The following is a 46,323-nucleotide window of genomic DNA, read 5'->3' as shown; positions in this document are numbered from 1 at the left end:
CAATGGCCAAGCCGGGAATTGGGCTTCCCGTGCAATTTACCGCGCTAGGATGGCACGCAACGTCAGATGCGCACAAGCCGAATGCTGGTCATCGGCCCTGCCCTGCTGCGAAGGGATGGAGCAAAGCCATCACATCTGCGGGAGACGATGCGGCGTTGCGGCGATGCTGAAAATACCCGCGCGACAAGTGGATGTTTCGCCTCCTCCCCGCTGCAGCCATCGAATGATTGCGAACCAAGAGACGGCACGGCACAAAAAGAATGATACTCAGGGAAAAATGGCGAAGCGATCATGCGTCCGAATTGCCTAGTGCGGCGCATGTTGACTTTCCTCCACGCCCTCCAAATACTCGCCGAAAAACATAAAGCCAGTCGCATACGATTGACCGGAGGGAGGATAGGATGCCGACTTCACGCAGGCAGCTGCTGAAGGGTACGGCGGCTGCCGCCGCCACACTCAGCCTCGATTGGACCCGGGCCCAGGCGCAAGCCGAGAATTTGCGCATCGGCCTCATTTACGATCTCACCGGACCATTCGCCGCGGGCGGCTCGGTCGCCTCCTCGGTCGGCGCGCAGATCGCCATCGATCTCGTCAACGAGAAGGGCGGCATTGGCGGCAAGACCAAGATCGTCCCCGTGCCCGCCGACTCCCAGAGCAAGGCCGACGTTGCCATCAACGAGGCCGAGCGCCTGATCAGCCAGGAGAAGATCGACATCATCAACGGCGTCTATTCCAGCGCGCATGCCGTGCCGATGGCGGCGAAGGTTGAGCAGCAGAAGAAGATTCTCTGGATCACGACCGCGGTGTCGACTGCGGTGTTCAAGGACAAGAACCTGCAATACGTGTTTCGCGCGCAGATCCACTCCGACCAATACGGCCAGGCGTTTGCCGGTTTCATGAGCGAGCACGCCAAGGGCAAGCTCGGCATGGAGCCGAAGGACGTCAAGGTCGCGCTGATCCACGAGGACGGTCCCTATGGCGTCGGCGTCGCCGCCGCCGACGAGGCCTATGCGAAAGAGGCCGGCATCCAGGTGGTGCTGCGCGAGGGCTACTCGGCCTCGGCGCCCGATCTCTCGGTGCTGGTGACAAAACTCAAACGGGCCAAGGTCGATGTGATCTCACATGCCGGCTACAACCCCGACATCACCCTGTTCCTGCGCCAGGCGCGTGAGAGCGGATTGCGGTTCAAGATGCTGTTCGGCGCCGGCGCCGGCTACAGCCAGCTCGACAAGCTGCGCGCGACCTTCGGCGCCGACATCGACAATTTCTGCAACATCGATCCGGTGCCGGCGCAATTGCTCGACCCGTCGAAGCTCGCGCCCGGCATGGGCGAGCTGATCAAGACCATGGTCACGCGCTACCAGGCCAAGACCGGAGCCACCGACGTGCCGCCGCATTGCTCGATGGGCTTTAATCAGACCTGGGTTCTGCTCAACAACGTGTTGCCGGTCGCCAAGGAGAAGTACGGCAGCTTCGAGCCGGAAGCCATTCGCAAAGCCGCCCTCGACGTCGACATCCCGCCCGGCGGCACCATCCAGGGCTATGGCGTCAAGTTCTTCCCGCCGGGCACGCCGCTGTCCGGCCAGAACGAACGCTCGACGCCGGTGGTGATGCAGAACGCGGGCGAGCACATTTCCGTGGTGTGGCCGACCAACATCAGGACACAAGACCCCGTGTTTCCGCTACCGAAAGGTTCGACCTACGGCGCGTAAGTCGTTTGCCTCTCCTCGCTTGCGGGGCGACGCAAACTCAACTCCAACACCGCCCGATCCCGCCGTCGTTGCAGACATGAGCGTCCGCATCCAGAGATCATCGTTTTCGCGCTGCGGTTGGATTTTTGCCCCTTTGGCAACTCGCACTGGTTGTGAGACGAAGTCCTATTGAAACAAAAGCCTTCTAAAGTGTGATCTGGATTATTAGCGGCGCTCGAATTTCATACGTACAAACCGGTCAGCCAGCGGCATTTCAGCCTGGGTTGGCATCTCAGGCAAACCGGCTCGCATTTTCGAAGCCGTGCAGTGGGATCATATATTTCAGAGCTTGAATTTCAGCGATGGGGGTGACAGTGCCCACCATATTCGAATTGCTCTACAGGGAATTTTGCCGTGCCCGCCTTGCCGAGATGCGCAAGCAGCTTCTGCTCGTCGGCAAACATCCAAAGCAGTTTCTTTCGGACGATACTCCCTCCGATCCGGATGGGATGAATCCGCAACACGAATCCGAATTGAAGCGCCCGAGGGAATAATCACGCCGCGACATGAGTCTTTCGAAGAAGGCGGTCGATCTTCAGGAGGCAACATTGAACACCCCCGGATTCTATGCTGCGTCGATCGCCTGCCTCTCGTGCCTGACCATTGTCGTAATGATGGCCGCCGGAGCCTGGTAGGCGACCCACACGATTGCCGCGCTACAGCACCACCCGCCGCCCCTCCTCCGCCGCCCAATAGCCGGCGTAGTTCACCTTGATCGTCTCGTAGGCCAGCGCGAGGTCGGACAAAGGCTGCCGTCCCGTGGCGGCGCATTCCATGAAATCCTGGATCTCCTGCAGATAGCCGCGCGTCCATTCCTCCTCGAGGCAGACATATTGCCAGCCGGTTTTGCGATCGACCTTCTCGGTGATGTAGAGGATTGGCCTTGATGTAGCTGCGCTCCTCCGGCTTGAGGATTGCAGTGACGTTGCCGACATCGCCGGTGACGCTGGCGACATGGATTTTCTCCTCTCTCGCGCGCGCTTCGACATGCTTGAGATAGAGCACCGCCGAGAGCGGATGGCAGCCCATCCGGATCAGCGAGCCGCCGCCGGTCATCGCCCATTGCGCCGCGTGCGCTGCGTGCGAGCCGGAATGGCTCTCCTCGCCCTTCATGAACAGGATCTTGTCTTTGGTCGCCTTGAGGATCTCGGCGGTCTTGGTCACCGCCGGCGCGTAGATCCAGTCCTCGGCATACATGAAAAGTTTGCCGGTATTCTCGATCGCGGCCCGGGTGGCGTCCATCTCCTCGAGGACGCGCTCATACATCAGCGCCTTCGGCACATGCTTGCCGATCGGCTGCTTGTCACCGTCACGGCCGAAATAGCCGGCAAAGGGCTTTTCGCAGATGACGTGCTTTCCGGCCTGCATGCTCGCGACGATCATCTCGGCATGGAGATTGGGCGGCGTGCAGATGTCGATCACGTCAAGGTCGCGATCCCCGATCATCTCCGCAAAGCTGCGATAGACACGCGGGATGTTGTGGCGGGCGGCAAAGGCGACGACATGGTGGCCGCGCGCGGCGACCGCCATCACCTCGACATCGACGCCATAGACGCGCCGAAACGCATACATATGCAGCTCCGACTCGAAGCCGCAGCCGACGAGTCCGACCCTGATCCTGGCCATGGCGCCCCCTTGATTTGGAGCGCACTATAGCGCGAAGACAGCGCTATTCCACCGAGACGCGCACCACGCCTGCGCTCATCATGCCGAGCGCACGCGCGGCGGGCACCGAGAGATCGACGATGCGGCCGCGAATGAAGGGGCCGCGATCATTGACGCGGCATTGAATAGTGCGCCCGCTGTAGGACACCTTGAGCACGCTGCCGAACGGACGCGTCCGGTGCGCGCAGGTCAGCTCGCCGCTCTTGGCGGCTTTTCCATATCCATAATATGAGGCAAGTCCGCTTTCAGCGTGGGCGACGGAAAATGCAGAAAGCGAGAAGATCGTCAGACAATACAATAGCGTCGGCTGCGCTCGCACGGCACCGCTCCCGGTTGGCCCTGCCCCGCGCTGCAACGTCGCTTGGTTCCGGATAGTTCCAGGAACTCCGCCGGGCCACGCCCGGCGGATCCATCACACATTGTTACTGTTTATGAAAAACCAGCGTGCGCACCTCGATGCTCTCGCGCGGAGCCGCATCGGCAGGCGTGGTCGGATCGACGAAGGCGGTGTGAGGCGCGAAACGCGTGCGGCCATCGGTTGCGGAATCATAGCACTTCAGCAGCAGCGCCTCGTCGCTCGTCATGTCCGGGAAATAGAACCAGCGGTGATCGGGATTGTATTTCACCGAATAGATCTCGCCGCGTCGATTGGGATAGATCAAGTCCGACGCGACGAGATCGTCGGGCGCCACGGTTGTCCCATCGACCATCGCCAGCGGTGAATCGCGCAAGGGGCCGCGGATCGGCCGCCACAGATTGATCACCTGCACGCGCCCCTTGAGCAGCTCCTCGGCCTCGTCAGGCAGATGCTCGCGGACGCGGTTGGCGCCGGAGGCGATGGTCTGGTCGACATGCACGCGCGCTGCCGGCTGCCGCGGTCCACCGTCGCGACTATCAGGCGCACCTTCGACGCGCTTGCGCACGGTGTGGTCGAAAATGACGACGCGGTCGGCCTTCAGCGTGGCGCGCAGGAACGCTTCGACGGCGGGATAGTAGAGCTTGCGGATTTCAGAATCGCTGTAGAAGTCCCGCACCTGGTGCGGATGGCGCACCAGCGCAAACCCCTCGCGATCGAGCGAGACATTCTGCGCGATCAGCCGCGCGTCGAAAATCGGGACCCGATGCGGCTCCGGCAGTGACGTGCTCTTCGGCTCGCCCGGCGGTGGATCGAAAGCATAGGTGCGCGGCTTGCCCGAGACAGGCGCGAGGTAATTGAGTTCAGCAGTGACGAAGGGAAGCGATTCGATTTTTGTTTCTTGCAGGCCCATGGCCGGTCTCCCGATGTGGTCGTCTGAATCATCTTTGACGACGCGGCACGCGGGACAAGGGAGACAGCGCAAATAGCAATATGGGTGTCGTGGTCAGTGTAAAATGCAGAAGGAAAGTTTCGAGGAAGCCGATCGAAATGGAATAGGCTCCGTGTACTTCACGGATGCTTGAGGCCGCGGAAGCCGCGCATCGCCATCAGCGCGCCGAATCCCGTCTTCGGCGCGCCATGGCGCTGCGCTTCCGAGCCTGCGCGGTCACCAATAGCGGCGGTAGTAGTGGCGGTAGTACGGCCGGTAGTAGCCGTAGCGATAGCCGTAATAGGGACGGTAGGGCCGGTAATAGCGAGGATAGGCCGGCCCATAGCCGTAGCCGTAATAGGCCGGCGCATAGCCATATCCGTAGCCCGGATAGCCATAATAGGGGCCGCCGCCGTAATAGCCGTAAGGCGCGCCGGCGATGGCGCTGCCGATGATGGCACCGGCCGCAAAGCCGCCGAGCCCCCAACCCCATCCGCCGCCACGCCAATGCACCTGCGTGACGTCTTCGCCGGCCGCGGTCTTCATGGCTGTGACGTTGGTCGGCAGCGGCGCCGCTGATGCCTGCCCGATTTGGCCGGCCATGACCCCGACCGTCAGCGAGCAGGCAATTGCCGTTCTCCAGATATTCATCGTCATACTCCCTGTCTGACGTTTCGCTGGAAAGAGCATCGCAGCCGCATGATCGGGCATCCTTGCGCCAGGTCAAAAAATCGAACTCGCGTGCAGCGCACAAGACGCTCCGCATGCCTCAATTGTGACCACTGGACGACGCCCCGCCCCAGCCACTGCGGAGCTTCGCGGCAACGGCGCCGCCTGCCCGCCGCGGCCAAAGCGTTAAGCTTCCCGCGCGTTCGCAACCAACAAGCATCTTCCCGATTTACTACTGGTACCGTTACTATTGGTTTCAATGGTGCGCGGCCGGAAGGCAGTTCGCGAAGCCCCGAGCTTGCGCCAGTCGAGTGGGAGGATGACATGAGTGCTGCCGGAAATGAGCCGCTTGCCCGCCAGGCTTTGGCGTTTGTCCTGGCCGGCGGCCGCGGCAGCCGTCTGCTGGAATTAACCGACCGGCGCGCCAAGCCCGCCGTCTATTTCGGCGGCAAATCCCGCATCATCGATTTCGCGCTGTCGAACGCGGTGAACTCCGGCATCCGCCGCATCGCAGTCGCCACCCAGTACAAGGCGCATAGCCTGATCCGGCATCTGCAGATGGGCTGGAACTTCTTCCGCCCCGAACGTAACGAGAGCTTCGACATCCTGCCTGCGAGCCAGCGCGTCTCGGAGAGCATGTGGTATGTCGGCACGGCGGATGCGATCTACCAGAACATCGACATCATCGAGTCGCACAACGCCCGCTTCATCGTGGTTCTTGCGGGCGACCACATCTACAAGATGGACTACGAGGTGATGCTGCGCCAGCACGTCGACAGCGGCGCCGACGTCACCGTCGGCTGCCTCGAAATGCCGCGCGCGGAATCCTCCGGCTTCGGCATCATGCATGTCGACGAGAACGGCTGGATCCAGCAGTTCCTGGAGAAGCCCAAGGATCCGCCGCCGATGCCGGGCAAGCCCGACGTCTCGCTCGCCAGCATGGGCATCTACGTGTTCGATGCGAAATTCCTGTTCGACCAGCTCAAGCGCGACGCCGAGGACACGAACTCCAGTCACGATTTCGGCAAGGACATCATCCCCTACATCGTCAAGAACGGCCGCGCCATCGCGCACCATTTCTCGACCTCCTGCGTTCGCTCGGGCAACGACCCCCGCGCCTATTGGCGCGATGCCGGCACGGTGGATGCCTATTGGGCCGCCAATATCGACCTGACCGACGTGGTGCCGGAGCTCGATCTGTTCGACCGGGCCTGGCCGATCTGGTCCTATGCGGAGATCACGCCGCCGGCCAAATTCGTCCATGACGAGGAGAGCCGGCGCGGCCAGGCGGTAAGCTCACTGGTCTCGGGCGGCTGCATCATCTCCGGCGCGTCGCTACGCCGCTCGCTGCTGTTCACCGGCGTGCGCATCAATTCCTATGCCAATGTCGAGAACGCCGTGATCATGCCTTACGTCAATGTCGGGCGCGGCGCGCGGCTCAAGAACGTCGTGATCGACCGCGGCGTGGAGATTCCCGAGGGCCTCGTCATCGGCGAGGATCCGGAACTCGACGCCAAACGCTTCCGCACCACCGAACAGGGCATCTCGCTCGTCACCCAGCCGATGCTCGACAGGCTTAATACATGACGCCTGTTCGCGTCCTCGCGGTCGCTTCTGAAGTCTATCCCATCGTCAAGACCGGCGGCCTCGCTGACGTCGCCGGCGCGTTGCCAATTGCGCTGAAGGCGCATGGCGTCGAGATGCGCACCGTGATGCCGGGCTATCCCGAGGTGATGCGGCTGCTCGCGGGCGCGGATGAGATCCGGCGCTGGCCGGATTATTTCGGTGGGCCGGGACGCCTGCTCGGCGGTTCACATGAGGGGCTCGACCTGTTCGTGCTCGACGTGCCGCATCTCTATGCGCGGCCAGGCAATCCCTACGTCACCGTCGAAGGTGTCGACTGGCCTGACAACGGTATGCGCTTCGCAGCGCTGGCGCGCGTCGCGGCCGATATCGGCCGCGGTCTCGTACCAAGCTTCGTGCCTGATGTCGTGCATGCCCATGACTGGCAGGCCGGGCTCGCGCCGGCCTATCTGCACTACGACGGCGGGGCGCGGCCCGGCACCGTGATGACGATCCACAACATGGCCTATCAGGGCAAGTTCGACCACGCGCTGGCCGGGGCGATCGGCCTCCCCCACGACGCATCGTTCGACGTCCATGGCCTCGAATATTTCGGCGGCATCAGCTTCCTGAAAGCCGGGCTGCAACTCGCCGATCGCATCACCACGGTGTCGCCCACCTACGCTCACGAGATCCAGAGCGACGAAGGCGGCATGGGCCTCGGTGGCCTCTTGCGCGAGCGCGCCGGCGTGCTCAGCGGCATCCTCAACGGCATCGACATCGCCGTATGGAATCCGCAAACCGATACGCATATCGCCTATCGCTTCGGTGCGCAGGACCTCACGTTCCGGGCCGCGAACAAGGCGGTGCTTCAGCAGCAGTTCAATCTCGATTCCTCCGACGAGGCGCCGCTGCTCGGTGTCATCAGCCGGCTGTCCTGGCAGAAGGGGCTCGATCTCCTGCTCGAGGCTATCCCGACGATCCTGGAGCAGGGCATGCAGCTTGCGCTGCTCGGCAGCGGTGACCGCGATCTGCAGGAGCGCTATCAGGCTGCCGCGCGCGCCAATCCCGGCCGGATCGGCGTGATGATCGGCTATGACGAGATTCTCGCCCATCTGATCCAGGCCGGCTCCGACGCGCTGCTCGTGCCCTCGCGGTTCGAGCCATGCGGCCTGACCCAGCTCTGCGCGCTGCGCTATGGCGCCGTCCCCATCGTCTCTCGTGTCGGCGGCCTCGAGGATACGATCATCGACATCGACGTGTCAGGACGTGACGCCACCGGCTTCAAGTTTGGTCCTGTCACGGCCGACGCCCTCACCGGCAGCTTGCGGAAAGCCAATGCCGCCTTCCGCAACAAGGCAACCTGGCGACGCCTGCAATTGAACGGCCTTGCCACCGACGTCTCCTGGCGCCACCGGGCCGGCGAATATGCAGCGCTCTATCGCGGACTGATGGCGTCCCGCCGCGCGTAGATTGTAGAAATGGGCGGAGCCAGCGACGACGAATTTAAGTCCATCGCAAAGCGGGAATTTGGACCCGACGTCAATCTCTGAGCTGGCAACGGTTGGCGAAACGACCGCCCGATCGTGCACGGAGTCCGCCCCGGGCCACAACGACCCAAGAACGGACATCGTCGGCGCCGGCGGCGGGCGCTCCACGTTCGAGCAAACGACAAGGTGTAATTATGGTAATCTGCGCGTATAATAGCCGTTAGCAAATGCCGGGACGCCCGGTGGAGTGGTATTGCTCCGACGCGTGATTATTGGGAAGAGTCTCCTCGCCAGGGAAGGGCCAACCACATGATCAAGATAGCAAATTTGGCTCTGCTCCCATCGATGCTGTTGTTGGCATTGAGCGCGAGCGGATCGGCGGAAGCCCAGCAAAGAAGCATGAGTTTCTTCATAACCAGCGTCGGGCTCGGAAAGGGTGGCGACCTCGGTGGGCTCGATGGTGCGGATCGCCACTGCCAGGGCCTCGCCCAGGCAGTAGGTGCGGGCGTCAAAACATGGCGCGCCTATCTTTCGACGCAGGGGCCAGGCGCGATCAATGCCAAGGACCGGATCGGCAAGGGTCCCTGGTTCAATGCCAAGGGTATCCAGATCGCGGCAAACGTGGCCGACCTGCACAGCGACAACAACAAGATCAACAAGGAGACGGGGCTCGACGAGAAGGGCATGACGGTCAAGGGCCGTGTGGACACCCCCAATCAACACGACATGCTCACCGGCACGCAGCACGATGGCACGGCTATTCCGGACGGTGACGCAACTTGCAGCAACTGGTCCAGCAGCACTGACGGCCAAGGCAGCGCGATCGTCGGACACCATGACCTGATCGGCAACACTCAGGGTCCCAATTTCTGGAATTATTCGCACAGGACGCCAGGGTGCTCGCCCGCGAATCTGCAGCGAGTCGGCGGTGCAGGATTGTTTTACTGCTTCGCCACCAACTGAGCTGCGAGTTCGGACCCAGTCATTTCAGTAGCAGGTGGATCGAACTCAGACATCTAGTACTCGCCTTCGTTGATCCGTTCGGACTTGGTTTGCACAATCGTAGGTTTGCGGTCGCCGCGGAGATTACGATGTCGACTGACGAAGCTGAAGATCGCCCAGGCGCACGGTCTGGACGGGTACTTGATTTCCAATCTCGCCGGATTGATGCCATGACACGGACCGAAGCAGCGCTGTCCGGGATTCCTTCGGGCCTCTATATCAGGCTCATCCAGTTGGCTCAGCGGGCCGAAAAGATTTGGTGCGACGAGACAGCGGCCGTCCGGCGAGAGGAGCTTGGGCTGCTCGACATCCGTGATCGAAGCGGCGTTCAGGTCCCTTCAAGCTCAGAAAGCATATCTCTGCTCGACTTGGATCGCGACTTTATTGCCTCCCGCTTGGCCAGCTTGGCCGCAAAAGAGAACTTGCAAGGCCGCGGAGCGACAGAGCTGGATGCTGAGGCAACCCATACCTGGGATGACATCGAAGCAACAATTTCTTGCGTGAAGGATTGGGCTGCTTTTGTCGAGACCGTGCGTGCTTATGAGCGTTCGGTCGCGACTGAGATATAGCTGACGTCAGACGCCGCGAAATGGCGCCGTCTTACCTACGGCTGTAGTGTTCTGGCAACGCGGACACTCATGTAGTTCATCCGATTTGACGAGCCGAACCAAATTCGCGCTGCGGCTCTGCGGGTTTGCGGCGCCCGACTGAGCGAGCCACCGCGCAGGACGTGTCGGCTGCAATCACCTTCTATCCATGCCGAGCCGTCAGCCGGGGCGCCTTCGTAAGTGTCATGCCAGCAATCCTCTACCCAATCGTAGACTCCGCCGTGCACCTCGTAGATTCCCCACGGATTCGGAAGTGATAGTCCGAAAGTGGAGATCGTTGGCGGCGAAATCGTCCCGACGAGTTGGCGTTCTTCGACCCGATCAATGGGGAGGGAATCGCCCCACCAGAAGGCGGTCGTCTCGCCGGCGCGCGCGACATACTCTCGCTCCGATTCACTCAACATCCGATACGGCCGTCCAGTCGCGCGCGATAGCCATTCGACGTACTCTTTGGCTTCGGACCATTGAATATTGGTGACCGGCTCCGATCTGCGGTTGCTGGTCGTGTCAAAAGGCCGAAAGCTGCAGCCCTTTCTAATAACGCAGGCGCTCCACTCGTCGCGAGACACCGGAAAAAGTCCGACCGCAAAACTCCGAAACGTCACTTTGTGTTGCGGCCGTTCATCCGCCGTGCTGCCCGCTTCATCCGTGCTGGCGCCCATGGTAAAGCTGCCGCCTGGTACAACAATCATCGCCGGGCAGCGCTCACACTCTTTGAAGCGATCCGACGGGACCAGTGCGAGTTCTTCGGGCCGCGACAGCGGCCGGGCAAGCCGCAAATCGAGAGGCGCGGAATCTTCTTTGGTCGGCATCGAGAGCGCTGGCACGGGAGCATCCGACGCTTGCACAGCGACCCTCGTTACAGGGACTTGAATCATCAGCGGCGCAAGCAAGAGAGGCAGCCAGTAACCAAACCCGTTCATGCAAAGCTCCGGGCTAACTAACAGCGTGAGGAAAAACCACGAGACGTCTTGTGGTGGCACGTAAGCCTGCTTCCGATCGCGAGCCCTTTTCCAGCCTCTCTATCGAACGGCCCTTGCGCTCCTAGGCCTGATAACCCTCTTCTGTTTCAGGCGGGCTGCGCCGGCTAAAAATGCGGCTTCGTGGTCAATCTAAATTGCTTCGTGACATGAACCAATGAGACGGCGGTCTTGACTCGCAATCCGCCGAGAGCGTCCAAAACAATACCTGTTCAATGCGTTATCAGATCCGGCGCGTCCAAAGACCCGCGCTTTCTTTTGGTTTCGTTGGCTCAATCGTTTCGTTAAATCCAGCGTATCCCCATACCGTTGGATTTCGCTTCATTATATCGACGCTGATCTGCCGCACCTCACCCGAACACGTACGACGCCATCGCAACGTTTGCGACCTCGTCGACGAAGACGCGCTTGCCGACGTCGCTGCCGGCAGCACCTGCCGCGACCATCAGCGGCAACAGATGATCCTCGCGCGGATGGGCAAGACGCGCGCTCGGCGCGTTCTCCCAATCGACCAGCATCGCGTTGCGGCGCGCCGGAACCGGGTTGCCGATCGCCTCGTTCAGATAGGCCTCGAAATCATACGAGACGGGTTTGGACTCCGCACGGCCGAAGCCGCGCATGTTGTGATAGGTGAGCCCGCTGCCGACGATCAGAATTCCCTCGTCGCGCAGCGAGGCGATCGCCTGCCCGACCTTGATGTGCTCAGCCGCGTCGTAATTCGACTTCAGCGACAGCAGCACGATCGGCATGTCCGCATTTGGATACATCAGGCCGAGCGGCACGAAGGTGCCGTGATCAAAGCCCTGATTGGGATCTTCCCGGCAATCGAGACCGGCGCGCGCAAGCAGCGCCTTCACGTCAGCGGCGAGCCTGGGCTGGCCCGGCGCCGGATAGGTGATGTGATAGGTATGCTCGGGGAAACCGTAATAGTCGTACACCATCGGCGGATGTGCCGAGGTCGACACGGTGAAAGCATCGGCCTCCCAATGGCCTGATATGACCAGCGCCGCCTTCGGCCTTTCAGGAAGAAGCTGCGGCAGCCGGCCGAACTCCGCGGCGGTCTTGGCATATTGCACCCGCCGGTCCTCCATGAACGGCCAAGGGCCGCCGCCATGGGAGAGAAAAAGCGTCGGAAGTCGCGTCATGTGTGCGGGCTCATCTCAAGGACATCTTGCGCTGGCTTAAACGCCTGCGCGTTCCGCCGCGAGCATAGGCAAACCGGCATGGTTAGCAAGTCGTTAACGATTTGCCGCTCACAATCCTGATGTGACCGAAGCAATCGGTCAGAGGTATGCGGGACGTAAGATGAAGAAGTTTGCGCTGGGGGACGTCGTCAACAGTGACAAGGGCCGTCGCGGCGTGGTCCGCGCCGCCTACCTGTCCAAGGAAGGCCAGCAATTCTATGCCGTCGAGAAGGATGGCACGATGGACTATCTGGAAGAAGACCGCCTGAGCCCGGCGCCGCGCGTCGAGCTCGCGGCGTAATCCAACTCACTTCTTGCTCTCGGGTGCGAGCCCGTCCAAACGCGCCGACAAGGGATCGTCGCCGCTCGCAATGCGATCGTTTGCGACCAGCAGCAGATGATCGTGGTCGGCGGCTGCATCCCAATGCACTAGCTCCGCGCCGTTGGGATCGCCAGTCTTGGCGAAGTTGATCCAGTAAGCGCGCATCCGGTTTGCGACCTCGCGATCCCGTCGCGAGAAGATGCCTGCACCCGGCACGCCCTCGACGCCGAAGATGAACTGCAACTCGCGCTCGTGGCCTTCGTCGGGATTGCCGCGCCGGGCTTCCGGCACGTAAGCGAAGCGATAGCGGAAGGTGGGCGCGCCGGTTGCGGCATGAAGCCGGGCGAGCATCCGCACCGGCTCGGTGAAGACCTTGTCGGTGTAAAAGCTGTCCGCGACGTCAGAGGGCTTTTTGGCATCAGGATAGAGTTTGCGCAATTCGTCGATGCTTTCGCCCGCGGATGAGAGCGCGTCCTTGACTTCCCTGTCGCTGTCAAAACGGGTCTCGTCGTCGTTCGAACCGATGATCAAGGGAATGCGGCTCTCATGTCCTGCCGCAAATCCGGCGGCTATGTCTTCCGTCACAAGACGTCCATCCACCGCAGGCGCAAAGCTGCGCGACGATTTGTCCAACAGACGCTTTTCAGCCGCAAGCAAGCGCGCCGGTTGGACGGCACGCGGATCCGCTTTTTGCCCGAGCGCTGGGACAAATTGCTTGCCTGCGTCCTCCGCCTCCTGCAGCGACGGCAGGCGGGCACGGCCTGGCACCGATTGCAGAATAGCCTTTTGAAACAGATCGCGCGATTGGGCGCACAGCATCAGCAGCGCGATCGATGTCGCGCCGGCGCCGTTGCCGAACAGCGTGACGTTGCTCGCATCGCCGCCGAAGGCCGCGATATTGTCGTGCACCCAGTGCAGCGCCATGATCTGATCCATCAAGCCGAAATTGCCAGAGCCATTCTCCGACAACGCGGGATGCATGAGCCAGCCGAGGGCGCCGAGCCGATAATTCACGGTGACGACGATGAGGCCGGCCTGCGCAAATCTTGAACCGTCGAACAGCGGATCATTGGCGGTGCCGGTGACAAAACCGCCGCCATGAAAGAACACCATCACCGGCAGCGGCCCATCGACCCCGAAGGGGCGAAACACGTTGAGCGTGAGGCAATCCTCACGCGCGGCCGGCAGCGACGGCTGCAGGCACGGCGCGCCGTAGTCGTAGGCCGTGCTCATCTCGGAGCTCTCGGGCAAGTCCTGCGGCGGACGCCAGCGCAGGCTGCCGACCGGCGGCGCCGCATAGGCCAGCCCCTTGAAGGAGGCCACCTCGCCTTCGACCGCACCGAGCATCTGACCTGCGTGCGTCAGCGCAAATGGATACTGGCCGACCGACTGGGCGACGGCGGGGCCGGCGCAGAGCAATCCAAGGGCTGCAATGAGCGCAAGCAGGGATCGCATCTTCAGGGGATCTCGATGCGCGGAAATGTTCTCCGGCAGGTTACGTCCGCAACGCGCGAAGAGGCAAGCGCTGTGGCGTCAGTCAGCCGCCCTTGGCGATGATCTCCGCCAGGGCGCGTCGCGCGATGATGCCGAGCTCGCCGAGCGTGGAGTGGCCGGACTTCGCCGCCTCGATCAGGCGCTCGGCGATGAACCGGCGACTGTCGTGATCGCCGCCATGGGGCAGCTGCCGGCACGTCTCCTCCAGGACGACGTCCATATTGGCTTTGGTCCGCTCGCTCAGCTCTGTCATGACGCCCTGGGTACGCGTGGCTAGTAGCCGCAAGCATACACAGGCGGATCATCCATGATTAGCCCGGGCAATCACGGCCATTGTGCATCGCGATGCGTGCATCGAAGCAACGTTCGCGCTGCCACGATGATGCCGCAAACGGAACTACCGAAGATTGCACTTGCTCTGATGACAAGCCGAGCCTGCGGGACTAGCCTGCCGGCAAAACAAGACACGGGAGGAATAACCATGCCGGAAGCAATGGTCGCCGCACGTGAGTCCCAGGCGGCGAGCGGAACCGTCCAACATGTCGATGTTGCCGTGGTCGGCGCCGGATTTGCCGGCCTCTATCTGCTCCATCGCCTGCGCAAGGCCGGCCTCTCGGCCATCGGTCTCGAGGAAGCCGGCGATGTCGGCGGCACCTGGTACTGGAACCGCTATCCCGGCGCGCGCTGCGATATCCAGACGATCGACTACAGCTACACCTTCGATCCGGAACTCGACAAGGCGTGGACCTGGTCGGAGAAATACGCGACCCAGCCCGAGATCCTGCGCTATCTCGGCTTCGTCGCCGATCGCTACGATCTGCGCCGCGACATCCGCTTCAAGACCAAGGTCACCGAAGCCAAATGGGACGAGAAGGCCGAGCGCTGGCAACTGACCACGGACAATGGCGCGGCCGTATCCTGCCGCTTCTACATTATGGCGACAGGCTGTCTCTCCGCACCCAAGCCGCCGGAGATCGACGGCGTCAAGGATTTCAAGGGCGAGGTCTATTTCACCGGACGCTGGCCGCATGATGGCGTCAATCTCGCGGGTAAGCGCGTCGCCGTGATCGGCACCGGTTCGTCCGGCATTCAATCGATCCCGCTGATCGCCGAACAGGCCGCACATTTGACCGTGTTCCAGCGCACGCCGAATTTCGCGTTGCCTGCGCATAACGGCCCCCCGCCGTCCGATCGCAGGGACTACTTCCAGAGCGACCGCGCGGCCTATCGCGAGCAGGCGCGCCAGTCGATGGCGGGCGTGCCCTATCCGCAGCAGACCGTCGTGAGCTGGCAGCTCAGCGATGCCGAGCGTCGTGAGCGGTTCGAGCGCGCCTGGGCGGCCGGCGACCTCGTCCACATCCTGTCGCAGCTCTGGGCCGACCAGGCGGTCGATGCCGACGGCAACAAGCTCGTCCAGGACCTGATCCGCGAAAAGATCCGCGCCGCAGTCAGGGATCCCGAGACGGCGGCGGCCTTGATGCCGGACGATCATCCGTTTGGCGCCAAACGCCCCTGCCTCGAAACCAACTATTACGCGACCTACAACCGGCCGAACGTCACCCTGGTCAATCTGCGCCAGGAGCCGATCAAGGCGATCACCGCAAGCGGTGTCACCACCTCCAAGCGCAATGTCGATGTCGACGTGATCGTGTTCGCCACCGGCTTCGACGCCATGACCGGCGCGATCCGCGCCGTGCATCCGATCACCGGACGCGGCGGCAAGTCCCTGACCGACGTCTGGGCGCAGGGGCCGCAGAGCTATCTGGGGCTCACGGTCGAAGGCTTCCCGAACTTCTTCATGATTACGGGACCCGGCAGCCCGTCGGTGCTGTCGAACATGGCGGTCTCGATCGAGCAGCATGTCGATTGGGTCGTCGGCCGCCTCGCCGCGTTGCGCGAGGCCGGCTTCACCACGATCGAGCCGACCGAGACGGCGCAGGACGGCTGGAACAGGCACATGGCCGACTGCTCGATGCTGACGCTGCACCGGCTCGCCAACACCTGGTACACCGGCGCCAACGTGCCCGGCAAGGTGCAGGGCCTGATGCCCTATACCGGCGGCGTCGGCCCCTATCGCAGCATCTGCGACGAGGTCGTCAGCCGCGGCATGCTCGGCTTCAAGCTCGCCGGACCCAACGGCGCCGCGCAATGCAACGACGGCGAGGTGGTGCGGCTGCAGCCGGACGTCCGGCTGGTGCTGAACCTGCTGGCCTCGCTCAACCTGCCGCCGATCGAGTCGATGGGAGCGGCAGGCGCGCGCGCCTTCGTGAACGAATTCAACAAGGGCCGGCCTGCGGGACGCCTGATCGGCGAAATCGTCGACGGCACGCTTCCCGGCGCCGACGGCCCGCTGCCCTACCGGGTCTACAAGCCGGCAACATCAGGGCCGCACCAGGTCGTGGTCTACTTCCACGGCGGCGGCTGGGTGCTCGGCGACGAGCAGTCGGACGAGCCGTTCTGCCGCGACATGGTCCGGCGGACCGGCATGATGTTCGTCAGCGTCGGCTATCGCCACGCGCCGGAGCATCGCTTCCCGGCGGCGGTCGAGGACGGCTATGCGGCGACCCGCTGGATCTCGGAGCATCTGGCCGAGCTCGGCGGCATCGAGAAGCCGGTGCTGGTCGCGGGCTGGAGCGCCGGCGGCAACATCGCCGCTGTCACCTGCCAGCTCGCACGCGACCGCGGCGGGCCTGAGATATCAGGCCAGCTGCTGATATGTCCGGTGACGGACAGCAGCTTCGAGCGGCCCTCCTACAACGACAATGCGATCGGCTACTTCCTGACGCGCTCGCTGATGTACTGGTTCTGGGACCTGTACTGCTCACCGGCCGACCGCACCGATCCGCGGGTCTCGCCGCTGCGCGGCAAGGTCGCCGGCCTGCCGCCGGCCTATATCGTCACCTGCGAGTTCGATCCGCTGCGCGACGAGGGCATCGCCTATGCCGAGGCGATGGCGGCCGCCGGCGTACCGGTCGAGCAGCTCAAGGCGCACGGCCATTTCCACTCGTCCTTCGTGATGGTGGACGTGGTGATCACGGGCGTGCAGGGCCGGGTGCAAATGGCGCAAGCCCTGCGGCGCTTCGCCGGGCTGCCGCCGGAGGTCAGCCGCACCGAGACCAGCCATGCGAACCCAGGGGACAAGATCGCAGCCGCCGCGAGCTAACCCGCGATCGGCCGGGAACCTGTTCCCGGCCGCCGCGTTGTCGCGGCGTGGCATTGAGATGCAGCGATGGGTCATGGGCCCTGGCACGCAAGGCTGGCGTGTCAGGGTTCTTTTTGCGTGAGGCGGGGACAATGGGGGACGCATCCTCTTCGGTGACAAAGGTCGATTTCAGCGCGCTCGCCGTGCTGCAGAAATGGCCGTCACTGGGAAATCAGCGCCGGCTGGACCGCGAGCCGTACCAAGTGAGCGAGGGCACGCTCGATGCCTGCATCTCGGCCTTCATGGAAAAGCCTGCGCCTTCAAGGCATCTCTATGAGATCCGCACGGCGGCACAGCCGCCGCTGGTCACGGATATCCTCTCGCCCGAGCATGTCCTCGAGCTGTCGCGGTTGAGAGAATATCTCTGAACTGTAGGCTGGCACCGCTACCCGCCTGCGACATCAGTCTTATCCGCATCGTGCGATCCGGCAGGAACCTTCTTCCTGATTTTCCCGTTAACGGGGATCGGACAGGCCAAGACGTGAGTGTCTCAGATGCTTGAAGCTGGCGTATCATCCCCCGTCGTGCCCTATGGCGCCGACCAAACACTGTTCGTGGTGATCGATCGCCTCGACGAGGCGACCGAAATTCGTATCGAGCGAACTGATCTCGATGCAGCGATCCGCGAGCTCTTCGCCGGCTGCTTCAACGATCCGATCAAGGTGATCTCGTTCAACACGCTCGAGCACTGGATGAAGGACATCTCGACCGATGTTGCCGATGAAATCCAGGCACGCTGCGATATCGACGGCGTGACGCTGCCGGACTATCTCAGTGATTTCGTCGAGAGCCATAGCTGAGCGCGCGATAGGCTTCAAATCGCAGGCAACAAAAAGCGCCGCTTCCGCGGCGCTTTTCGTGTCGGCATCACGATCTCAGTGGTGCCAGAAGATCGCCAGCAGCAGGATGACCGGCAGCGGCACACCAAGCAACCAAAGCAAAGCACCTCGTCCAAAGCCCATGATTTCCTCCTCCATGGTCACGACTGACATGACGCCGGAGGCGAGAAGAAGTTCCGCGCCTTTCGGCGAGGACGAATGCGCTCACTGCATGGTTTACGGGAGTTATGCGCGCCGTCTGGCGGCGATGACCTCGATCTCGCGGCGGCGGTCGCCGGCGAAGGTCAGGAGCTTTTCGATCGTCAGCGTATCCGTGATCCGTTTGGCAAGTCGCTCGGCGCGCGCCGCCTGATCTTCGAGATACTGGATCGTGTTCAAGCCCCGTCTCCCCCAAAGCCCCGAATTGCCGGACGCCCATGGTGCGGGAGAGCCGCTAATACCAGGTTAAGCGCATGACCGACCAACCGCGCCTCATTGCACGACGTCGAGCCTGACATTGGCGAGGCCCTTGTCGACCATGCCGAGCGCCTCGGCCGCGGACGGCGAGATGTCGACGACGCGACCGCGGACGAACGGCCCGCGATCGTTGACCCTGACGGTGACGAAGCGGCCGGAGGAGACATCGGTGACGCGCAGCCTGGTGCCGAACGGCAGTGTGGGATGGGCCGCAGTCAGCTCGTTCTTGTCGAACCGCTCGCCACTCGCAGTCTCCGTGTCCGAGTAGAAGCTCGCCACGCCCTGCGATCGCGTCGGATTGGCGCTCGTTGTGTCCAGAGACGGATGCGGCCTGTGGATCGGACGCGGATGCAGCGCCGCCACGCGGTGCGGGCGCTCGATGGCAGCCTGCCTGCTGGTCGGGGCAAGGTCCGCTTTCTGGCGGCCGACCGGTGATTGCGCGCAGGCGGCGAGCGATGCGGCCCCCATGACCGCAAGCAGCAAGCGGGACATGGTTGCCGGCGAAGTCGGGGTCGTTTCGGCACGTGCAATGCGAGACATGATGCGCCCTCCGAACACGCCCAAATTTCGGTGGGCAATGAGGGCAGAACCTTGTCTGAACAAAAGCGGCCTTGCGGCCATCATCGTTTCGCGCCGGCTGTGATGAATCCACCACAGTCATCTGTCCTGAATCGACACAGACCCGCGAAAAATCAGCCCGATATAACGCGCCAGATCACCGGGTGCGTCTCGGTGCGCACCTCGCCGGTTTCGACGTCTCCCTTGATCAGCCGCGCGAGTTCGCGTCGATAAAGCAGCCGCCAGCCGGTCTTCAGACTGACCAGAAGGTCGAGCTCCCGTTGCGTCAGCATGCACATCATGAACCGGTCAGCTTGCGAAGGCAGCCCCGAATTCCCGGGCCAACGGCCGGCTACCTCCCGTAGTGTTACGTAGCGTAACGCTTGCGTCCGACCTGCGCAAGCCGGGATTGATGCGGCCTGCGCATCAGCAACATTCAGACACACGCCGCGCCTTTAGAAATTCGGCCCAAGCGCGATCTTGGTGATCGTCCCCTTCCTGACGCCGATGCGCCATTCCGCCGAGCCGTTGGCGAACTGGGCGACGTAGATGTCGCTGTCGAGCGCGGTCACGCCGCGGAACGAAACCGCGCGCAGCGCACCGAGCCGCGTCAGGATCGCCTGGTCGAACGGAAGCTGCGTACGTGTCACGTTGGCGACCTCGGTCGTCATATGCTCGTAGTCGGGCTGCCCCTTGCCGACGCCCTCGATATATTGCCGCAGCATCGCCTCGCCATTGGCGATCGGAACGGCACGACGCGCGGCACGCCCTAGCCGGGCCCCGACATCAGCGGCCTCGACATTGTGGAAGCGCGTCTGCCGCCCGGGCAGCACGATCTCCACGCATTTCCCTGATTTGTCGGCAACGACCCACGGATTGTTCACGGTCGTCAGCGCCACCCAGGTCATGTCGGACCTGACGACGCTCTGCGCCTTGCGCTCGCCGTTCGCATCGAGATTGAAGACCTGGATGTCGTCCGCGGTCTCGTTGTAGAGCATGATCCTGATCGGCGACGTGCCGGCACGGCCGCGCACGTTCGCCTCTTCCGAACAGGAGACGATGCCGCCGAGTTCGTCATTGCCGTCGGGCCGGAAGATCACGTCGCCGGCCTTGCCGTCGGGCTCGAGCAGCAGGCGGAACTCCGCGGTGCCATTCTCGAACTTGGCGCCGTAGATGTCGTAGCCGCCGGGCCCGACGCCGCGGAAGAAGATCGACTCGACCGCGCCGAGCGCTGCGAAGGTGGCACGCAATTCGTCGATCCGGCGGTGGATGTTGGCAGCGAGCGGCGCGCTCATCCGGTCATAGTTCGGCGTGCCGCGGCGCAGATCCTCGATCCCTTTCAGGATCATCTCCTTGCTGCCTGCTGCCGGGACCTGCTCCCTGAACCTGTCAGGCACCTCCGCCAGGCGGCGGGCGAAGTCGGCCTCGATCGCCTGAGCCTGTGCCGCATCGATCCGCTGCGCCAGGCGTGCGCCGGAGGCCGCGTTCTGGACCAGCACGCGCGCGACGTTCGCCTGCTCATCGCGCAGGAAGACCAGGAGATGATCGCCATGGACGGAGAAGGCATCGTTGCCCTCAGTGAGCACCGGCGAGCGGCCCTGCCCGGTCTCCTGCAGCTGCAGACGATCGCCGTCGCGCCTGATGGTGAGCACGCGGTTCGGCGCAACCTTGTACCAGCCGACATATTGATCGAGCGAGACCGGCTCCGTGGCCGGCGCCGGCATCTCGGCGACTCGAACGGCGCGGACGTCGCGGCCGTTCATGTGCAGCATCAGCTCGGACGAGCGCCGCTCCGCATCGACAGGGAACGTGATCTCGCCGAACGATGCCGCATAGGACGCCGTGCCGTCGCTCGCAACGGTCAAGCGCAGCCTGCGCTGGCCAGTGAGCTGCCCATAGAGCGCATCGCCCTCGCGGAAGATCGCGAACACCGAGGCCGGGCCCATGGCGTAGAAATTGACGAACGGATGGTAGTGCTCGGCGGGCACCTGGCCGAGCTCGGCACCTGCGGGCACCGGATCAGGCGTGCGGTACGCAATCATACCTGTCGACACGATCACGACGGGCACGATCGCGGCCACGATCCACAGCCGCTTGCGCCAGCCGACGGCCACGGGCATGGCAGCGGCGGCGATGATGCGCTCGACGCGCGCGCGCACGGTCGAGGCCTGCGCCATCGCGAGCTCCATCGGGCGCGGCTTCACGGACGCCGCGACGTCGAGCAGGATTTCCGCATAGGACAGCCGGTCGTCGATCATCTCGATGGCGCGGGCATCGCTGATGATCTCCGCAAGCTCGGCCAGACGCGCAAACTGCCACCAGGAGAACGGGCTGAACCAGAACACCACGCGATTGAGCGAGGCCAGCAACAGGACATAGAAATCCCTGTTGGCGACATGCGCTCCCTCATGCGCGAGCACCGCGAGGCGCTTCTTCGCGTCCCAGCCGAAAAACTGCGGCGGCACCAGAATGGTCGAGCCGAAGGTCCCGGGGCCGCCGACATCGCGGCTGACGCGAACGTCCGCGCCGATCATGCTCTTCACCGGCTTTGCGGCGCGCACCAGACGCCAGGTCAGGCAAAGGCCGATGGCGAGCCGCAGCAGCAACAGGCTGGCGATGCAGGCATAGGCGGTGGTGGCAACCATCCACCAGTCGATCGAGATGCCGTGCCTTGCCATCGGCGCGATCGCCGCGCCTGATGCGATCGGCAGCGACGGCTGCGCCCGGTCCAGCATGGCGATGTCGGCCGGCCAGGTTTCATCCGGCACCGGCACAGACAATGGCAGCCGGTCGATGGTGAGCGTCGGCCAGCGCATCACGAACGGCATCGCCAGCGATGCCAGCAGCACGACCACCCACGCCGTCATGTGGACATGCGGGTTGCGGACGCGAAAGAGATTGAGACCGATCCAGACGACGCCTCCCAGCGCAAAGGAGCGTAACGCCGCCTCAGCCAGAGCTGCGATCATTTTTTTTTACTCCCCTCGCCTTCTTCGCCTTGGCCACCTGGTCCGCCAGCGCGCGCAATTGCTGCTGATCGAGCATCGCATTGTCCACCATGCCAACGAGGACTTCCTCCATCGAGCCATTGCAGAACCAGTCGACGATGCGCTGCACCGCCTTGGCCGCGACCCGCGCGCGCGCCTCGGTGGCGTGGTAGACGTAGGTGCGTCCGTCAACCGTGTGGCGAGCATAGCCTTTTTCTTCGAGGCGACGCAGCACCGTTCGCACCGTCGATTCCTTCAAACGCCGCGACAGACGCTCGCGCACGATTTCGGCCGTGACCGGCCCATGGGCCCATACAATCTGCATGACCTCGTGCTCGAGGTCGCCCAGGTCGGGCAAACGATCGTCCATGGTGGCTTACCTAACAGCTTGAGATTCTTGTAATGCTACGGAGCGTCGCACATCGGGCGACCGCAAACAACGGCGATTCCGGCGGACTGGGATAGCCGGGCTGACCTGACGGCGGGGAACGGCGCTTGCAAGTCGGATAGGCTCTTGATCTGGCAGGCAGCGTGCCTCGCCCCTCACCCGGATCTCTTCGCGATCCGACCTCTCCCCGCAAAGAGCGGGGAGAGGTTAAGCACATCAATTCGGCTCTTCCAGTAAGGCGCGCACCGCTCTCTCACTCCCTCGCCCCGTTCTTACGGGGAGAGGGTGGGGTGAGGGGCCGCTTCCGCGAGTTCGGTTCGAATTGTGACAGTCAGTACTTCGGCTCGTACATCTGCGACTGGACCAGCGCCTTGACGTCGTTGGGCGCCGGTCCGTCGGCGAGCCCGCGCTGGTAGACGACATCGGCGACGGCGGCCGCAATGCGGGCCGAGACCTCGCGGATGCGCGGCAATGCCGGATACAGGCTGCCCTGCTCGAGATCCTCCTTGCCGACGCAATTGGCGAGCGTGTGCGCCGCTGCCATGAACATCTCGTCGGTCACGAGCCGCGAGCGGCTGGCGATGACGCCGAGGCCGACGCCGGGGAAGATGTAGGAGTTGTTGCCCTGGCGCGGCACGAAGGTGCGGCCATTGAGCTTCACCGGATCATACGGACTGCCGCAGGCAAACAGCGCACGGCCCTCGGTGTAGCGATAGGCATCTTCCGCCGAACATTCGGCCTTCGAGGTCGGGTTGGAGAGCGCAAACACGATCGGCTGTTCGTTGAGCTCGGCCATCGCCTTGAGCACCTGGGGCGTGAAGGCGCCGCCGACCGCGGCAACGCCGATGATCGCCGTCGGCTTCAGCGTCTTGATCGCGGTGAGGAAGTCGGCGATCGGCGCCTGGTCGGTGTGGGCATAGCGGAGCTTGTGGCCATGCAGCCCTTCGCGGCTGCTGACGACCAGGCCGCGGGAATCCACCAGCCAGTTGCGCCGGAGCGCCTCTGCTTCCGTTGCACCCTCCGCCATCATGGCGGAGACGACCAGATCGGCGATGCCGGTTGCCGCCTCGCCTGCGCCGAGGAAGAGGATGCGCTGATCCGTCAGCTTGCCACCGCTCAGCTTCAGCGCCGAGAACAGGCCGGCGAGCGCGACGGCCGCGGTGCCCTGGATGTCGTCGTTGAAGACGCAGGCTTCGTCCCGGTATTTGTGCAGCAGCTTGAACGCGGAATGGTTGGCGAAATCCTCGAACTGGATCAGCACGCCCGGAAAGGTCTTTCGGGCCGCCGTCATGAACTCGTCTACAAAACTGTCATAGGCCTCGCCGGTGAGGCGCCGCTCGCGCAGGCCGAGATAATAGGGATCGCTCAGCAGCTCTTCGTTGTTGGTGCCGACGTCGAGCACGATAGGCAGGCATGCTTCCGGATGCACGCCGGCGCAGGCCGAATAGAGCGAGAGCTTTCCGACCGGAATGCCCATGCCATTGGCACCGAGGTCGCCGAGTCCCAAAATGCGCTCGCCGTCGGTGACGACGATGAGCTTGGCCGCATAAGGCCAGTTCTGCAGGATTTCGGCGATCTGGCCACGATCGTGCGAGGAGATGAACATGCCGCGCGGCCGCTGGAAGATCAGGCCGTATTTCTGGCAGGCGAGCCCGACCGTCGGCGTGTAGATGATCGGCTGGATCTCGTCGATGTTATCGACGACCACGCGGAAGAACAGCGCCTCGTTGCGATCATGCAGCGCATTCAGCGCGACGTATTTCTCGAGATCCGTCGGCAACGAACGGAGATTGATCAGCACCCGCTCGACCTGCGCCTCGATCGTCAGCACGCAGGGCGGCAGCAGACCGCGCAGGCCGAACGCGGCGCGCTCGGCTTCCGTGAAGGCGGTGCCCTTGTTGAGCAGGGGGTCGCGCAGCAGCGTCATGCCTTGCGCGGAATCGGATGATGTCGAATGGGCGCTGACCCGAGCAGGTCTATTCACGAATTCCCCCAGGGAGTTTCTTATTGAAGGGCTGGCATTGTCGGCCAGCGTTCAGGCGAGATCAAGGACCGAGCGCCACGTGGGGTGATTGTGATCTCGCACCGCAGCGAGGTTTTTGCGAACTGCGCGCAGTTGCGCGCGGTGCGAAGGTATTGCGGCCATCTCCGCTCGTCATTCCGGGGCGCGACGAAGTCGCGAGCCCGGAATCCATCGGACCGCAGAGACGGCCGCGCGATGGATTCCGGGCTCGCGCTGACGCGCGCTCCGGAATGACGAGAAAACCTCAGAACCAGGGCATGTTGCGCAGCGACAGCCCTACTCCGCCTTGATATCCGCCGCCTTCACCACCGGCCACCATTTCTCGATCTCGGCTTTCTGGAAGGCGCCGAGGGCCGCGGGTGCTTGCTGGTCCACCGGCGGAATCTCCTGGCCCAGTTCGGCAAAGCGCTGCTTGACTCCGGGAGCGGCAAGAGCCGCGACGATGGCCGCGTTGAGCATTGTGACAATCTCCTTCGGCGTATTCTTCGGTGCCCAGATGCCGTGCCAATAGGAGATGTAGAGACCGGGCAGCCCCGCCTCGTCGACGGTCGGAATATCAGGTGCGGAGGCGAGCCGTGTCGGCGAGGTCACCGCGAACGCCTTGATCGCACCATTCCTGTATTGCGGCAGCGAGTTCGAGGCCTGATCGAACATGATGTCGATCTGGCCGGCGACAAGATCGATCATGGCAGGCCCCGCGCCGCGATAGGGTACGAACTGGAAGTCGGTGCCGGTCTTGTCCTTGAAGAAGACGCCAGCGACATGTGCGCCGGTGCCGGCGCCGGCTGTGCCCGCGGTGGCCTTGCCGGGATTGGCTTTCAGCCAAGCAATCATCTCTGTCAGATTATTAGCCTCGAGCGATTTCCGACCGACGATCAGCTGCGTCCCCATCGCGACCAGCGCGACGGGCTCGAAATCGGCGAGCAGATCATAGGGCAGCTTGAGAATCGCACCGTTGAGCACATGCGTGCCCCAATGGCCGATGGTGATAGTGGTGCCGTCGGGCGCCGCGCGCGCCACGCGGGCGCCGGCGATGCTGCCGGACGCGCCGGCGACGTTCTCGACCACGATGGTCGCATGCAGCTCGGCCGCGATCCGCTCCGAAAGGATCCGCGCCAGCGTATCGGTTGGCCCGCCGGCCGCGAACGGGACCACCAGCGTGACGGGGCGCGAGGGAAACGACTGGGCGTGGCCGGGCCCGGTCCACGCCGCGCCTCCGATCAACGCGAAAATGACGATCACATGACCGCGCAATCCGGCCCACAGCCCCCGCATCACCCTCTCCCACTCTTCTTGTCGTCCGCATGTCATCAGCGGACTGGAGGGCGAGTGAACGCTGGCCGATGCGTGGACGCAAGCCGGAAAATCGTGGTGCGACTATCCGGCCGCCCGCCGTGGCGTCAGATTGGCAGCGACGTCGGCGGGCGGCGCGACATGCATCAAAATAGTCTGGGTCGCGGATGCGACCTCGATGTCGTTTTGCTGGAAGCGCTGTTTCATGCGACGGTTGAACTCGCGCTGGACCGGCCAGCGGCCGGCCTCGGTGCAGCGGATCTGGCCCACGATCGACACCATGGCGCCATCGACCTTGTCGATGCCCCAGAGCTCGAGGTCGCCGCGGATCAAGGGACGGAATTCGCTCTCGCGGCGCATCTCCTCGACGATGTCCTTGAGGATCTGGCCGGCGCGGTCGGTATCTTCCTTGTAGGCGACGTTGACGCTGACGGAGGCATTGCCGGCGCCGCGGCTGGCATTGGTGATGGTGGTCACCGCGCTGAACGGCACGATGTGCACGGCGCCGTCGCCGGCGCGCAGGCGGATGGTGCGGATCGAGACATTCTCGACCACGCCTGACAATCCGGACACGCTGACGGTGTCCCCGACCTGCACCGTGTTCTCCAGCAGCAGGAACAGGCCGGTGATGAGATCCTGCACCAGCTTCTGCGAGCCGAAGCCGATGGCGATGCCGACAATGCCGGCGCCGGCGAGCAGCGGCGCGACATTGACGCCGATTTCGCTCAGCGCCGTGAGGCCGACCACGGTGGCGATCAGGCACAGCAGCGCCGTCCGTAGCATCGGCTGGAACGTGCGCAGGCGCGCGGCGCGGGCATAATGTCCGTCACGCGACAGCGAATTGATCTGCCGGTCCAGTAGCGCGTTGCTGGCCTCCCAGATCGCCGCCGCGATGAAGACGGCGACACCGATCGTCGCCAGGGCAGAAACCAACTGGCTGCCGATCTGGCCGCCATAGAACCAGACGATGGCGTCGACACCCCAGACCTCGAGCACGGCGACGAAGCCGACGAAGCCAATCACGCCGGAGACGATCTTGCGCAACAGCGGCAGGTAGCGATTGGCGCGAATTTCCAGCCCCGGAAAGCGCTGCAGGATGTCCGGCCGGATGCGGAAGCCGCGATCGATCAGGCTCAGCGTCACCATGATGGCGACCCGCGTGATCAGCACGACTGCGATGGTGCCGACGAAATATTGCAGCAGCAGCGAATAGCCATTGCGGATGTTGAGCGCCCAGACCGCCCACAGCGCCAGATCGAGCGCGATGGCCAGATAGTGCCAGCCGCCGGCAATGCGGTTGCGCAGGCGTGCCGCAATGCCCTGCCGTTCGGCGGGCGCACGAATGGCGTCCGCCACCTGGCGGCGGCATTGCAGGATGATGACGACGACGAAGAGGTGCACGACCAGCATCACCATGCGAATGAGCGCGGCGTAACCGGCGCGGTGCAGGCCGAGCAGCAGCGCCACGTTGGCAAAGGCAATGCCTGTCACGGCGACGCCGACGATGCGGCGCGCCCAGATCTCGATATAGGCCGCGGTCTCGGCGCGCACCGGAAACAGGCCGAACGGCCCGGCCAGAGCGCGGACGACGCAAATCAGCCCGCGCGAGAACGCGTAGGCATTGACGACTGCGAGGATCACGAGACGAGCAGTGGCGGGCTCGCCAATCTCCGTTCCGAGCAGTGCGGTCGAAAGACCGACGAAAGCGACCACCGGAAGCAGTTCGAGCACCAGCCGTCCCAGCACGAAGGGCAGCCGCAGCAGCGCCTGCCAGACGCGCGCAAGGCTGTGTCGGCGCTTGTGCAGTTCGGGTGCGGGCGTGACATCAGCGACCGATGACGGCGGATCGGCAATGGGCAGCGCCTGCACCGGCAGCCGCGCGGTCTGCGGCACGCGCGCTTCGAGGAACCCAACCGGGCGCCGGATCAGGCGAACGATGACCCATTCGGCCGCAAGCGCGCAAGCAAACACCAGCGCGAGCTTCCAGGCGATTTCGATCAGGAGATTGTAGGCATCAGGGTCGTTCGCGGTCCGCACGATCCAGTAATAGAACGCTGGAAAATGCGTCAGCGTTCGCGCCATGTCGGCAACATCGCGCGAGATCTCGCCGATCTCCTCGGACACCGAGAGCAGAAGCTGTGCGCCGAGTCCATCCGCCGAGAGCGGGATCGGCAGCTTCTGCTCGGGCGCCGGCGGGGCGGCTTGCTGCGGGCCGGATACATTCGCGATCGCGCGCAGCGTATCGATCATTTGCGCACGCTTCTTGTCGTCCTGGAGCGTGTCCAGCGCCCGCCGGGCCTCGTCAGGCGACAGGGCTACCGCACTTCTGGCGGCGGGCGCAGATTGCTCTGCGCGAGCCGGAGAGAGCGACGGGAGCACGAGAAAGAAAGCAGCGACAAGCGCGGAGACAAGCTTATGCGACACGCGGATTCCCCAAGATAAATGAAACGCGCCGGCGGAATCGAGTCCGCGCGAAGCACTGCGTCATGTCGGATCGTGGCTATTCGACCCGGTCTTGTGTCGGAAGTTGGCCGACCAGACGACATTCTCTTGGCATTTACCGCAGCGCAAACATGATCGACCGCGCCATAAACGATTCATGAGAGCGCAGGAAATTGCGGCGATGCCTCACGCTGCACGACAAGCAGCTTTGATGGCCTCGGGCTCTTCTGGAAAGGGAGCAATTGACGCGCGACGGGCGCAAAACGCACAGCGCCGGGCAGGTAGGGGCTATGCCTTGCTGATGCAGCCCACTAAACCTTGACCCGGCGTGCCGTTCGCGGTTTCTGCCGCTATGCGATAGTCCGAACGAGCTCCATCGCACTTAACGCGGCTGGATTTGCGGAGGTGGAGTCATAGACCTCCCCTTGCTCATGAGGTGGACGTTACGCGTCGCTTGATCGCGACCACCGGCATGCTCCTCCCGTGACATAAAACTGTCAAGCGGGATCGATGGCCGGAAGGATCACATTTGCACACCTGTTCCGCGACACACTGACCGCCTGGAAGCGCGGAATAAATCCCTCTTCGTAGCGTTTGTGTGAGAGATCAACTCCATCACTTCGCCCCATCCCTTTTCAGAAAGCCAGAGATGAAAGCATTATCTTGCATCGCCGTTCTTGCGGCCCTCGTCACCGGCTCGGCTTTTGCGCAGACGCCGCCACAGACCTCGACAAGGAAGGTCGACGGCACCGACAACATCTACATTTTCCGCTATGGCGGCCATCAGTCGATGTTCGTGGTGACGCCGAAGGGCGTGATCGCGACCGATCCGATCTCCTATTTGCGTCCGGCAAAACCCTATATCGACGCGATCAAGGCCGTCACCGACAAGCCGATCAAATACGTCATCTACAGCCACCACCATTACGATCACATCGCCGGCGGCCAGCCGTTCAAGGATCTCGGCGCCACCTTCATCGCGCATCGCCGCACCAAAGAGCGGCTGCTCGACTTGAAGAAGCAGAATGCGCTGCTGGCCGATATCGTGATGCCCGACCAGGTGGTCGACGACAAGAAGACCATCACGCTCGGCGGCACCACGCTGGAGCTCGACTATGTCGGCCGCAACCATTCCGACAATTCGCTGGTGATGCGGTTGCCGAAGGAGAAGCTCGTCTTCGTCGTCGACTTCGCGCCGATCGAGTCAGTCCAGTTCCGCAACATCCCCGACAATGCCTCGCCGCTGGAATATATCGCTTCGCTGAAGAAGCTGGCTTCGCTGGACTGGGATCGCATGATCCCCGGCCATCCCTATGCCGGCGGCCGGCTGGGCACCAAGAAGGATGTCGCGGACGACATTGCCTACATGGAGGATCTCTCGACCGAGGTGAAGAAGGCGGCCGATGCCGGCAAATGCTTCGACACCGCGATGAAGGAAGTGAAGCTGCCGAAATACGAGAAATGGGCGAACTACGAAGCGGGCCTGCCGGCCAATGTCGAGCGCTTCTGCTACTGGTGGGGCCGGGGGTACTGACGGCAGGCGCAGATCCCGTAGGGTGGGCAAAGGCGCATTTGCGCCGTGCCCACGATCTTTTCCCGCGGAGACGATTGGTGGGCACGCTTCGCTTTGCCCACCCTACGAGTCCTGTCGCGATGGTGACATTATGCCGGTGTTTTGCCCGACGGGTCAATTCGTTTTCTTAAAAACCGAATGATGCATCAAGCCGTCGGTTCCAGCGTGTCGGCTACTGTGCATGGGGTTGTTTTCGCCTTTTTGGTTTCGCCCGCTTCTTGCTGCCCTTGGCTTCCTGCTCCAGCGCCTCGCGCACGTTCTTGAACTCGGCCAGCGAAGCCTTGTCGGCGCGGGGAAAGCGCAGGTCCAGCTTTTCCAGTTCCGCGACGATGACGGAGCCGATCACCACGCGCGCAAACCATTTGTGGTCGGCGGGCACGACATACCAGGGCGCATGCGGCGTCGCGGTGTGGCGCACGATGTCCTGATAGACCGCCTGGTAGCGTGGCCAAAGCGCGCGCTCCTTGATGTCGTCCATCGAGAACTTCCACTGCTTGGCCGGCTCCTCCAGCCGGTCGAGAAAGCGCTTGCGCTGCTCCTCCTTGGAAAGGTTGAGGAAGAATTTCAGGACCACGGTGCCGTTGCGGCAGAGATAGCGCTCCCAGGCAGCAATGTCCTCGAACCGGTCCCTCCAGATGTTCTTGGTGACGAGCCGCGGCGGCAGCTTTTCCTTGGCGAGGATCTCCGGGTGCACGCGCGTCACCAGGCATTCCTCGTAATGGGAGCGGTTGAAGATGCCGATATGGCCGCGTTCCGGCAACGCGACCGCGTGACGCCAGAGGAAGTCGTGATCGAGTTCCTTGCTGCTCGGCGCCTTGAAGGCGGAGACCTCGCAGCCCTGCGGATTGATGCCCTCGAAGATCGCCTTGATCGCGCTGTCCTTGCCGCCGGCGTCCATGGCCTGGAACACGATCAGGACCGACCAGCGATCCTGGGCGTAGAGCTTTTCCTGGAACTCGACGAGACGCTTCTTGTTGGCGTCGAGAAGCTCCTGCGCGTCGTCCTTGTCTAGATCGCCTTTCGCGTTGGTCTTGTAGTCTTTCAGATGAAACTTGCCGGACCCGTCATGGCGGAACGGCGTGATGTAGCGGTCAAGTTCCTGGGCGAGCGATTTGGACGGCTTTTTGCTCATGAGCGCGGGGCACCTTGCGTTGCGGCTTCAATCGGTCGAGCACGCTACCAAGGATGCCCTTGGGAAGGAATATGATGAAAAGCACCAGCAGGACGCCGTAGACCAGATTGTCCCAGCCGACCGCCTTGGTGCCGAAGCCGATGCGCAAGGTTTCCGCGAGCAGGATGGTGATGACGGCACCGACGGTCGGACCCAGCGAGACGAACAGACCGCCGACGATGGCCGCGAACACCATCTGCAGCGACACCGCGATGCCGCTCACCGTGTCGGGCGTGATGAACATCTGGTACTGGCAATAGATTGCGCCGGCCAGCGCCGTCATCACGGCGCTGATCAGCGTGATCTTCAGTTTCTCCGCGGTGACATTGACGCCGGCGGCGGCCGCGGCGTCCTCGTCCTCCGAGATCGCCTCGAGGGCGTAGCGGCTCATGCTGCGATCGACCAGATGCCAGACGACGATGCCGCCCAGCCAGACCGCAAGCGCGATCAGATACCAGGTGGTCTTGTCGTCGAACTGCAGCGCCAGCAGCTTGTTGCCCGGTGCGCGGTTCGGCGTATAGCCGAGCGAGCCGCCGGTATAGTCGCGCGTCGCCGTGATAACCTGCAGCACGATGCCCGACAGTGCCAGCGTCACCAGCACGAAATAGTGTCCGGTGATGCGGAAGCGGAAACACGGATAGCCGACGATCAGCGCCAGCATACCTGCTGCGACCATGCTGACGGGAATGCCGATCCATGGCGACACGCCGAGATGGTTCCAGAGCAGCGCGGTGACATAGGCGCCGATGCCCATGAAACCGCCGTGCCCGAGCGAGACCAGGCCGAACCGCCCCATCATCGACCACGACGTATAGGCGAACGACCAGATCAGGATCAGCACCAGAATGTGCAGATGATAGGGATCGCGATAGACGAAGGGCAGCGTGATCAGCGCCGCCAGTCCGATCCCCCAAGCCACAAGCCGGCCCTGCCCCGTCATCGGCGCCTCGCGAGCAGGCCCGCGGGCCGGATGAACATCATGACGATGAAGAAGGCGAAGGCGAGCACGTAGCCCCATTCCAGATCCGAGAACAGGCCGCCGAGCGATATGATCTCGGCGAACACGAAGGCCGCGATGAAGCCGCCGATGAAATTGCCAAGGCCCCCGAGCACGCAGATCAGGAAGGTGATTGGCCCGAAGGAAAGGCCGACGAAGGGATGCACATCGTATTGCAGCACCAGCAGGCAGGCGGCGAGACCGGCCAGCCCGCCGCCGATGGCCGAGGTGATGAGATAGATGCGTTTGGTGTCGACGCCCATCAGCGCCATGATCTGCCGGTCCTGCGAGATGGCGCGGATGGCCGTGCCCGTGAAGGTGCGCGTCATGAACAGATAGACCGCGACCATGCCAACCAGCGCCGCGAGGAACGACAGCAGTCGTGCGTAACTGAAATTCATGTCGCCGAAGGCGAGCACCGGCAGGCGGATGCCGAGGTTGCGGAAGTCGATGCCGAAGGCGACCGTGGCAAAGCTTTGCAGCACGAACAACACGCCGCCGGTCGCGAGCAGCTGGTTGATCGGCGGCGCCGTGAGCAGCGGCGCGATCACGAGATAATGCAACAGCGCACCGAGCATCGCGACGAGCAGAATGGTGAGCGGTGCCGCGATGAAATAGCTGATGCCGTAATACTGGACCATGAAATACATGGCGTACATGCCGATCATGACCAGCTCCGCGTAGCAGATCCAGGTGACGTCGATGACGCCGAAAATCAGGTTCAGCCCGAGCGCGAGCAGCGCCAGAACGCCGCCGAGCAGGATGCCGTTGATCACGGCTTCCAACAGGTAAATATCGAAAATATCCAGGAACGCCTGCATATGCCCCTCACACCCCGAGATATGCTTCCTTGACCGTGTCGCTCGCCAGCATTTCGGCCGATGTGCCCGAGGCGCGGATGGTGCCGGCCTCGATCAGATAGGCCCTGTCGACCACGCGCAGCACCTGCTGCACGTTCTGCTCGACGATCAGCACTGTCAGCCCACTGGCGCGGATCCGCTTGACGAGCTCGAACACCTGCTGCACCACGACCGGCGCCAGCCCCGCCGATGGCTCATCGAGCAGCAGAAGCTTCGGGTTCGACATCAGCGCGCGGCCGATCGCGCACATCTGCTGCTCGCCGCCGGACATGGTGCCCGCCAGCTGGTGGCGGCGCTCCTTCAGTCGCGGAAACAGGTCGAACACAACCTCCAGCCGCTCGGCATAGCGACCGCGCGCCTCCTTCATGAAGGCCCCCATCTTGAGATTGTCGTCGACCGAGAGCTGCGGAAACAGCCGTCGGTTCTCCGGCACATGCGCGACCCCGAGGCTGACGATCTTGTGCGGCGGTGTCGCCAGAACGTCGGCGCCTTCCATGGAGATCGAACCGCGCGAGGGACGGATCAGACCGGAGACGACGCGCATCAGCGTGGTCTTGCCGGCACCGTTCGGGCCGATGACGCCCACGGCCTCGCCGGCCTTGACGTCGAGATGGACGTCGAACAGCGCCTGGAACGTCCCGTAGCCGGCGTTGACGCCGCGAAGCTCCAGCATCACTGGCCTCCCGCGCGCCGGCGCGCTTCGGCGGCAGCGGCTTGCGTGGTCTCGGCATCGGTGCCGAGATAGACCTCGATGACGCGCGGATCGCCGGCGACCGCGCTCGGCAACCCTTCCGAGATCTTCTCGCCGTGATCGAGCACCATGACGCGGTCGACGACGCGCATGAGCACGCCCATGATGTGCTCGACCCAGATGATGGTGATGCCGAGTTCATCGCGGATGTTGCGCAGCATGTCGGCGGCCTGGTTCATCTCGGCCTCGTCGAGGCCGCCGAGGCTCTCATCGGCCAGCAGAAGCTTCGGCGCGGTCGCGAGCGCTTTTGCAAGTTCCAGCTTCTTCAAACCTGCCGCGCCGAGCCCGTCGACGCCGGTATGGCGATCGGTCGGCAAGCCCACCATTGCGAGCGAGCGCGCTGCCGCTTCCTCGGCCTTGAGGCGGTTATGGCGACCCTGGCCATAGAAGCCGGCGAGCGCGACGTTCTCGAAAATCGTGAGCCGGCGGAACGGCCGCGGAATCTGGAAGGTACGGCCGATGCCGCTATTGATGATCCGGTGCGGCGCGAGGCCTGCGATCTCCGAGCCATCGAACAGGATTGATCCGGCGCTCGGCACCAGCGTGCCCGACAGCAAGTTGAAGATCGTGCTCTTGCCCGAGCCGTTAGGGCCGATCAGGCCGAGGATCTCGCCCTGATCGACTTTGAACGACACGTTGTTGACGGCGGTGAAGCCGCCAAACCGCTTCATGAGCCCGCTGACCTCCAGCACCGTCCCGCTCTCCTCGTTCCAGATCCTGCACTACTGGTTGCTGTAGGTGGTGCCCTTCGGCAGCGGCAGCACGGCTTCGCGCTGCGCCTGGCTCTTGGGCCACACCACCGAGGATTTGTCGTCGATGTACTGGATCACGACAGGGAACGAGCGTTCGTTCTGACCGGCCATCGGCGTGCCCTCCCCGAAGAACTTGACGCCGAAGCCAAGCATGGTGCCACCCTCGGGAATGTCGGTGTCGAGCGCAGCCTTGCGTAGCGCCTCGGGATCAACCCCGCCATACTTCTTGATGGCGCGCGGCAGCACGTCGTCCATGAAGACGTAGGTGTTGGATGCACCGATGCCGACATGAGCGGAGCGAATGGCGACGCCGGGCCTGATCTTGTCGAACTCTTCGCCGATCATCTTGATGACGGGCGCAAGCTTCGGATCCATGGTCTTCTGGTTGGCGAGCCAGATCGAGATCGGATCGGTGTCGAAGAGGTAGTTGGCGTCGGCGCCGAGGCCTTCTTTCAGCTTCTCATAGACACCGTAGCCGGCGCCATGGCCGACGAGAGCCGCGAATTTCAAGCCCTGTTCGCGCGCCTGCCGCAGCAGCAGGGTGATGTCGGGGTTATAGCCGGTGTGGAAGACGACATCGGGCTTGGCGCGCTTCAATTTGGTCACCAGCGCCGACAGATCGGGCGCGGTGGCGGAATAGCCTTCCTTCAGTACGACGTTGAAGCCCGCCTTCTTCGCGCCGGCCTCGTTGCCCTTGGAGACGTCGACACCATAGGCGCCGTCCTCGTGGATGATGGCGACACGCAGGTCGCTCGGCTCCTTGCCGAACTTCGACTTGGCATTCTGCGCGATGAAATCCATCGTCATCGTGCCGAACTGATCGCCGCTCGCTTGCGGGCGGAAGACGTATTTGTAGTTCTTGTCGGCAACCACGGCGGACGAGATGCAGGTCGTCATCCACATGAACTTCTTGAGCTGCTCGACGCGGGCGGCAACCGGCACGCATTGCGCCGACGAGAAGAAGCCGAGCACCAGATCGACCTTCTCCTGCTCCAGCAGGCGGATGGATTCGTTGATGGCGACATCAGGCTTGCTCTGCGCGTCGGCGTAGACCGCCTCGACCTTGTAGCCCTCGACGCCGGTCTTGGTGTAATGGTCGAGGATGATCTTGGTGCCGAGATATTCGAGCTCGGAGCCGCCGCCCGCAAGCGGGCCGGTCAGGTCGAAAATCACGCCGATCTTGATTTTCTTGTCCTGAGCCTCGGCCGAAGCCGCCAGGCCCACCGCTGCAATCGCGATCAACAGCCCACGTACCAAGCGGGCAGCCATGCGCAGGCGCATCTAAACCTCCCTGGACGATTGTGCATTGCATTTTTTTGTTTTGCTTTTCGCCCATCACATGGGCTCGACCGCACGATGTCAAGCCTCGCGCGTCAGCGCGGGGCGAACTGCTGCGCAATAAAGGCAGTGACAAATCGCGGCATGGCCGGCTTGAGATCGTCCATCCCGCGCACGAGATGGATGGCCGAAAGCTCCGCCTCGTCCTGGCGCGCCAGATTGGCTTCGATCCGCGCGCGAGCCGCCTCGCCCGGCATATCCAGGTTGAGAATCTGGATCATTGCAAGCGCGCGACCGGTGACAACGCAGTGCCAGTCCGCCTCCGCCGAATAATCCGCCGGACCGAGGCCGGTCTCCTCCTCGAGCTCGCGGATGACACTGCCGGGAATGTCGAGCGCGCCGTCCTTGACGTCGTCAAGATCGGGCGTGCCCGACGCGAAATAGATCCGCCCTGAATTGGCCGTGTGAGGCGCCATCTCACCCATTACGAAGGCGCCGTCGGAGGCGCGCAACGCCCCCATGCCGAAACCGTTGAAGACATCAGGATCGGGAAATCCCCAGTCACGCCACGCCAGAAAGCTCGCGAAGTCCGTCTCGAAATAGGTCGCCGCGAGACGGCCATCGGTGAAGACGGGATCGCGCCCGAGCAGGACGCGGCCATTCCAGAGGCTCGGCCGCTCGCGCTGCTTCTCGGCGAAATGCGCCGCGATCTCACCGCGCCGCTCCTCGGCGAACGGCCAGGCGGTCGGCTGCACGGCCAAGTCCAGCGTCGTGACACGATGAATGATCGATTCTGTCATGACGCCTGATTAGCGCGCGTTCGCGTCAGTTATTTGGCGTTCCCCGTGGTCTTCTTCGCCTGGTCGACGAACTTGTTCGTAAATGTCTTGCTGACGTCGATCTTGGCATTCGCCACCTCCGGCGAGCCGATGCTGAAGACCGCGAGCACGGCGTCCGCGCCCTTCGGGTCCATCTTGCCGGTCTCGGAGAACATCGGGATCGTGTTCTTCAGGGCCGCGAGGTAGAGGTCCTTGTTCTTGCCGACCATCTCCTCCGGCATCTTCGCCATGATCTCCTCGGGCGAGTGCGAATGGATCCAGGCGAGCGTCGCCAGCATCGCGTTGGTGAGCCCCTGCACCTCCTTCTCGTGGCCAGCGACCCACGCCGCCGTCGAGTACAGTGCGCCGCCCGGATACTCGCCGCCGAAGGTCGCGAGCGTGTCCTTTTGCGTCCGGGTGTCGCTGAGGATGCGCAGGTCCGGATGGCTGCCCTGGAGCACGGTGACGGAGGGATCGAGCATGACCGCAGCGTCGATCTGTCCCTGCTCCATCGCAGCCACCGCGGTCGCACCGAGGCCGACGCCAATCACGGCGGTGCCGGCGGGATCGAGCCCGTTCTTCTTCAGGAGATATTTCAGGAAGAAATCGGTGGAGGAACCGGGCGCGCTGACCCCGACCTTCTTGCCGGCAAGATCCTTGATCGACTTGATGTCCGCGGTGTGCGAGGGCGCGACCACCAGCACGAGGCCGGGATAGCGGTCATAGACCACGAACGCCTGCAGCTCCTGCTTCTTGGCGGCCAGGTTGACGCAATGGTCGAAATAGCCGGAAACGACGTCGGCGCTGCCGCCGAGCACGGCCTTGAGCGCGTCCGAGCCGCCCTTGAGGTCGACCAGATCGACATTGAGGCCGGCCTTCTCGTACTCGCCAAGCTGCTTGGCCAGCACCGTCGGCAGATAGCACAGGCAGGCGCCGCCGCCGACCGCAACGGTGATCTTGCTTTGCGCTGCGGCAAACGAGGTGCTGAGCGTCAGCGCAAGCAGGGCGCCGGCTAGCCTGGCAATCGTGTTCTTCATTGGTTTCCTCCATTCGGCTGGCGGCACCATAGAGCAGCAGGGCTGGCTTGAGAAGGACGCCCAAGTGCACTGGCCATCAGCCTTTTGGCGAAATGGCATGCGCCCACAACAACATTTCTGATGGGGACGATCATCCATGAATCGCCTTGTTACCGGGCTGTCGATCGCCGCCGCCTTCGTCGCCGGATGCGGCGCGACCTATTTACTCGGGCCGGCGCTCGCCGCCGAAAACATCACCGCGCAGATCATCCATACCGGCGAGATGGAAGGAGATGCACTGGGCCCCGCCAACCAGATTGGATACCGCTCGAAGACGTTCATGACCGCGGATGGCTCGACTGTGTCGATCCAGGTCGGCAACGTGCCAAAGCATCTGCATCCCAACACCAACGAGATCCAGTACATTCTCGATGGCACAGGGACGATCTGGCTCGGCGACAAGGAGGTGACGGTGAAGCCGGGCGACCTCGTCATCATCCCCAAGGGCACGCCGCATGGTGGCACCAAGCCGATCAGCGGCCAGGTCAAGGCGATCGCGATCAAGACGTCGCCGCAGGCGCCCGACGACGTCAGATTGCTGGATTGAGGCCGAAAGCTGAGCGAGGTTGAGCGTCCGGCTCGCACGGTCGTAAGGACCCGTCGATTCCGGTACTAGATAGGGCGCGCCTGCTTACGGATCTCGTTTGCGATCGGCTTGAGGACGTCGCCCGGAAGCTGGCCGACGAGCGTGTAACCCATGCCGCCCTCCGCCCACACCAAACCCGCGACATCGCCGGTCGATTGCGGCATCATCGGCGTCGCCAGATTGGGGTTGCTCATAGGACGCGTCAGCACCACGAGACGGTCGCCGCGATCGTCATCGTACATGAACATCGCCGCCGGGCCACGCGACGTCGGAACCAGCCGACCGCCCATCAGCCGATAACCCGACGCCGAGAGATCTGGCACCTTGATAGGCTGCTTCAGCCGGTTGGAGACCCATTGCGTGAGCTCTGCGCTATTAGATGCTTTGATCTCGACCGGCCGCACGCGATCGGGTGCAAAGACGCTATAGGAGTAGGCGGCCTCCTGGGCCAACGAGGACAGTCCGTTCGAACCATCCTGCAGCAGGCTGCGCGTGGTCCAGCCGCCGAGACCGCCGAGGCCGAGGAGCAGCATGGCTGCGATCATGCCCCACGCCCATCGCGGACGCCGTTTCCGGCCCTCGATGATATGCAACAGGTTCAGCTCCGCCGGCAATGGCTCGTCGGCGATTGACGCCAACGCGCCCCGCAACTGCTCGCGCTGGGTGGCGAAAGCCGCGACGCGCCCGGCGACGTCGGGGTGATGGTCCAGATAGGATGCGACCTCCGCGCGGCGCTCGGGCTCGAGCACCTGGTCCACATAGGCGTGCAGATCGTCTTCTGTGATCGGCCGCTGGTTCATTTCAAGCTCCGCAATGCCACGACATTTCCCGGTGCAACGCTGTCCATCTCCTGCTGCAGCCTCTCCCGCGCGCGCGACAGTCGTGACATTACCGTACCGATCGGGACGTTGAGAACTGCCGCAGCGTCCGCGTAGGAAAGATCTTCGACAGCCACGAGCAACAGCACGGCCCGCTGCTCTTCGGGGAGTTTGGCAAGTTTGCTCAGGACATCCTGATAGATCAGCCTCTGCTCCTGCGCTGCCGCGCTGACAAGCTCCTGCTCGCCGGCATCGTCGATCGGCATATGCCTGCCTCGCGCTATTGTCTGGCGAAATTGGGAGACCGCCAGATTGTGGAGGATGGTGAACAGCCAGGCGCGCACGCTGCCGTCGCGCCGCTGATGCCAGCGGCTGACGGCGCGTTCCAGACAGTCCTGGACCAAATCGTCAGCCGCCGAGCGGTCGCGCACGAGGGCGCGCGCATAGCGACGGAGCGCGGGGATCAGTGGTTCGACCTGAACCAGCATGTCCTTCATGAGGCGCTCCGCCAGCTTTCTGATGCTGTCCTGGCCGAAGTCATTGCGCCTCGATCTGGACCGCCTCGCCGGGCATCGCAGCGTCGCCGGCGGCAATCACCAAATAACGCTTGGCTGCAGTAGACGGCTGGTCGACGATCTGCCGGATCGGGCCAGCGGCGTTGACGATAGCCGATCCGGCCGGATTGGTCATGAACGCCGCCAGCGGCTGCAGGTGGCCACTCCCGTCACCCCGCTCCGCCAGCGCAAGCACATATTTCTGCTTGGGCTCAAGTCCCGTGACCGAAGCCTGCAGGATCTGGATCAGCCCCTGATCGAACAGCGACACGCTGGTGGGCGCCTTGCCGTCCTTTGCACCGTCCTTCGACGTGAGCGAGAGATGAGCGACCTGGCCGGCAACGCCGAGTGGCTGCAGGTTCTGACGGTCGTCCGGATTTGGCGCCGCGTTTGGAACATAGGCGATCGCCTGCGGTGCCTGGCCAACCGGGACATTCGTGACGAGGCTGTTGGTCGCGGTGTCGATCGCCGCGAGAGCGTCGGCGTTCTCAAGCCCGACGTAAATCCGCGTACCGTCGCCGGATGGCCAGACGCCATGCGGTAGATTGCCGACCGGGATCGCCGCAACCTGCGAGAAATCGTCGGTGCGGAATACCTTTACGAGGTTCAAGCCACCGACCGTCACGTAAGCGAACGTCCCCCTGGGCGTATGCGCGAAGTTGACGTGGTTGGTGATCGGGCCGGTGTCGATCGTCGTGATGAGATTGAACGGCGGCTTCGCGTTGAACACCTGGGTGCGGCCGACGTCTTTCAGGGTGAACCACACCTGATTTCCATCCGGCGTCGCCGCAATGTTCGGACAAAACGGGCTCTCCTGCTTCACCTTGGCGACGATCCTGTGGTCGGCGACTGAGACGACGTCGGTCTCAGGATTGAACGATGAGCAGATGTAGCCGTACTTGCCGTCGGCCGAAAAAATCTGCATGCCCGGCCCGTTCGGGGTGGTGATACGGCTCTTCTCCGCGAAGCTCTTTGCATCGATGACGGAGATGTAGTTCTCACCGCGGACGGTAACCCAGACCTCCTTGCCGTCGGGGGTGTAGAATGCCTCGTGCGGAGAGCGACCGACATAGGTCGTGTGCTTGACCGCGTTGGTCGCGGTATCGATGAACGTCACCGAATTCGAACCGATTGACACCACGGCAAGCGTCCTGTGGTCGGGCGCGAAGCCCATGCCATGCACAAGCACCTGCCCCTTGTACAGCGGGCTGAAATTACCGGGCTGCGGGTCGCCCAGCCGGATCAGGCCAAGCAGCTTGTTGTCAACGGGGTCCGTGACCGAGACCGTATTCGAGAACTGTTCCGCAGCGTAAACGCGATCGTGGTGGCTAACCGGAATATCGGGAGCGGACAGCGCGCCTGGTGCCTGTCCGGCCCATGAAGCAGAGCCGGTAGCGAGCATGGTCGCCATCAGGAAAATGCTCTTGATCATGTTGCTTCGTGACGTGATCATCTGCGGCTCCTACTTCTTCATTTCGCTGGACATGTCCGTCTGCAGGCCCGGATGATGATGAGCGGCTGCGACGGGAGTGGGTGGCGACTGGGTCGGAGCAGGCGTGGTGTCCGTGGCCGGCTCGCCGATGGCGAGCTTCATGGCCGCGATCTCCTGCATCTGGTCGACGATGATTTCCTGGGCGATGCGCTTCAGCTGCTCGTTCTTGCCATAGCGAAGTTCGATCACCGCCATGTCGATCGCGCCCTGATGATGCGGGTTCATCATTGCGACGAAGTCACGATCGCTATCGCCGGTGGGCTTGAGCGTCATGTCGTTCATCATCTTCGTCATGGCGCCTTCGTTTTCTTCCAGGAACGCCCGTTCTTCGGCACTCGACGCAGCCGGCGGATGGGCTTCATGCGCGAACACGAGCGGAGGCAACGCAAACGCGACCAGAATGCGCGCAGCAATGAGCACCGTGCCGAGGCCGGGCCTGGACCATCGACATCTGCCTGCTAGCGCTGTCAGTCCGCGGCGAAACTGTAGGGGTGACATCGAAAACTCCCATGCGGGTCGTTGCATGGGGATTTGACGCGTGGGCGCGCATTCTATTCCGACCGCTCGATCACATAAAAGTCAGCGGCAGTAAGGCAGCCTAGCCGCGCCCGTCCGCGGTCGGCCGCCAAACCAGCAGGCGCCGCTCCACCAGCGTCACTCCAAAATCGATCAGGATGACGAAGGCCGACAGCACGAACATGCCGGCGAACACGCCGGCAACGTCGAACACGCCCTCGGCCTGCTGAATGAGATAGCCCAGGCCAGCCGCCGATCCCAGATATTCGCCGACGACCGCGCCGACCACGGCAAAACCCACTGACGTGTGCAGCGAGGAGAACATCCACGACAGCGCCGACGGCCAATACACATGCCGCATCAACTGCCCCTCGCTCATGCCGAGCATGCGGCCATTGTCGAGCACCGTGCGGCTGACTTCCTTGACGCCCTGGTAGACATTGAAGAACACAATGAAGAACACGAGCGTCACGCCGAGCGCGACCTTGGACCAGATGCCGAGGCCCAGCCACAGCGCGAAGATCGGCGCCAGCACCACGCGCGGCAGCGCATTGGCCATCTTGACGTAGGGATCGAACACCGCGGCAACGAGCGGCTGCCGCGCAAACCAGAAACCGACCAGGACGCCGCTAAGCGAGCCGATCACGAAGGCGAGAATCGATTCCCAGAGCGTGATTGCCAGGTGCTTCCAGATCACGCCGCTCACGAACCACTTCACGATCTGGCTGAATACGTCGACCGGATTGGAGAAGAAGAACGGCGGCAGCAGGATCTTGCCGAACACAGGAACGCTCGAAAACAGCTGCCACAGCGCGATGCAGACGATCGCAACCAGAACTTGCAGCGCAAGCAGCGAGACGCGCGACATCAGACCGCCTCCGCCGCATGGGTGGATTGCGCGTAGCCCTTCATCACCTCGTCCTTGAGCACGCTCCAGATCTCGCGATGCAGCGCATGGAACTCCTTGTCCATCCGCACCTCGAAAATGTCGCGCGGGCGCGCGAGCGTGACACGCCAGTCACCGATGATGCGCGAGGACGGCCCCGCGGACATGATCACGACGCGGTCGGCGAGCGCGATGGCCTCTTCGAGATCGTGGGTCACGAACAGCACGGCCTTGCGGTCAGCGTTCCAGAGATCGAGCAGCAGATTGCCCATGACTTGCCGCGTCTGCGCATCGAGGGGCCCGAACGGCTCGTCCATCAAGAGGATTTTGGGATCCCGGATCAGGACCTGGGCCAGCGCCACGCGCTTGCGCTGGCCGCCTGAGAGCATGTGGGGATAGCGGCCCGCAAAGGCGCCGAGGCCCACGGAGGTCAGCCATTTCTGCGCCTGGGGCAGCGCCTCGGCACGCGGGGTGCCCCTGATCTCGAGGCCGATGGCAACGTTGTCGAGCGCGGTCTTCCAGGGGAACAGCGCGTCGGCCTGGAACAGATAGCCGGCATCCCGGTTCAACCCCGCGAGCGGCCGATCAAAAATCCTGACGCTGCCGGCGGCAGGCCTCAACAGGCCGGCGGCGACGTTGAGCAGCGTCGATTTTCCGCAGCCGGTCGGCCCGACAATGGCGACGAACTCGCCCTGCGCGATCGTCAGATGGGCCTTCTCCACCGCCGTATAGACCCGCCCGTCCCCCAGCCGGAACGCAACCTTGGCATCCTCCAGCGCCACTGCGTCGGGCGTTGTCATGTCTTTCCTCCGAACTTTGCTTGATGCCTTAGCCGCTCGCGCGACCAAGTTCAATCAAGCCGCCAAGCGTGCTAGGCATGGGTCGGCCTTGCTTTCACCCTCCCCGGAGGGGAGGGTAAGAGAACAGCGAGCCCACCCGCGATGCCTTCCAAGCCGGCGATCAGCTACCGAAACGTCACCAAGAGCTTCGGCCCCCTCCGGGCCGTCGACGATGTCTCGCTCGACATCGCCGAAGGCGAGTTTCTGGCCGTCGTCGGCGGCTCGGGCTCCGGCAAGACGACGCTGCTGCGGCTCGCCAACCGGCTGATCGAGGCCGACGGCGGCACCATCACGATCGAGGGCGGAAACGTGCAAGACATCGAGCCGGTCGCGCTGCGGCGCCGGATCGGCTACGTCTTCCAGAGCGGCGGGCTGTTTCCGCATTTGAGCGTCGCCGACAATATCGGGATTACGCCGAAGCTGCTCGGCGCGCCGGCAGCCGAGATTGCTGGGCGCGTCGACGAGTTGATCGCGCTGATGCAGCTCGACCGTGCCGCCCATCGCGACCGGCTGCCGGAAGCGCTCTCGGGCGGCCAACGCCAGCGCGTTGGCGTAGCGCGGGCCCTGGCAGCCAAGCCCCGCATCATGCTGATGGACGAGCCGTTCGGCGCGCTCGATCCCCTCACGCGCGACGCTCTCGGCGAGGATTTTCGCCAGTTGCACAGCAAGCTCGGCCTGACCACCGTGATGATCACGCACGACGTGACGGAGGCGATTTTGCTCGCCGATCGGATCGCGGTGATGCGCGGCGGAAGGCTGCTCGCCCAGGGTACGCCGGCGGAGCTGTCAGCGAGCAACGACGCCTATGTGCTGGAATTGCTGCGCACGCCGCGGCGCCAGATCGAACGGCTGAACGCGCTGCTGCCCCAGGGCGGTGCGGCATGAGCCTCTTCGACGATCCGCGCTGGGGCGAGGCGCTGTCGCATTTGCCCGACTATCTCGGCAATCATGTGCGGGTGAGCCTCGCCGCGCTCACGCTTGGCCTCGTTGTCAGCCTGCCGCTCGCGATCCTGACGCGCAACCGTCCCGCGCCGCGCGCCGTCCTGCTCGCCCTCGCCAGCATCGTGCAGACCGTGCCGGGGCTGGCGCTGCTCGCATTGTTCTATCCGCTGTTGCTGTTCGTGGCCTCGGTGACGCTCGCGTGGTTCGGCGTCTCATTCTCGGCGTTCGGCTTCCTGCCGGCGATGCTGGCGCTGGCGCTCTATTCGATGCTGCCGGTGCTGCGCAACGGGATCACCGGACTGAACGGCATCGATCCCGCATTGATCGAAGCCGCCAAGGGCGTCGGCATGACGGCGCGGCAATCGCTCGTCATGGTCGAGCTGCCGCTGGCGCTGCCGGTGATCATGGCCGGCATCCGCACCGCCGCGGTGTGGGTGATCGGTACCGCGACGCTGTCAACCCCGATCGGACAGACCAGCCTCGGCAATTACATCTTTGCCGGGCTGCAGACCCAAAACTGGGTGTTCGTGCTGTTTGGCTGCGTCGCCTCAGCCCTACTCGCGCTTGCCGTCGATCAACTGCTGGGCCTGATCGAGAGCGGGCTACGGCAGCGCGGCCGCCTGTCGACGGCGCTCGGCGCAACCGGGATTGCGGCGCTGGTTGTGGCGACGCTGGTGCCGACGATGGGGCGTTCGTCGGCCGGTTATGTGGTCGGCGCAAAAACCTTTGCCGAGCAATATGTGCTCTCCGCCCTGCTTCGCGACCGCCTCCAGGCGGCCGGCCTCCAAGCGACCGCACGGTCAGGCCTCGGCTCTAGCGTGATCTTCGGGGCGTTGAAGGCCGGGGATATCGATCTCTATGTCGATTATTCCGGCACGCTCTGGGCCAATCAGTTGCACCGCACCGACATCAAGCCGCGCGCCGAGCTGGTGACGGAGTTGAAGACGGCGCTCGCCAAGGACAACATCACCCTGCTCGGCGAGCTCGGCTTCGAGAATGCCTATGCGCTGGTGATGCCGAAGAAGCGCGCCGACGCGCTTGGCATCCACACCATCGCCGATCTCGCCGCGCATTCCTCGACGATGTCGATCGCCGGCGACTACGAGTTCTTCTCGCGACCGGAATGGGCGGCTCTGCAGAAGGCCTATGGTCTTCAGTTCAGCGCGCAGCGCCAGATGCAGCCGGACTTCATGTATGCGGCCGTGGCGAGCGGCGAGGTCGACGTGATCGCTGGCTACACCAGCGACGGCCTGATCGCCAAATATAACCTGGTGGCGCTCGACGATCCCAAGCAGGCGATCCCGCCCTATGACGCCATCCTGCTGCTGGCGCCGAAGCGCGCCGGCGACGAGCGGCTCAAGGCGGCACTGAGCCCGTTGCTCGGCAAGATCGACATCACCACCATGCGCGAGGCAAACCTGCGCGCCAGCGGCAACGACGCGAATTCCTCGCCAGATGCGGTGGCGAAGTGGCTGTGGGGGAAGGTCGGCGGGCGCTAGGCTATTCCCAACGCCCGGCCCTCCCGCGCACAGACTACTTGTCGACGGCGCCGCCGGCGTCGACCCAATCCTTGAAGCCACCGACGTTGTAGACTTGGTTGTAGCCCATATCCTTGAGCAGCTTGCCAGCCAGGGCGGACCGACCGCCGGAGGCGCAATAGAGGATCACGGGCTTGTCCTTGGCAAACGCCTTGTCGTGATACGGCGAGTCAGGATCGGCGCGGAATTCCAACATGCCGCGGGAAACATTCAGCGCGCCCTGAACCTTGCCGCTTTTCTCGACTTCAGGCGCATCGCGCACATCGAGCACGAGCACGTTGCCCTTGCCGATCATCTCCTTTGCCTCTGCCGGCGTGATCTTGGTCACGGCGGCGTTGGCGGCTTCCAACATCTGCTTCACGGAAATTGGCAAGTGAGTTCTCCTGTCGTTTTCGGCTTGTCTGGTGTCCCCGATTAGCCGGCCTCGTCTTTCGCCGCGTCCCTCGTTCGGGGGATGACACGAGGAAGGTGTCGATGAAATGTAGTGACGAAAATGCTTCGCGACAGGGCTGCGCGGCGACAAGCGGAGTTGAGGGGGTGGCTGCTGGGGACGTCCAGCCACCCCCTCGTGCCCATCTCTGGAGGACGAGAGGGCAAAACACAATCAGCTCATGCCCTCACTTCCTGCCGCTGAAACAGCACATAGCTGAATGCAAACAGTACAATGGTGCCGG

General features: G+C 63.4%; 44 protein-coding genes and 1 pseudogene (1 of these 45 only partly in view). 13 read left to right on the top strand and 32 right to left on the bottom strand.

Annotated features, from left to right (window positions below; all coding sequences use genetic code 11):
• Positions 1 to 401 precede the first annotated feature (401 nt).
• A complete protein-coding gene (locus Q0687_RS30445) occupies positions 402 to 1,712 on the top strand; it encodes an ABC transporter substrate-binding protein (RefSeq protein ID WP_298885129.1) in 1,311 nt (436 codons plus the stop codon).
• 695 nt (positions 1,713 to 2,407) lie between these two features.
• Here the strand turns inward: Q0687_RS30445 and Q0687_RS30440 are convergent.
• The 4 genes and pseudogenes from Q0687_RS30440 to Q0687_RS30425 all read right to left on the bottom strand — a co-directional run bounded on the left by Q0687_RS30440 (position 2,408) and on the right by Q0687_RS30425 (position 5,353).
• Positions 2,408 to 3,377 (bottom strand): annotated as a pseudogene (locus Q0687_RS30440) (Gfo/Idh/MocA family oxidoreductase).
• Positions 3,378 to 3,420: 43 nt separating this feature from the next.
• A complete protein-coding gene (locus tag Q0687_RS30435; protein WP_298885128.1) occupies positions 3,421 to 3,735 on the bottom strand; it encodes a septal ring lytic transglycosylase RlpA family protein in 315 nt (104 codons plus the stop codon).
• A 103-nt stretch (positions 3,736 to 3,838) separates the two neighbouring features.
• Positions 3,839 to 4,684, bottom strand: coding sequence for a CmcJ/NvfI family oxidoreductase (locus tag Q0687_RS30430; protein WP_298885127.1), 846 nt, complete (start codon positions 4,682 to 4,684; stop codon positions 3,839 to 3,841).
• Positions 4,685 to 4,939: 255 nt separating this feature from the next.
• The gene (locus Q0687_RS30425; protein ID WP_298885126.1) at positions 4,940 to 5,353 is read right to left on the bottom strand and encodes a hypothetical protein; all 414 of its coding nucleotides are present in this window, start codon (positions 5,351 to 5,353) and stop codon (positions 4,940 to 4,942) included.
• A 342-nt stretch (positions 5,354 to 5,695) separates the two neighbouring features.
• On the opposite strand from Q0687_RS30425, the gene glgC reads away from it, so the two are divergent.
• The 4 genes from glgC (at position 5,696) to Q0687_RS30405 (ending at position 9,995) form a co-directional block, all read left to right on the top strand.
• Positions 5,696 to 6,958, top strand: a complete 1,263-nt coding sequence (gene glgC, locus Q0687_RS30420; RefSeq protein ID WP_298885125.1) for a glucose-1-phosphate adenylyltransferase — start codon at positions 5,696 to 5,698, stop codon at positions 6,956 to 6,958.
• Entirely contained in the window at positions 6,955 to 8,406 is a 1,452-nt protein-coding gene (gene glgA, locus Q0687_RS30415) for a glycogen synthase GlgA (RefSeq protein WP_298885124.1), read from the top strand. The genes glgC and glgA overlap by 4 nt, the downstream gene beginning before the upstream one ends.
• A 327-nt stretch (positions 8,407 to 8,733) precedes the next feature.
• A complete protein-coding gene (locus Q0687_RS30410) occupies positions 8,734 to 9,387 on the top strand; it encodes a hypothetical protein (RefSeq protein ID WP_298885123.1) in 654 nt (217 codons plus the stop codon).
• 128 nt (positions 9,388 to 9,515) lie between these two features.
• Positions 9,516 to 9,995 carry a hypothetical protein gene (locus tag Q0687_RS30405; protein ID WP_298885122.1) on the top strand — a complete coding sequence of 160 codons (480 nt, stop codon included), beginning with the start codon at positions 9,516 to 9,518 and terminating at the stop codon, positions 9,993 to 9,995.
• A gap of 35 nt (positions 9,996 to 10,030) precedes the next feature.
• Here the strand turns inward: Q0687_RS30405 and Q0687_RS30400 are convergent, their stop codons facing one another.
• Both Q0687_RS30400 and Q0687_RS30395 read right to left on the bottom strand, forming a co-directional pair.
• Positions 10,031 to 10,957, bottom strand: a complete 927-nt coding sequence (locus tag Q0687_RS30400; RefSeq protein WP_298885121.1) for a formylglycine-generating enzyme family protein — start codon at positions 10,955 to 10,957, stop codon at positions 10,031 to 10,033.
• Between the two features lie 407 nt (positions 10,958 to 11,364).
• Positions 11,365 to 12,159, bottom strand: coding sequence for a class III extradiol ring-cleavage dioxygenase (locus Q0687_RS30395; protein ID WP_298885120.1), 795 nt, complete (start codon positions 12,157 to 12,159; stop codon positions 11,365 to 11,367).
• Positions 12,160 to 12,319: 160 nt separating this feature from the next.
• Here Q0687_RS30395 and Q0687_RS30390 point away from each other — a divergent pair, with 160 nt between their 5' ends.
• A complete protein-coding gene (locus tag Q0687_RS30390; protein WP_298885119.1) occupies positions 12,320 to 12,499 on the top strand; it encodes a hypothetical protein in 180 nt (59 codons plus the stop codon).
• Positions 12,500 to 12,505: 6 nt separating this feature from the next.
• Here Q0687_RS30390 and Q0687_RS30385 read toward each other — a convergent pair whose 3' ends face one another.
• Positions 12,506 to 13,975, bottom strand: a complete 1,470-nt coding sequence (locus tag Q0687_RS30385) for a carboxylesterase family protein (RefSeq protein WP_298885118.1) — start codon at positions 13,973 to 13,975, stop codon at positions 12,506 to 12,508.
• 82 nt (positions 13,976 to 14,057) lie between these two features.
• Positions 14,058 to 14,267 carry a hypothetical protein gene (locus Q0687_RS30380; protein WP_298885117.1) on the bottom strand — a complete coding sequence of 70 codons (210 nt, stop codon included), beginning with the start codon at positions 14,265 to 14,267 and terminating at the stop codon, positions 14,058 to 14,060.
• Positions 14,268 to 14,495: 228 nt separating this feature from the next.
• On the opposite strand from Q0687_RS30380, the gene Q0687_RS30375 reads away from it, so the two are divergent.
• The 3 genes from Q0687_RS30375 (at position 14,496) to Q0687_RS30365 (ending at position 18,016) form a co-directional block, all read left to right on the top strand.
• The gene (locus Q0687_RS30375; RefSeq protein ID WP_298885116.1) at positions 14,496 to 17,177 is read left to right on the top strand and encodes an alpha/beta hydrolase fold domain-containing protein; all 2,682 of its coding nucleotides are present in this window, start codon (positions 14,496 to 14,498) and stop codon (positions 17,175 to 17,177) included.
• A gap of 131 nt (positions 17,178 to 17,308) precedes the next feature.
• A complete protein-coding gene (locus Q0687_RS30370; protein ID WP_298885115.1) occupies positions 17,309 to 17,584 on the top strand; it encodes a hypothetical protein in 276 nt (91 codons plus the stop codon).
• A 126-nt stretch (positions 17,585 to 17,710) separates the two neighbouring features.
• On the top strand, positions 17,711 to 18,016 hold the full coding sequence (locus Q0687_RS30365; protein ID WP_298885114.1) for a hypothetical protein: 306 nt from the start codon (positions 17,711 to 17,713) through the stop codon (positions 18,014 to 18,016).
• Between the two features lie 264 nt (positions 18,017 to 18,280).
• Here the strand turns inward: Q0687_RS30365 and Q0687_RS30360 are convergent, their stop codons facing one another.
• From Q0687_RS30360 to Q0687_RS30325, 8 genes are all read right to left on the bottom strand, one after another.
• Positions 18,281 to 18,433, bottom strand: coding sequence for a hypothetical protein (locus Q0687_RS30360; protein WP_298885113.1), 153 nt, complete (start codon positions 18,431 to 18,433; stop codon positions 18,281 to 18,283).
• A gap of 93 nt (positions 18,434 to 18,526) precedes the next feature.
• On the bottom strand, positions 18,527 to 19,051 hold the full coding sequence (locus tag Q0687_RS30355; RefSeq protein ID WP_298885112.1) for a septal ring lytic transglycosylase RlpA family protein: 525 nt from the start codon (positions 19,049 to 19,051) through the stop codon (positions 18,527 to 18,529).
• Positions 19,052 to 19,203: 152 nt separating this feature from the next.
• On the bottom strand, positions 19,204 to 19,362 hold the full coding sequence (locus tag Q0687_RS30350) for a hypothetical protein (RefSeq protein WP_298885111.1): 159 nt from the start codon (positions 19,360 to 19,362) through the stop codon (positions 19,204 to 19,206).
• Positions 19,363 to 19,524: 162 nt separating this feature from the next.
• Entirely contained in the window at positions 19,525 to 22,038 is a 2,514-nt protein-coding gene (locus Q0687_RS30345) for a M56 family metallopeptidase (protein ID WP_298885110.1), read from the bottom strand.
• On the bottom strand, positions 22,019 to 22,426 hold the full coding sequence (locus Q0687_RS30340; protein ID WP_298885109.1) for a BlaI/MecI/CopY family transcriptional regulator: 408 nt from the start codon (positions 22,424 to 22,426) through the stop codon (positions 22,019 to 22,021). The genes Q0687_RS30345 and Q0687_RS30340 overlap by 20 nt, the downstream gene beginning before the upstream one ends.
• A 349-nt stretch (positions 22,427 to 22,775) precedes the next feature.
• Positions 22,776 to 24,428 (bottom strand): NAD-dependent malic enzyme, encoded by a 1,653-nt coding sequence (locus Q0687_RS30335; protein WP_298885108.1) that lies wholly within the window; start codon positions 24,426 to 24,428, stop codon positions 22,776 to 22,778.
• 315 nt (positions 24,429 to 24,743) lie between these two features.
• A complete protein-coding gene (locus Q0687_RS30330) occupies positions 24,744 to 25,742 on the bottom strand; it encodes a tripartite tricarboxylate transporter substrate-binding protein (protein ID WP_298885107.1) in 999 nt (332 codons plus the stop codon).
• Between the two features lie 102 nt (positions 25,743 to 25,844).
• On the bottom strand, positions 25,845 to 28,184 hold the full coding sequence (locus Q0687_RS30325; protein ID WP_298885106.1) for a mechanosensitive ion channel domain-containing protein: 2,340 nt from the start codon (positions 28,182 to 28,184) through the stop codon (positions 25,845 to 25,847).
• Between the two features lie 667 nt (positions 28,185 to 28,851).
• On the opposite strand from Q0687_RS30325, the gene Q0687_RS30320 reads away from it, so the two are divergent.
• Positions 28,852 to 29,736, top strand: a complete 885-nt coding sequence (locus tag Q0687_RS30320; RefSeq protein WP_298885105.1) for an MBL fold metallo-hydrolase — start codon at positions 28,852 to 28,854, stop codon at positions 29,734 to 29,736.
• A 211-nt stretch (positions 29,737 to 29,947) separates the two neighbouring features.
• On the opposite strand, the gene Q0687_RS30315 is transcribed toward Q0687_RS30320, so the two are convergent.
• The 8 genes from Q0687_RS30315 to Q0687_RS30280 all read right to left on the bottom strand — a co-directional run bounded on the left by Q0687_RS30315 (position 29,948) and on the right by Q0687_RS30280 (position 37,439).
• On the bottom strand, positions 29,948 to 30,907 hold the full coding sequence (locus tag Q0687_RS30315; RefSeq protein WP_298885104.1) for a polyphosphate kinase 2 family protein: 960 nt from the start codon (positions 30,905 to 30,907) through the stop codon (positions 29,948 to 29,950).
• The gene (locus Q0687_RS30310; RefSeq protein ID WP_298885103.1) at positions 30,867 to 31,886 is read right to left on the bottom strand and encodes a branched-chain amino acid ABC transporter permease; all 1,020 of its coding nucleotides are present in this window, start codon (positions 31,884 to 31,886) and stop codon (positions 30,867 to 30,869) included. Before Q0687_RS30310 ends, Q0687_RS30315 begins: the two co-directional genes overlap by 41 nt.
• Positions 31,883 to 32,764 carry a branched-chain amino acid ABC transporter permease gene (locus Q0687_RS30305; RefSeq protein WP_128964792.1) on the bottom strand — a complete coding sequence of 294 codons (882 nt, stop codon included), beginning with the start codon at positions 32,762 to 32,764 and terminating at the stop codon, positions 31,883 to 31,885. Before Q0687_RS30305 ends, Q0687_RS30310 begins: the two co-directional genes overlap by 4 nt.
• 7 nt (positions 32,765 to 32,771) lie before the next feature.
• Positions 32,772 to 33,476, bottom strand: coding sequence for an ABC transporter ATP-binding protein (locus tag Q0687_RS30300; protein WP_298885102.1), 705 nt, complete (start codon positions 33,474 to 33,476; stop codon positions 32,772 to 32,774).
• Positions 33,476 to 34,246 (bottom strand): ABC transporter ATP-binding protein, encoded by a 771-nt coding sequence (locus Q0687_RS30295; RefSeq protein WP_298885101.1) that lies wholly within the window; start codon positions 34,244 to 34,246, stop codon positions 33,476 to 33,478. The genes Q0687_RS30300 and Q0687_RS30295 overlap by 1 nt, the downstream gene beginning before the upstream one ends.
• Before the next feature lie 30 nt (positions 34,247 to 34,276).
• On the bottom strand, positions 34,277 to 35,587 hold the full coding sequence (locus tag Q0687_RS30290) for an ABC transporter substrate-binding protein (RefSeq protein ID WP_298885100.1): 1,311 nt from the start codon (positions 35,585 to 35,587) through the stop codon (positions 34,277 to 34,279).
• A gap of 92 nt (positions 35,588 to 35,679) precedes the next feature.
• Entirely contained in the window at positions 35,680 to 36,384 is a 705-nt protein-coding gene (locus tag Q0687_RS30285; RefSeq protein ID WP_298885099.1) for an NUDIX hydrolase, read from the bottom strand.
• A 29-nt stretch (positions 36,385 to 36,413) separates the two neighbouring features.
• Positions 36,414 to 37,439, bottom strand: a complete 1,026-nt coding sequence (locus Q0687_RS30280; RefSeq protein WP_298885098.1) for an ABC transporter substrate-binding protein — start codon at positions 37,437 to 37,439, stop codon at positions 36,414 to 36,416.
• Positions 37,440 to 37,575: 136 nt separating this feature from the next.
• Between Q0687_RS30280 and Q0687_RS30275 the strand changes: the two genes are divergently transcribed.
• On the top strand, positions 37,576 to 38,025 hold the full coding sequence (locus tag Q0687_RS30275) for a cupin domain-containing protein (RefSeq protein ID WP_298885097.1): 450 nt from the start codon (positions 37,576 to 37,578) through the stop codon (positions 38,023 to 38,025).
• A 65-nt stretch (positions 38,026 to 38,090) separates the two neighbouring features.
• Here Q0687_RS30275 and Q0687_RS30270 read toward each other — a convergent pair whose 3' ends face one another.
• The 6 genes from Q0687_RS30270 to Q0687_RS30245 form a co-directional block, all read right to left on the bottom strand.
• Complete coding sequence (locus tag Q0687_RS30270) at positions 38,091 to 38,864, bottom strand: anti-sigma factor (RefSeq protein ID WP_298885096.1); 774 nt, start codon at positions 38,862 to 38,864, stop codon at positions 38,091 to 38,093.
• Positions 38,861 to 39,379: a sigma-70 family RNA polymerase sigma factor gene (locus Q0687_RS30265; RefSeq protein ID WP_298885095.1), complete on the bottom strand. Its 519-nt coding sequence runs from the start codon at positions 39,377 to 39,379 to the stop codon at positions 38,861 to 38,863. The genes Q0687_RS30270 and Q0687_RS30265 overlap by 4 nt, the downstream gene beginning before the upstream one ends.
• A 40-nt stretch (positions 39,380 to 39,419) precedes the next feature.
• Positions 39,420 to 40,889 (bottom strand): YncE family protein, encoded by a 1,470-nt coding sequence (locus tag Q0687_RS30260; RefSeq protein ID WP_298885094.1) that lies wholly within the window; start codon positions 40,887 to 40,889, stop codon positions 39,420 to 39,422.
• A gap of 9 nt (positions 40,890 to 40,898) precedes the next feature.
• On the bottom strand, positions 40,899 to 41,426 hold the full coding sequence (locus Q0687_RS30255) for a DUF305 domain-containing protein (RefSeq protein WP_298885093.1): 528 nt from the start codon (positions 41,424 to 41,426) through the stop codon (positions 40,899 to 40,901).
• A 100-nt stretch (positions 41,427 to 41,526) separates the two neighbouring features.
• Complete coding sequence (locus Q0687_RS30250; protein ID WP_298885092.1) at positions 41,527 to 42,312, bottom strand: ABC transporter permease; 786 nt, start codon at positions 42,310 to 42,312, stop codon at positions 41,527 to 41,529.
• The gene (locus Q0687_RS30245; protein ID WP_298885091.1) at positions 42,312 to 43,130 is read right to left on the bottom strand and encodes an ABC transporter ATP-binding protein; all 819 of its coding nucleotides are present in this window, start codon (positions 43,128 to 43,130) and stop codon (positions 42,312 to 42,314) included. The genes Q0687_RS30250 and Q0687_RS30245 overlap by 1 nt, the downstream gene beginning before the upstream one ends.
• Before the next feature lie 141 nt (positions 43,131 to 43,271).
• Between Q0687_RS30245 and Q0687_RS30240 the strand changes: the two genes are divergently transcribed.
• Both Q0687_RS30240 and Q0687_RS30235 read left to right on the top strand, forming a co-directional pair.
• On the top strand, positions 43,272 to 44,054 hold the full coding sequence (locus Q0687_RS30240; RefSeq protein ID WP_298885090.1) for an ABC transporter ATP-binding protein: 783 nt from the start codon (positions 43,272 to 43,274) through the stop codon (positions 44,052 to 44,054).
• The gene (locus tag Q0687_RS30235; RefSeq protein WP_298885089.1) at positions 44,051 to 45,610 is read left to right on the top strand and encodes an ABC transporter permease/substrate-binding protein; all 1,560 of its coding nucleotides are present in this window, start codon (positions 44,051 to 44,053) and stop codon (positions 45,608 to 45,610) included. The genes Q0687_RS30240 and Q0687_RS30235 overlap by 4 nt, the downstream gene beginning before the upstream one ends.
• A gap of 34 nt (positions 45,611 to 45,644) precedes the next feature.
• Here the strand turns inward: Q0687_RS30235 and Q0687_RS30230 are convergent, their stop codons facing one another.
• Positions 45,645 to 46,022 carry a rhodanese-like domain-containing protein gene (locus Q0687_RS30230; RefSeq protein WP_298885088.1) on the bottom strand — a complete coding sequence of 126 codons (378 nt, stop codon included), beginning with the start codon at positions 46,020 to 46,022 and terminating at the stop codon, positions 45,645 to 45,647.
• A gap of 236 nt (positions 46,023 to 46,258) precedes the next feature.
• Positions 46,259 to 46,323: the 3' portion of an ABC transporter permease gene (locus tag Q0687_RS30225; RefSeq protein WP_363324018.1), read on the bottom strand. The gene runs 868 nt beyond the window's last position; only the last 65 of its 933 coding nucleotides appear in the window; the start codon falls outside the window, past its right edge; the stop codon is at positions 46,259 to 46,261.

This window comes from uncultured Bradyrhizobium sp. (assembly GCF_936928535.1).
GTDB lineage: Bacteria > Pseudomonadota > Alphaproteobacteria > Rhizobiales > Xanthobacteraceae > Bradyrhizobium.
Note: the sequence above shows the minus strand (reverse complement) of the source record. Positions and strands in the feature narration are given on the sequence as shown.

Bases quoted from the DNA above. Each gene is read 5' to 3' on its own strand.
- Q0687_RS30445 (WP_298885129.1), top strand. From the start codon at position 402: ATGCCGACTTCACGCAGGCAGCTGCTGAAGGGTACGGCGGCTGCCGCC.
- Q0687_RS30430 (WP_298885127.1), bottom strand. From the start codon at position 4,684: ATGGGCCTGCAAGAAACAAAAATCGAATCGCTTCCCTTCGTCACTGCT.
- Q0687_RS30425 (WP_298885126.1), bottom strand. From the start codon at position 5,353: ATGAATATCTGGAGAACGGCAATTGCCTGCTCGCTGACGGTCGGGGTC.
- glgC (WP_298885125.1), top strand. From the start codon at position 5,696: ATGAGTGCTGCCGGAAATGAGCCGCTTGCCCGCCAGGCTTTGGCGTTT.
- glgA (WP_298885124.1), top strand. From the start codon at position 6,955: ATGACGCCTGTTCGCGTCCTCGCGGTCGCTTCTGAAGTCTATCCCATC.
- Q0687_RS30410 (WP_298885123.1), top strand. From the start codon at position 8,734: ATGATCAAGATAGCAAATTTGGCTCTGCTCCCATCGATGCTGTTGTTG.
- Q0687_RS30405 (WP_298885122.1), top strand. From the start codon at position 9,516: ATGTCGACTGACGAAGCTGAAGATCGCCCAGGCGCACGGTCTGGACGG.
- Q0687_RS30400 (WP_298885121.1), bottom strand. From the start codon at position 10,957: ATGAACGGGTTTGGTTACTGGCTGCCTCTCTTGCTTGCGCCGCTGATG.
- Q0687_RS30395 (WP_298885120.1), bottom strand. From the start codon at position 12,159: ATGACGCGACTTCCGACGCTTTTTCTCTCCCATGGCGGCGGCCCTTGG.
- Q0687_RS30390 (WP_298885119.1), top strand. From the start codon at position 12,320: ATGAAGAAGTTTGCGCTGGGGGACGTCGTCAACAGTGACAAGGGCCGT.
- Q0687_RS30385 (WP_298885118.1), bottom strand. From the start codon at position 13,975: ATGCGATCCCTGCTTGCGCTCATTGCAGCCCTTGGATTGCTCTGCGCC.
- Q0687_RS30380 (WP_298885117.1), bottom strand. From the start codon at position 14,267: ATGACAGAGCTGAGCGAGCGGACCAAAGCCAATATGGACGTCGTCCTG.
- Q0687_RS30375 (WP_298885116.1), top strand. From the start codon at position 14,496: ATGCCGGAAGCAATGGTCGCCGCACGTGAGTCCCAGGCGGCGAGCGGA.
- Q0687_RS30370 (WP_298885115.1), top strand. From the start codon at position 17,309: ATGGGGGACGCATCCTCTTCGGTGACAAAGGTCGATTTCAGCGCGCTC.
- Q0687_RS30365 (WP_298885114.1), top strand. From the start codon at position 17,711: ATGCTTGAAGCTGGCGTATCATCCCCCGTCGTGCCCTATGGCGCCGAC.
- Q0687_RS30355 (WP_298885112.1), bottom strand. From the start codon at position 19,051: ATGTCTCGCATTGCACGTGCCGAAACGACCCCGACTTCGCCGGCAACC.
- Q0687_RS30350 (WP_298885111.1), bottom strand. From the start codon at position 19,362: ATGCTGACGCAACGGGAGCTCGACCTTCTGGTCAGTCTGAAGACCGGC.
- Q0687_RS30345 (WP_298885110.1), bottom strand. From the start codon at position 22,038: ATGATCGCAGCTCTGGCTGAGGCGGCGTTACGCTCCTTTGCGCTGGGA.
- Q0687_RS30340 (WP_298885109.1), bottom strand. From the start codon at position 22,426: ATGGACGATCGTTTGCCCGACCTGGGCGACCTCGAGCACGAGGTCATG.
- Q0687_RS30330 (WP_298885107.1), bottom strand. From the start codon at position 25,742: ATGCGGGGGCTGTGGGCCGGATTGCGCGGTCATGTGATCGTCATTTTC.
- Q0687_RS30320 (WP_298885105.1), top strand. From the start codon at position 28,852: ATGAAAGCATTATCTTGCATCGCCGTTCTTGCGGCCCTCGTCACCGGC.
- Q0687_RS30315 (WP_298885104.1), bottom strand. From the start codon at position 30,907: ATGAGCAAAAAGCCGTCCAAATCGCTCGCCCAGGAACTTGACCGCTAC.
- Q0687_RS30310 (WP_298885103.1), bottom strand. From the start codon at position 31,886: ATGACGGGGCAGGGCCGGCTTGTGGCTTGGGGGATCGGACTGGCGGCG.
- Q0687_RS30305 (WP_128964792.1), bottom strand. From the start codon at position 32,764: ATGCAGGCGTTCCTGGATATTTTCGATATTTACCTGTTGGAAGCCGTG.
- Q0687_RS30300 (WP_298885102.1), bottom strand. From the start codon at position 33,476: ATGCTGGAGCTTCGCGGCGTCAACGCCGGCTACGGGACGTTCCAGGCG.
- Q0687_RS30290 (WP_298885100.1), bottom strand. From the start codon at position 35,587: ATGCGCCTGCGCATGGCTGCCCGCTTGGTACGTGGGCTGTTGATCGCG.
- Q0687_RS30285 (WP_298885099.1), bottom strand. From the start codon at position 36,384: ATGACAGAATCGATCATTCATCGTGTCACGACGCTGGACTTGGCCGTG.
- Q0687_RS30280 (WP_298885098.1), bottom strand. From the start codon at position 37,439: ATGAAGAACACGATTGCCAGGCTAGCCGGCGCCCTGCTTGCGCTGACG.
- Q0687_RS30275 (WP_298885097.1), top strand. From the start codon at position 37,576: ATGAATCGCCTTGTTACCGGGCTGTCGATCGCCGCCGCCTTCGTCGCC.
- Q0687_RS30270 (WP_298885096.1), bottom strand. From the start codon at position 38,864: ATGAACCAGCGGCCGATCACAGAAGACGATCTGCACGCCTATGTGGAC.
- Q0687_RS30265 (WP_298885095.1), bottom strand. From the start codon at position 39,379: ATGAAGGACATGCTGGTTCAGGTCGAACCACTGATCCCCGCGCTCCGT.
- Q0687_RS30260 (WP_298885094.1), bottom strand. From the start codon at position 40,889: ATGATCACGTCACGAAGCAACATGATCAAGAGCATTTTCCTGATGGCG.
- Q0687_RS30255 (WP_298885093.1), bottom strand. From the start codon at position 41,426: ATGTCACCCCTACAGTTTCGCCGCGGACTGACAGCGCTAGCAGGCAGA.
- Q0687_RS30250 (WP_298885092.1), bottom strand. From the start codon at position 42,312: ATGTCGCGCGTCTCGCTGCTTGCGCTGCAAGTTCTGGTTGCGATCGTC.
- Q0687_RS30245 (WP_298885091.1), bottom strand. From the start codon at position 43,130: ATGACAACGCCCGACGCAGTGGCGCTGGAGGATGCCAAGGTTGCGTTC.
- Q0687_RS30240 (WP_298885090.1), top strand. From the start codon at position 43,272: ATGCCTTCCAAGCCGGCGATCAGCTACCGAAACGTCACCAAGAGCTTC.
- Q0687_RS30235 (WP_298885089.1), top strand. From the start codon at position 44,051: ATGAGCCTCTTCGACGATCCGCGCTGGGGCGAGGCGCTGTCGCATTTG.